Annotated in this window: 62 protein-coding genes, 1 tRNA gene and 1 pseudogene; 47 read left to right on the forward strand and 17 right to left on the reverse strand. The window is 45.5% G+C overall.

What is annotated here, in order from left to right; genetic code table 11:
• Positions 1 to 817, forward strand: an 817-nt coding sequence (galU, locus tag CI957_RS07265; RefSeq protein ID WP_128754571.1) for a UTP--glucose-1-phosphate uridylyltransferase GalU, incomplete at its 5' end; no start/stop codon positions are given.
• Between the two features lie 308 nt (positions 818 to 1,125).
• Here the strand turns inward: galU and CI957_RS10890 are convergent.
• Entirely contained in the window at positions 1,126 to 1,419 is a 294-nt protein-coding gene (locus CI957_RS10890) for a hypothetical protein (RefSeq protein ID WP_241645995.1), read from the reverse strand.
• Positions 1,420 to 1,556: 137 nt separating this feature from the next.
• Positions 1,557 to 2,684 carry a glycosyltransferase gene (locus tag CI957_RS07275; RefSeq protein WP_128754572.1) on the reverse strand — a complete coding sequence of 376 codons (1,128 nt, stop codon included), beginning with the start codon at positions 2,682 to 2,684 and terminating at the stop codon, positions 1,557 to 1,559.
• A gap of 145 nt (positions 2,685 to 2,829) precedes the next feature.
• On the opposite strand from CI957_RS07275, the gene CI957_RS07280 reads away from it, so the two are divergent.
• From CI957_RS07280 to CI957_RS07330, 10 genes and pseudogenes are all read left to right on the forward strand, one after another.
• Positions 2,830 to 5,295, forward strand: coding sequence for an oligosaccharyl transferase, archaeosortase A system-associated (locus tag CI957_RS07280; RefSeq protein ID WP_128754573.1), 2,466 nt, complete (start codon positions 2,830 to 2,832; stop codon positions 5,293 to 5,295).
• Between the two features lie 92 nt (positions 5,296 to 5,387).
• Positions 5,388 to 5,693: a nucleotidyltransferase family protein gene (locus tag CI957_RS07285; protein ID WP_096712522.1), complete on the forward strand. Its 306-nt coding sequence runs from the start codon at positions 5,388 to 5,390 to the stop codon at positions 5,691 to 5,693.
• Between the two features lie 47 nt (positions 5,694 to 5,740).
• Positions 5,741 to 6,037: pseudogene (locus CI957_RS07290) on the forward strand (DUF86 domain-containing protein).
• 68 nt (positions 6,038 to 6,105) lie between these two features.
• The gene (locus CI957_RS07295) at positions 6,106 to 6,300 is read left to right on the forward strand and encodes a YwbE family protein (RefSeq protein WP_096712524.1); all 195 of its coding nucleotides are present in this window, start codon (positions 6,106 to 6,108) and stop codon (positions 6,298 to 6,300) included.
• Positions 6,301 to 6,359: 59 nt separating this feature from the next.
• Positions 6,360 to 6,593, forward strand: a complete 234-nt coding sequence (locus CI957_RS07300) for a hypothetical protein (protein WP_096712525.1) — start codon at positions 6,360 to 6,362, stop codon at positions 6,591 to 6,593.
• A gap of 479 nt (positions 6,594 to 7,072) precedes the next feature.
• Complete coding sequence (locus CI957_RS07310) at positions 7,073 to 7,351, forward strand: hypothetical protein (protein ID WP_105460441.1); 279 nt, start codon at positions 7,073 to 7,075, stop codon at positions 7,349 to 7,351.
• A complete protein-coding gene (locus CI957_RS07315) occupies positions 7,348 to 7,704 on the forward strand; it encodes a hypothetical protein (protein WP_105460442.1) in 357 nt (118 codons plus the stop codon). Before CI957_RS07310 ends, CI957_RS07315 begins: the two co-directional genes overlap by 4 nt.
• Positions 7,705 to 7,789: 85 nt before the next feature.
• A complete protein-coding gene (locus CI957_RS07320; protein ID WP_164909055.1) occupies positions 7,790 to 8,275 on the forward strand; it encodes a 3-isopropylmalate dehydratase small subunit in 486 nt (161 codons plus the stop codon).
• A gap of 4 nt (positions 8,276 to 8,279) precedes the next feature.
• Positions 8,280 to 9,128 (forward strand): hypothetical protein, encoded by an 849-nt coding sequence (locus CI957_RS07325; RefSeq protein ID WP_128754574.1) that lies wholly within the window; start codon positions 8,280 to 8,282, stop codon positions 9,126 to 9,128.
• Positions 9,125 to 10,120, forward strand: coding sequence for an isocitrate/isopropylmalate dehydrogenase family protein (locus CI957_RS07330; protein ID WP_128754575.1), 996 nt, complete (start codon positions 9,125 to 9,127; stop codon positions 10,118 to 10,120). Before CI957_RS07325 ends, CI957_RS07330 begins: the two co-directional genes overlap by 4 nt.
• Here CI957_RS07330 and CI957_RS07335 read toward each other — a convergent pair.
• The 3 genes from CI957_RS07335 to CI957_RS07345 form a co-directional block, all read right to left on the reverse strand.
• A complete protein-coding gene (locus CI957_RS07335; protein WP_132130913.1) occupies positions 10,065 to 10,403 on the reverse strand; it encodes a hypothetical protein in 339 nt (112 codons plus the stop codon). The two genes, CI957_RS07330 and CI957_RS07335, sit on opposite strands and share 56 nt — an antisense overlap.
• Positions 10,404 to 10,484: 81 nt before the next feature.
• A complete protein-coding gene (gene pyrH, locus CI957_RS07340; RefSeq protein WP_128754577.1) occupies positions 10,485 to 11,189 on the reverse strand; it encodes a UMP kinase in 705 nt (234 codons plus the stop codon).
• Positions 11,190 to 11,472: 283 nt separating this feature from the next.
• On the reverse strand, positions 11,473 to 11,649 hold the full coding sequence (locus CI957_RS07345; RefSeq protein ID WP_096712530.1) for a 4Fe-4S binding protein: 177 nt from the start codon (positions 11,647 to 11,649) through the stop codon (positions 11,473 to 11,475).
• Positions 11,650 to 11,871: 222 nt separating this feature from the next.
• On the opposite strand from CI957_RS07345, the gene CI957_RS07350 reads away from it, so the two are divergent.
• From CI957_RS07350 to CI957_RS07385, 8 genes are read left to right on the forward strand one after another with little or no spacing between them, the layout of a single operon-like run.
• Complete coding sequence (locus CI957_RS07350) at positions 11,872 to 12,426, forward strand: type IV pilin (RefSeq protein WP_128754578.1); 555 nt, start codon at positions 11,872 to 11,874, stop codon at positions 12,424 to 12,426.
• 56 nt (positions 12,427 to 12,482) lie between these two features.
• Positions 12,483 to 14,684 (forward strand): ATP-dependent DNA helicase, encoded by a 2,202-nt coding sequence (locus CI957_RS07355; protein WP_128754579.1) that lies wholly within the window; start codon positions 12,483 to 12,485, stop codon positions 14,682 to 14,684.
• 38 nt (positions 14,685 to 14,722) lie between these two features.
• Positions 14,723 to 15,682 carry a beta-ribofuranosylaminobenzene 5'-phosphate synthase gene (locus CI957_RS07360; protein ID WP_128754580.1) on the forward strand — a complete coding sequence of 320 codons (960 nt, stop codon included), beginning with the start codon at positions 14,723 to 14,725 and terminating at the stop codon, positions 15,680 to 15,682.
• An 8-nt stretch (positions 15,683 to 15,690) separates the two neighbouring features.
• The gene (locus tag CI957_RS07365; RefSeq protein ID WP_241645999.1) at positions 15,691 to 16,638 is read left to right on the forward strand and encodes an NOP5/NOP56 family protein; all 948 of its coding nucleotides are present in this window, start codon (positions 15,691 to 15,693) and stop codon (positions 16,636 to 16,638) included.
• Positions 16,635 to 17,318: a fibrillarin-like rRNA/tRNA 2'-O-methyltransferase gene (locus CI957_RS07370; protein WP_128754581.1), complete on the forward strand. Its 684-nt coding sequence runs from the start codon at positions 16,635 to 16,637 to the stop codon at positions 17,316 to 17,318. Before CI957_RS07365 ends, CI957_RS07370 begins: the two co-directional genes overlap by 4 nt.
• A 9-nt stretch (positions 17,319 to 17,327) precedes the next feature.
• Entirely contained in the window at positions 17,328 to 17,564 is a 237-nt protein-coding gene (locus CI957_RS07375) for a DUF2769 domain-containing protein (RefSeq protein ID WP_096712536.1), read from the forward strand.
• Positions 17,565 to 17,567: 3 nt separating this feature from the next.
• Positions 17,568 to 17,987: a rhodanese-like domain-containing protein gene (locus CI957_RS07380; RefSeq protein WP_096712537.1), complete on the forward strand. Its 420-nt coding sequence runs from the start codon at positions 17,568 to 17,570 to the stop codon at positions 17,985 to 17,987.
• A gap of 39 nt (positions 17,988 to 18,026) precedes the next feature.
• Positions 18,027 to 18,863, forward strand: coding sequence for a bifunctional 2-polyprenyl-6-hydroxyphenol methylase/3-demethylubiquinol 3-O-methyltransferase UbiG (locus CI957_RS07385; RefSeq protein ID WP_096712538.1), 837 nt, complete (start codon positions 18,027 to 18,029; stop codon positions 18,861 to 18,863).
• 5 nt (positions 18,864 to 18,868) lie between these two features.
• Here CI957_RS07385 and purH read toward each other — a convergent pair whose 3' ends face one another.
• Positions 18,869 to 20,485: a bifunctional phosphoribosylaminoimidazolecarboxamide formyltransferase/IMP cyclohydrolase gene (purH, locus tag CI957_RS07390; protein ID WP_128754582.1), complete on the reverse strand. Its 1,617-nt coding sequence runs from the start codon at positions 20,483 to 20,485 to the stop codon at positions 18,869 to 18,871.
• A 239-nt stretch (positions 20,486 to 20,724) separates the two neighbouring features.
• On the opposite strand from purH, the gene CI957_RS07395 reads away from it, so the two are divergent.
• From CI957_RS07395 to CI957_RS07415, 5 genes are read left to right on the forward strand one after another with little or no spacing between them, the layout of a single operon-like run.
• Positions 20,725 to 21,807 carry an ABC transporter substrate-binding protein gene (locus tag CI957_RS07395; protein ID WP_128754583.1) on the forward strand — a complete coding sequence of 361 codons (1,083 nt, stop codon included), beginning with the start codon at positions 20,725 to 20,727 and terminating at the stop codon, positions 21,805 to 21,807.
• A 39-nt stretch (positions 21,808 to 21,846) separates the two neighbouring features.
• On the forward strand, positions 21,847 to 22,500 hold the full coding sequence (locus tag CI957_RS07400) for a class I SAM-dependent methyltransferase (protein ID WP_096712542.1): 654 nt from the start codon (positions 21,847 to 21,849) through the stop codon (positions 22,498 to 22,500).
• Positions 22,501 to 22,503: 3 nt separating this feature from the next.
• Complete coding sequence (locus CI957_RS07405; protein ID WP_128754584.1) at positions 22,504 to 24,249, forward strand: radical SAM protein; 1,746 nt, start codon at positions 22,504 to 22,506, stop codon at positions 24,247 to 24,249.
• A gap of 39 nt (positions 24,250 to 24,288) precedes the next feature.
• Positions 24,289 to 25,350, forward strand: coding sequence for an iron ABC transporter permease (locus CI957_RS07410; protein WP_096712544.1), 1,062 nt, complete (start codon positions 24,289 to 24,291; stop codon positions 25,348 to 25,350).
• Positions 25,347 to 26,117 (forward strand): ABC transporter ATP-binding protein, encoded by a 771-nt coding sequence (locus CI957_RS07415; protein ID WP_096712545.1) that lies wholly within the window; start codon positions 25,347 to 25,349, stop codon positions 26,115 to 26,117. The genes CI957_RS07410 and CI957_RS07415 overlap by 4 nt, the downstream gene beginning before the upstream one ends.
• 15 nt (positions 26,118 to 26,132) lie before the next feature.
• Here the strand turns inward: CI957_RS07415 and CI957_RS07420 are convergent, their stop codons facing one another.
• Together CI957_RS07420 and cas4 are read right to left on the reverse strand one after the other, a co-directional pair.
• Positions 26,133 to 28,034: a phosphoadenosine phosphosulfate reductase family protein gene (locus CI957_RS07420; protein WP_128754585.1), complete on the reverse strand. Its 1,902-nt coding sequence runs from the start codon at positions 28,032 to 28,034 to the stop codon at positions 26,133 to 26,135.
• A gap of 45 nt (positions 28,035 to 28,079) precedes the next feature.
• Positions 28,080 to 28,868 (reverse strand): CRISPR-associated protein Cas4, encoded by a 789-nt coding sequence (cas4, locus tag CI957_RS07425; protein ID WP_164909056.1) that lies wholly within the window; start codon positions 28,866 to 28,868, stop codon positions 28,080 to 28,082.
• A 127-nt stretch (positions 28,869 to 28,995) separates the two neighbouring features.
• Between cas4 and CI957_RS07430 the strand changes: the two genes are divergently transcribed.
• The 5 genes from CI957_RS07430 to cyaB are packed head-to-tail and all read left to right on the forward strand — an operon-like array spanning position 28,996 to position 32,917.
• Positions 28,996 to 29,736, forward strand: a complete 741-nt coding sequence (locus CI957_RS07430; protein ID WP_128754587.1) for a helix-turn-helix domain-containing protein — start codon at positions 28,996 to 28,998, stop codon at positions 29,734 to 29,736.
• Positions 29,737 to 29,768: 32 nt separating this feature from the next.
• Positions 29,769 to 30,818, forward strand: coding sequence for a hydroxymethylglutaryl-CoA synthase (locus CI957_RS07435; RefSeq protein WP_128754588.1), 1,050 nt, complete (start codon positions 29,769 to 29,771; stop codon positions 30,816 to 30,818).
• Positions 30,819 to 30,828: 10 nt separating this feature from the next.
• Complete coding sequence (locus CI957_RS07440; RefSeq protein WP_128754589.1) at positions 30,829 to 32,001, forward strand: thiolase domain-containing protein; 1,173 nt, start codon at positions 30,829 to 30,831, stop codon at positions 31,999 to 32,001.
• Positions 32,002 to 32,007: 6 nt separating this feature from the next.
• Complete coding sequence (locus CI957_RS07445; protein WP_128754590.1) at positions 32,008 to 32,397, forward strand: Zn-ribbon domain-containing OB-fold protein; 390 nt, start codon at positions 32,008 to 32,010, stop codon at positions 32,395 to 32,397.
• Positions 32,398 to 32,401: 4 nt separating this feature from the next.
• Positions 32,402 to 32,917, forward strand: a complete 516-nt coding sequence (gene cyaB / locus CI957_RS07450; protein ID WP_096712552.1) for a class IV adenylate cyclase — start codon at positions 32,402 to 32,404, stop codon at positions 32,915 to 32,917.
• Between the two features lie 6 nt (positions 32,918 to 32,923).
• Here cyaB and metG read toward each other — a convergent pair whose 3' ends face one another.
• Positions 32,924 to 34,966, reverse strand: coding sequence for a methionine--tRNA ligase (gene metG, locus CI957_RS07455; RefSeq protein WP_128754591.1), 2,043 nt, complete (start codon positions 34,964 to 34,966; stop codon positions 32,924 to 32,926).
• A 161-nt stretch (positions 34,967 to 35,127) separates the two neighbouring features.
• Here metG and sppA point away from each other — a divergent pair, with 161 nt between their 5' ends.
• Positions 35,128 to 36,258, forward strand: a complete 1,131-nt coding sequence (gene sppA, locus CI957_RS07460; protein ID WP_128754592.1) for a signal peptide peptidase SppA — start codon at positions 35,128 to 35,130, stop codon at positions 36,256 to 36,258.
• Positions 36,259 to 36,269: 11 nt separating this feature from the next.
• Positions 36,270 to 37,007: a SagB/ThcOx family dehydrogenase gene (locus CI957_RS07465; RefSeq protein ID WP_096712555.1), complete on the forward strand. Its 738-nt coding sequence runs from the start codon at positions 36,270 to 36,272 to the stop codon at positions 37,005 to 37,007.
• Position 37,008: 1 nt separating this feature from the next.
• Here the strand turns inward: CI957_RS07465 and CI957_RS07470 are convergent, their stop codons facing one another.
• Positions 37,009 to 37,935: a ribose 1,5-bisphosphate isomerase gene (locus CI957_RS07470; RefSeq protein WP_096712556.1), complete on the reverse strand. Its 927-nt coding sequence runs from the start codon at positions 37,933 to 37,935 to the stop codon at positions 37,009 to 37,011.
• A gap of 117 nt (positions 37,936 to 38,052) precedes the next feature.
• On the opposite strand from CI957_RS07470, the gene CI957_RS10655 reads away from it, so the two are divergent.
• Positions 38,053 to 38,223, forward strand: coding sequence for a hypothetical protein (locus CI957_RS10655; RefSeq protein WP_164909057.1), 171 nt, complete (start codon positions 38,053 to 38,055; stop codon positions 38,221 to 38,223).
• Between the two features lie 52 nt (positions 38,224 to 38,275).
• Positions 38,276 to 39,634: an aldehyde dehydrogenase family protein gene (locus CI957_RS07475; protein WP_342764920.1), complete on the forward strand. Its 1,359-nt coding sequence runs from the start codon at positions 38,276 to 38,278 to the stop codon at positions 39,632 to 39,634.
• 49 nt (positions 39,635 to 39,683) lie between these two features.
• On the opposite strand, the gene CI957_RS07480 is transcribed toward CI957_RS07475, so the two are convergent.
• Entirely contained in the window at positions 39,684 to 39,974 is a 291-nt protein-coding gene (locus tag CI957_RS07480) for a DUF427 domain-containing protein (protein ID WP_096712558.1), read from the reverse strand.
• Positions 39,975 to 40,055: 81 nt separating this feature from the next.
• On the opposite strand from CI957_RS07480, the gene CI957_RS07485 reads away from it, so the two are divergent.
• From CI957_RS07485 to CI957_RS07530, 10 genes are all read left to right on the forward strand, one after another.
• A complete protein-coding gene (locus CI957_RS07485; protein ID WP_128754594.1) occupies positions 40,056 to 40,877 on the forward strand; it encodes a class I SAM-dependent methyltransferase family protein in 822 nt (273 codons plus the stop codon).
• A 44-nt stretch (positions 40,878 to 40,921) separates the two neighbouring features.
• A complete protein-coding gene (locus tag CI957_RS07490) occupies positions 40,922 to 42,331 on the forward strand; it encodes a D-aminoacyl-tRNA deacylase (RefSeq protein WP_128754595.1) in 1,410 nt (469 codons plus the stop codon).
• A gap of 38 nt (positions 42,332 to 42,369) precedes the next feature.
• Positions 42,370 to 43,473 (forward strand): cell division protein FtsZ, encoded by a 1,104-nt coding sequence (gene ftsZ / locus CI957_RS07495; RefSeq protein ID WP_096712561.1) that lies wholly within the window; start codon positions 42,370 to 42,372, stop codon positions 43,471 to 43,473.
• Positions 43,474 to 43,636: 163 nt separating this feature from the next.
• Positions 43,637 to 43,834, forward strand: a complete 198-nt coding sequence (locus tag CI957_RS07500; protein ID WP_370448644.1) for a protein translocase SEC61 complex subunit gamma — start codon at positions 43,637 to 43,639, stop codon at positions 43,832 to 43,834.
• Positions 43,835 to 43,838: 4 nt separating this feature from the next.
• A complete protein-coding gene (locus CI957_RS07505) occupies positions 43,839 to 44,297 on the forward strand; it encodes a transcription elongation factor Spt5 (protein WP_072358591.1) in 459 nt (152 codons plus the stop codon).
• Positions 44,298 to 44,345: 48 nt separating this feature from the next.
• Positions 44,346 to 44,834, forward strand: coding sequence for a 50S ribosomal protein L11 (locus tag CI957_RS07510; protein ID WP_096712563.1), 489 nt, complete (start codon positions 44,346 to 44,348; stop codon positions 44,832 to 44,834).
• 125 nt (positions 44,835 to 44,959) lie between these two features.
• Positions 44,960 to 45,601 carry a 50S ribosomal protein L1 gene (locus tag CI957_RS07515; protein ID WP_128754596.1) on the forward strand — a complete coding sequence of 214 codons (642 nt, stop codon included), beginning with the start codon at positions 44,960 to 44,962 and terminating at the stop codon, positions 45,599 to 45,601.
• A complete protein-coding gene (locus tag CI957_RS07520) occupies positions 45,601 to 46,635 on the forward strand; it encodes a 50S ribosomal protein L10 (protein ID WP_128754600.1) in 1,035 nt (344 codons plus the stop codon). Before CI957_RS07515 ends, CI957_RS07520 begins: the two co-directional genes overlap by 1 nt.
• Before the next feature lie 29 nt (positions 46,636 to 46,664).
• Positions 46,665 to 46,976, forward strand: a complete 312-nt coding sequence (rpl12p, locus tag CI957_RS07525) for a 50S ribosomal protein P1 (RefSeq protein WP_096712566.1) — start codon at positions 46,665 to 46,667, stop codon at positions 46,974 to 46,976.
• Positions 46,977 to 47,113: 137 nt separating this feature from the next.
• Positions 47,114 to 48,043, forward strand: coding sequence for a radical SAM protein (locus CI957_RS07530; protein WP_241645997.1), 930 nt, complete (start codon positions 47,114 to 47,116; stop codon positions 48,041 to 48,043).
• Here the strand turns inward: CI957_RS07530 and CI957_RS07535 are convergent, their stop codons facing one another.
• Positions 48,044 to 48,811: an S-adenosyl-l-methionine hydroxide adenosyltransferase family protein gene (locus CI957_RS07535; protein WP_096712568.1), complete on the reverse strand. Its 768-nt coding sequence runs from the start codon at positions 48,809 to 48,811 to the stop codon at positions 48,044 to 48,046.
• A 138-nt stretch (positions 48,812 to 48,949) separates the two neighbouring features.
• Between CI957_RS07535 and CI957_RS07540 the strand changes: the two genes are divergently transcribed.
• Both CI957_RS07540 and CI957_RS07545 read left to right on the forward strand, forming a co-directional pair.
• Entirely contained in the window at positions 48,950 to 50,866 is a 1,917-nt protein-coding gene (locus CI957_RS07540) for a sodium:solute symporter (protein ID WP_128754597.1), read from the forward strand.
• Positions 50,867 to 50,936: 70 nt separating this feature from the next.
• Positions 50,937 to 51,848 (forward strand): DUF5803 family protein, encoded by a 912-nt coding sequence (locus CI957_RS07545; RefSeq protein ID WP_096712570.1) that lies wholly within the window; start codon positions 50,937 to 50,939, stop codon positions 51,846 to 51,848.
• Between the two features lie 3 nt (positions 51,849 to 51,851).
• Here the strand turns inward: CI957_RS07545 and CI957_RS07550 are convergent, their stop codons facing one another.
• The 5 genes from CI957_RS07550 to CI957_RS07570 all read right to left on the reverse strand — a co-directional run bounded on the left by CI957_RS07550 (position 51,852) and on the right by CI957_RS07570 (position 56,349).
• A complete protein-coding gene (locus CI957_RS07550) occupies positions 51,852 to 52,598 on the reverse strand; it encodes an MBL fold metallo-hydrolase (RefSeq protein ID WP_096712571.1) in 747 nt (248 codons plus the stop codon).
• On the reverse strand, positions 52,599 to 53,885 hold the full coding sequence (locus tag CI957_RS07555; protein WP_096712572.1) for an ATP-binding protein: 1,287 nt from the start codon (positions 53,883 to 53,885) through the stop codon (positions 52,599 to 52,601).
• 119 nt (positions 53,886 to 54,004) lie between these two features.
• A complete protein-coding gene (locus CI957_RS07560) occupies positions 54,005 to 54,469 on the reverse strand; it encodes a DUF5817 domain-containing protein (RefSeq protein ID WP_105460496.1) in 465 nt (154 codons plus the stop codon).
• A 12-nt stretch (positions 54,470 to 54,481) separates the two neighbouring features.
• Positions 54,482 to 55,141 (reverse strand): undecaprenyl diphosphate synthase family protein, encoded by a 660-nt coding sequence (locus tag CI957_RS07565; RefSeq protein ID WP_164909058.1) that lies wholly within the window; start codon positions 55,139 to 55,141, stop codon positions 54,482 to 54,484.
• Between the two features lie 23 nt (positions 55,142 to 55,164).
• A complete protein-coding gene (locus CI957_RS07570) occupies positions 55,165 to 56,349 on the reverse strand; it encodes a redox-regulated ATPase YchF (protein WP_105460498.1) in 1,185 nt (394 codons plus the stop codon).
• Positions 56,350 to 56,456: 107 nt separating this feature from the next.
• Between CI957_RS07570 and CI957_RS07575 the strand changes: the two genes are divergently transcribed.
• Both CI957_RS07575 and CI957_RS11160 read left to right on the forward strand, forming a co-directional pair.
• Positions 56,457 to 56,528, forward strand: a tRNA-Arg gene (locus CI957_RS07575).
• Between the two features lie 119 nt (positions 56,529 to 56,647).
• On the forward strand, positions 56,648 to 56,740 hold the full coding sequence (locus CI957_RS11160; protein ID WP_292343112.1) for a hypothetical protein: 93 nt from the start codon (positions 56,648 to 56,650) through the stop codon (positions 56,738 to 56,740).
• Positions 56,741 to 56,841 lie beyond the last annotated feature (101 nt).

Below are 56,841 nucleotides of genomic sequence, written 5' to 3' on the forward strand. Positions count from 1 at the left end.
CCGTTTCCTGCCGGTTACAAAATCAATGCCCAAGGAAATGTTGCCGATAATTGACACTCCCGTGATCCATTATGTGGTGCAGGAAGCCATTGAATCCGGGATAGATGACATCATATTTGTAACCGGGCGCAACAAGCGGGCGATTGAGGATTATTTTGACGGCTGTCCTGAACTGGAGATGCATCTGCAGGCCCGGGGCAAGTATGATATGCTGGAAATGGTACAGGAGATCTCTTCCATGGTGGATATCCACTACATCCGCCAGAAAGAGCCCAATGGACTGGGGGATGCCATAATGACCGCTCGCAAGCATGTCAGCGGCGATCCTTTCGCAGTGCTGCTGGGCGATGATATCATTGTCAACGAGAAACCCTGCACCCGTCAGTTGATCGATGTCTTCCGCAAATATGGTCGCTCCACGATCGCGGTGGAGGAAGTGCCACAGGATAAGGTCAGCAGTTACGGGATAATAAGCGGCAGTCCTGTGGATGACCACCTGTATGCCCTGGATGATATCGTGGAAAAACCCTCTGTGGAGGAGGCTCCCTCCAATATCGGTGCCATCGGGCGTTACGTTTTCACTCCGGAGATATTCGATTGCATAGAGCAGACTTCCAAAGGCGTGGATGGCGAGCTCCAGCTGACCGACGGGATCCGGTTGCTCAATGATTCACAGAAGGTGTATGCGCACCAGTTTACCGGCCAGCGATATGATTCCGGCAATAAGGTGGAGTATGTGAAGGCTGTCCTGGATTTTGCCCTGAAGGATGAAGGGATGAGGGACGAGATTCTGGGGCATATGGAGAAGCTGGGCTGAAGCGGTTACTGATTTTATGGAATGTATTCCCTGCAGCAAATCAGGACCTTTGTGCTAAAAACCTCTTTTTCTCATTCCCTTTTTTGAAATCAACAGATCGGTTTCGGCAAGAAGTAGCAATCCAATGCAGACAATTGTGGATAATCAGGGGATACTGCCCACCAAATCCATCAGTTGAAGTGTGCCTGGACAATATGCTCGCATAAGTCCACACAATAACAAGGCCATAGGCAACATCCCTGTTTTTCAGCATTGTCACGGCTCCTATAAGAAAGCCAAGAATAATCACAATAGATGCCCATATGGGTTCAGGTAAACCAAACCCCCTGCCAGTTCAAACTGACAAGAAGAACAGTGGCGTTGGCAATGGAGGAAATTGAGAAGAGAATTCCTATTTTATTTAGTAATTTACCTCTGGCAGTATCCGTATTGTCCTGAAATACTCCAAGCTGATATAGTGTATATCCTGCCAGCAGCATATAGATGAGTCCCCAGATTGCAAAGGTCCAGCCTGCCGGGGCAAAGAGGTTGGGATAGAAATCCGATATCTGGCCGGTAGTGAGTTCATTGATCGGGAGAGCATTGGCCCAGTGAATTGACAATAATCATTGCCAAAAAAGTTACTGTGGTGATTATTTTGATCATCAATGTTGGCTGATTTTGTTCCATATTTCCCTTACCTTTGAAATATTTCTGCAAACTAATTGATGTAAATCAGGAGAGATATTTGTATCGCTGCTTATACTTTCTTCCTTTCAATCGCCTGCCAGACATGTACTCCCTTGGACATGTAGACAAGACTTATCAGCAGGTAGATCTGGTGCCAGATAAATGAAGATACAAGATTGGATTTCCATTGCCCTGAGAGCAGTGCCAGGCCAAACAGAACCCATATTCCGATGCCCCAGAAAATATTGATCCCACCCAGCACAACCGACCAGAGTATCACTGCCAGGAAAAATGAGGCAGGGGCTATGAAGAACATAATAAATCTCAGGGGCAGCACGAACATTCCGAATTTTCCATATTTTGGTGAGATCAGACCGAGATTGTGCAGAGTGGCTTCCTGCAATCGTGCCGAACGCCTGAGTTTCTGGCGGCGCTGCTGGCTCATGTCATTGGTGATATATTCAGAGAACCGGGCAGAGGATTCGTAAAGACAGTGGTAGCCATTGCGGATGATGCGCAACGCCATGCCTGCATCGGATGCTCCTTTTGTTTCGGGGATCGGAGAAAATGCTTTTTTCCTCAGCACAATGAGAGGTCCGTTGAAACAGTAGGTGGAATGCAGGCCGCTTTCCCAGGAACACATCTTCCCATAAACATCCCTGTAAGCCTTCTCGGAATGGGTGGTAAAGGAATCCCTGCGAGCGATGGGTTCCAGCTCCCCACAGACCGCTCCGATCTTCTCATCGCTGAGCAACCGGCCCAGGGCGTGGTTTACCGCATCAGGCTCAAAGGTGACATCTGCATCCGTTGTCACCACAAAATCGGTAGTTGCCTCTCCTACTCCCATGTTCACCGAGGCATTGGTACCGCTACGTTTTTCCTTCACGATCACTTCGCCGGATAGGTCATACTTTTTAAAAGCCTCTGCCGCCAGCCCTACCGTATTGTCTGTGGACTGGTCATCCACTACAATCACATGAATATTTTCTGCAGGATAATCCATTTCAACAAGGTTTTTGATGCGGTGTTCGATGACCTCGCTTTCATTGTAGGTGGGAATTACCACTGTGATCGGAGGCTGGGAATTAGGCGTGTGGATTTTTGAGTTGGGGGATCTAAGGATGGCCAGGATGTAAATAAGATATGTAATAACCGGGATGGCGGTGAATATTATTGCTGCGATGAGTAGGGAGTTCATTGGTCTGGATTAGGGTGTGAATGGGATATAATGTTTGGGATTATGAAGTAACTATTATTCCTGGTAACGTTTCTATAATCAAAACTCTTATATCACATCATAAATAAGTTGCACCACATATAAATTGAGCAAATCGAGTGGTCTTATGCGCAGTAAAGTTCCAAATCTAACACACGCCTTCATTGGCCTTTTACTCTTTATTGTTTTCTTAATAGCTTTTTATATCAGAACCGTCCCTGCAGAAAGCGTATTCATATCCGAGAACTTCGTGCGTTTCGGGGGGAATGATCCCTGGTATCACCTGAGAAATGTGGAATCCATTCTGCATAATTTCCCCTCGATGCTCTGGTTTGACGCCTATACCCAATACCCTCACGGCACAGATCAGGTCTTTGCCCCTCTCTTTGACATGGTGCTTGCCACATTGATCTGGATTATCGGTTTCGGCGATCCCTCCACTGAACTCACACAGACTATCTGTGCCTATTATCCATCTTTCCTCGGCTCCCTTGTTGTCATTCCCACATACTTTGTCGGCAAATGGGCCTTCAATGATCGCCGCATCGGACTGCTCGCAGCCTTTCTCATTGCACTGGCTCCGGGGCAGTTCCTCTCACGTGCTATAATTGGTTTTAACGATCACCACATCGCTGAGGCATTGCTCAGCACGGTTGTGGCAATGTTTTTGATTGCAGGATTGAGACGCAGTGAATCCAGTGATTTTACATTATCCCATCTCAGGGAGAATGGTTTTTCACAAATCCGCCCTATTCTTCCCTATTTCCTGCTTACAGGGTTTTTCCTGGGTGCCTACACTCTAGCCTGGAAAGGGGCCCTGTTCTTCAGTTTCATAATCGGTGTCTACATCACGGCTCAACACATTATTGACCACCTGCATGGGCGCTCCACGGAATATCTGGCCATCGGTGGAATGGCAATATTTATCGTGGCACTAGTAATGGTTCTGCTTACTCCTGCAATCGGAGGTACCAAAGAGCTGCAGATAAAGGCTCTTCTTGCTGGACTTGTTGCATTCCCTATACTTTCTATAATTTCGTATTATATGAGAGAAAAACAATTGAACCGTTATTATTATCCTCTATCCATTGCTGTTCTATTCGGTGGAGGCATTTTATTGGCCCGTGTGGTCTCCGAATCCGCTTACTCTCTGGTGACCAGTGTCTTCAGTTACTTCATGCGCACAGGCGGCGGCCTCACAATCGCAGAAGCCTCCCCTCTCCTCATGCGTGGCGGACAGTTTACCCTGCAACCTCTCTGGTACAACTTTGCCCTGGCAGGCATCCTCTCCTTCTTCGCCCTGGCAATCCTGGCCTATGTTGCCATCTATCGCCGCAACAACCGGGAGCAGACCTTCCTGATCGTCTGGTCTGTGATGATCATCTGGGCCATGCTGCAGCAGAACCGTTTCGCCTACTACTACTCGGTCAATGCAGCCATCCTTTCGGCTTATCTGGGAATCAAGGTGCTGGACCTGGCAGGCTGGAAAGATATCCGGAGTCCCTTTGCACAAGCGACATCCAGTATAAGCGACTGGCTCAAACAGATCAAACCGGTCCATGCCCTGGCATTGGTACTGGTGGTGCTGGTACTGGCCTATCCGTCCTATGACCTCTCCACACAGCAGAATCAGGGTACAGGCGGGCCCAATGGTTACTGGATCGAGGCCACGCAGTGGATGAAATACAATACACCGGATCCCGGTCTGGATTACTATGAAAGTTATGAGCAACCTCCTGAAGGTGAACTTTATCCCTATCCCGATGAAGCCTACGGTGTGATGTCCTGGTGGGACTACGGCCACTGGATAGAAGTGATCGGCCACAGGATTCCCAACGCCAATCCTTTCCAGCAGGGTATCGGTGGCAGGCGCAACAGTATGGATGAAGAGAACAGACCAGGTGCATCCACCTTCTTTACCGCCCCCTCTGAAGCAGAGGCTACAGCAGTACTGGAAGCCGTCCATCCCGACCCTGAAAAGGCAGGGGCACGTTACGTGGTCTCCGATGTGGCGATGGCCACCGGCAAATTTTATGCCATGGCTGCCTGGACTCTGGATACCGATAATTACTATGTACAGGCCCAGACCGCCCAGGGTACCCAGACTGTTCCCGGAGAACGTTACTTCAACACCATGGAAGCCCGGCTGCACATCTTTGACGGGAATGGTCTTGAGCAGTACCGCATGGTGCATGAGACCCCTGCTGCCAATACCGCTGAAACTGGCTTCAAACAGGTCTACAATGTCCTCTTTGGTGGTAATCTCGAAATGGTGAATACTGGTTATGTGAAGATATTCGAATATGTGGACGGTGCCACTATCACAGGACAGGCACCTGCAGGTGAAAAGGTAACCATCACAAATACCATCCGCACCACCACCGGTCGGACCTTTGAGTATTCCCGGTCCACCACAGCCACGAATGGCACCTATGAATTCGTGGTGCCCTACTCGACGGAAGGCCCAATGACAGGCCAGACGCAATTCGATACCGCACCCACAGGTTCCTACAAGGTTTCCTTCGGGAATACCACCGAATCCGTACGGGTAAGCGAATCGGCTGTTTTGAATGGTGGAGAAATAGAGGTCTAAGGCCTCTATTCTCCATTTTCTGATTTTTTAATTTCTTTTTTTTTTGTTGTCGATATCAATTAATATAATTAAAACAAAACAATCAGGTACCTATGGTCTCACAAAACAATGCAATTGATACTTACAAAAAGCACCTCCATAAAATGCTGCCGGAGTTAAAGGAAAAATATAATGTTCGCTCTCTTGCCATATTCGGCTCTTATGTCAGGGGAGAACAAACAAGTAGTAGTGACCTTGATATACTGGTAGAATTCAGCGAAACCCCGGGATTGCTCGAGTTCATTGAACTTGAAAACTATCTTTCTGATACTTTAGGAATTAAAGTTGATCTTGTGCACAAAAAGGCTTTAAAGCCAAATATCGGGAAAAATATACTGAATGAGGCCACACCGGTATGAAGAATGAACGTCAAACTACTGATTATTTCAAAGATATTCTCTACGCTATGGATAAAGTGGGTGAATTTACAGGTGATTTGACCTATTGGCAGTTCATTGAAGATGAAAAGACCCAGTTTGCTGTAATCAGAGCAATTGAGGTCATAGGTGAGGCAACAAAAAACATTCCAGAATCAATTAAAACCGAATATCCTTCTATTCCATGAAGAAATATAGCAGGAATGCGTGATAAAATGATACATGCCTATTTTGGAATTGATATGGATATTCTCTGGAAAACAGCTACTGAAGAAATCCCTCAAATAGAGCCTCAAATAATGCAGATTCTCCACAAAATAGAATAACCTACTCTAATTGCCACTTTTTTCCATCAATAAACACCCTTATATGCCTACAGGCTCACCTTCAGACCATGAATGCAGGCACTAACAGAAAGAATATCAAGCCAGGGTTAAACGTAGGAATCGTTCTAAAGCAGGATCAGAAGAGTGGTAAAATAACCAGAGGTATTGTCAAAAGAATTCTCACCAAATCTTCATCCCATCCCCACGGCATAAAAGTACAACTGGAAGATGGCAGTGTCGGAAGGGTCAAGGAAATTTATTGATACTGGCTCATTTAGTCCGATTTCTCATCACGTTTAATTTATATAGTATACTCAAGTATATGACAACAACTACAATTAAAGTGGATTCTGAAGTAAAAAACAATCTTGATAACCTGAAACTGTTTCCCAGGGAGTCATATAATGAGGTTCTTTCCAGACTTGTTGGGATGGCTTATGATGAGGAGCCTTTGAGTGAAGATACTCTTAAAAGAGTTGAAGAAGCTCTTCACGATCTCAAGGAAGGAAAATATTACACACAGGAAGAAATAGAAGCTGAACTGGAGCTTCGCTAATGTATACTATCCTGTATTCGCCGGGTGCAAGAAAAGATTTACAGAAATTACCTGTTAATATGGCAAAAAGGGTAGTTGCTGCCATTAAGGAAATATAGGTAAATCCCAAAGTTTATGTAAAAAAACTCAAAGGTTCCCCGAAATCTCCTTTATACTCACTAAGAATAGGGGAATACAGGGTAATTTTGAGTATTAATGGTGACAAGCTGATTGTTTTTGTGATGGAAAAAAGCGACTGAAGCAAATACTCAACTACCTCCTCAAATATGCAGATTTTCCATGACTCGGAATAATCTTATATGGTCTTTACTTTTGTTGTATTTTTGATCTAATACAACAAAGCCAGGAATTCTTTTATTAATTTTGACTGTCAACGTTGGATTAAAGCAGCAAAAGTGCTATATAGTTATGGTTGCGTATTTATTAATTATCAATTGATATCAATTGGGTATTGGATAATAAGAAGGGGAAGATTACTTATGAACACGACAGCACCGTTAAATAAACAAAGCCGTTCACCGACTTTGAATACCATCAAAATGGTAGAAGAAACCCTCCGGAATATGGATGAAAGCATAATATCTGTTGCCGAATTGAAAAGGAAATTGCCCAAACAGGTCAATCATAATACACTCACGACCATTCTGGAATATCTGGAAGAAAGTGATAAGATTGCAGTGACCATCAAAGGTATTACCTGGATACACAATGATCACCCCGGGCTCAACAAAGCGATATCTCGAGGCATTGAGCTATGAAAGAGGTTCGGATAGTCCTGATCGACAACGCGGCTGATAGTTATCATTGGCTGCAAGAGAAGGCATCCGACTCCAAAGTTGAAATGGCTATTGTGAAAGCAATCCGAAACAAAACCGATATTCTCAAGAGGGATGTACATTATGGGCAACCCATAAGTAAAAAACTTATTCCTGATACATATCTCAAAAATTATGGCATAACGAATCTATTCCGGCTGGAATTACCTCATTTTTGGAGATTACTATATACACTAAAAAAAGATCCAGACAGCAGTAATTCTATTCTTGTGATGATAGTAGACATTGTTGATCATGCCGCCTATGACAAATTGTTTGGCTATCAGAAGAAATAAGGCGCACATTGCATACAACTACAATCATGCATAATTCGCTATCTACAAATAAGAGATAAGAGGTATCCCTAAGCAGGTGAGAGGATTGGACAAAGTGATTAAAGGTAAAGCATGGATCTTCGGTGACGATGTGGACACCGATGTAATCATCCCGGGTAAATACCTGCGCACCACCGATATGCAGGTCTTTGCCGATCATGCCATGGAAGGCATCGACCCCGAATTTTCAAACAAAGTATCTCCCGGTGACATTATTGTCGGCGGCAACAATTTTGGCTGTGGCTCTTCCAGAGAACAGGCTCCCCTGGCGCTCAAACATGCAGGTGTGGGCTGTGTGGTTGCTAAATCCTTCGGACGTATCTTTTTCCGTAATTCCATCAATGTAGGTCTGCCATTGATCGAGGCAGATGTGGAATGTGGGGAAGGCGATGAATTGGAAATTAATCTCTCTGAAGGCACTGTGAAAGTGGCAGACAGAATTTACAGGGGCCAGCAGATCCCCGATTTCCTGCTGGAAATACTGAGTGACGGCGGGCTTGTCGAGCATCGCAGAAAACAGCAGCAGGGCTAAATCCATGATATTCCCTCAAGAATACAAACATGTGGGTGTAACCCATATCCATCCAGATGAGGATTCAAAAGAGCCCATTTATTTTCTGACCCACTACATGCTTGTGGAGAAATGTAATGGGAACAAATGGCTCTATCAGGTGGAACACAGCGGTGAAGGCCTGTTACGTAAAGCCGAATCCGTGGAAATGCTGGCAAAACCGGAAAATATTGTAAGTTTCCCGGAGAAACTCAATATCAAGGACCGCTCCCTCCTGATTCAAAAGGCTGCAGAATTGTGTAAAAACGGTATAACCACGGTCATCTTTACGGGAATCGACAATCATGTGACCTTTGTCCATGAACCCGACCCTTCAGCAATTCTGGAACTTGAAATCCTGGATATCGCTCCTCCTCACCCTTCCTGGCTGACCGATGTCGTGCGCCGGCTGGAAACTTCGGGCATCTTCGGCGACCTCACAATCACGTTCAAAGAAAACACGATCGATCTGACCCGCTTCAGTGGTCCGGATACGGTCTTCCCCTGTTCTTCCTCTGGCCTTGAAGGCAAATGTCTGGATAATGATGTGATCGAAAAATCCGGCTCTTTACTTGTGGGTTGCGAAATTTCCCGCTCTCTTTTCGAATCCTGCTTCCCGGGGCTGAAATATGATTTTATTAGTCTCTGCCCCTTCACCAGTGATATTGTCAGACCCACAGGGCCCTTCATCGCCCGCTGTTGCAGGGCTGAGAATGCCGGGCAGGTTACAATCAATGGTTATCCCGGGGCAACCGTGCACTGGGGTGCTTCCGAATTTGATGTGGCAAACATGATCAGGGAACTTGTGGACAGGCTAAGGAAGGATTACGCATGAAACTGGCTGTAATTGAAGGGGATGGTGTGGGCAAAGAGGTAATTCCTGCGGCCTTGCAGGTGCTGGATTGCTTCGATCTGCCTATAGAAAAAATCCCTCTGGAACTGGGGCTTGGCAAATGGGAAAAGACCGGTCAGGCGATCACGGCTGCAGATCTTGAAATCCTGAAAGATTGTGACTGTATTCTGTTCGGGGCGGTTACAACTCCGGCAGATCCCAATTACAAAAGTGTACTGCTGACCATCCGCCGGGAACTGGACCTCTACGCCAATATAAGGCCCTTAAAACCCATAAAGGGAATTAAAGGTGCCACAGGCAACACTGATTTTGATATTCTGGTGGTGCGGGAAAACACCGAAGGATTGTATTCTTCCATCGAGCAAGTGGGCGAGAATGAAGCCTGGAGCAAGCGTATAATCACCCGCCGGGCTTCTGAACGCATTGCACAGGTGGCCTGTGAATATGCCGCCAAACGAGCCAATCATCTGACCATTGTCCATAAATCCAATGTGATCAAGGCGGATTCCCTGTTCCTCAATACCTGCAGGGATGTTGCCCAAGTCCACAACGTAATTCACGACGCCATGCTCGTAGACGCCATGGCCTATGATATGGTGCGTTCTCCCGAAAAATATGATGTGGTTGTGGCTCCCAATCTGTACGGGGATATCCTCAGTGATCTCGGCGGGGCGCTTGTGGGAAGTCTGGGTCTACTGCCCAGTGCCAACATTGGAGAAAAACAGGCCTTTTTTGAACCGGTACACGGCAGTGCTCCCGATATTGCAGGCAGAGGTGTGGCCAATCCGATTGCAGCCATACTTTCAGTGGCCATGCTGCTGGACTGGCTGAATAGGCCTGAACAGGCCCGCATTGTCAGGGAAGCGGTGGAGACTTCTGTTAATGAAAATATAAAGACTGCTGATCTGGGTGGCAACTCTACAACGGCAGAAGTAACAGAATTTCTGGTGTACTACGTACAATCCAATTCCTGATTTTCAGGTCACGGCCAGCAGGGAGGCAATTCCCTTTCCTGTTAACCACGGCACTTCCTCCGCCAATCCACATCATAATCACAAAATCAGTAGCTCCGACCAGAGGATGTCCTCCATCCACAACCCGGATCATCAGAGCAGATATAAGGGCATGGACCGCTATGATAAGAAGGACCAGGAGGGAAAGGGTCTCCAGGCTTCCCACATCCGTATACAGGATCATCCCGATACCGGTATCAACGCCATCAGGTGATGGCATGGATGAAGTGAACATGTCCTGCATAAGTTGACTTGAGGTAGAGAATAGTTTTCTACAGAGCCCGTAAAATACTATTATTTATAAATAATCCAGCAAATTGGCCAATCAGCTCTTGATCCGTGTGCCCACACGTTCTCCTTCGACAGGTTCACTCTTTATTTTTTCCTGCATTACGACTTTGTAAATATCCCCTTCACTGGAACCATCCATAACAATTGTTTCAATATTGCATCTCTCGATAATCTTTGCAGCCAGGGGGTCGACAGGGGATTTTGAACCGGCTTTCATTTCGGTGGACATTACCACATCAAGCAGTTCTCTTGGAGTCATTACATCAAATTTTATAGCATCAGGGGATGTTGTCGGGTCTTTTGAATATACGCCATCCACAGAAGTTGCAATCACCATCAACTCAGCTCCCAGATACTCGGCAAGTACAGCGGATACCGTATCGGTGGTCTGTCCCGGGATTACGCCTCCCATTACAATGATTTTGCCGGAGGACAGGGCAAGTTCTGCATCCCTGTAACTCTGAGGTGGTTCTGGATATGCATTTTTCCCCAGGGCAGCTATCAGGAGTTGTGCGTTGAGGCGGGTTACATCAATCCCTATGAAATCACAGGTCACTTCATTCGCCCCTATCTGCCTGGCAGTTTCTATATACTGGCGGGCTGCAACACCTCCGCCTGTTATGACTACAATGGAATGCTCTTGAGAAAGCTCTTCCAGCATACTTGCATACTTTTTGAATCTTTCTGGATTTAGGTCTCTGGCAAGGACGGACCCGCCTATGGATATTACGAATAACATGAATGCTCCTCCGGATATTGTGCATGAGAATTTATAGTTATACTGGATGCAAAATAGGGATGAGAAAAAAATACAGCCGTTTTGTAGAAAAAAGATGTTATTTGAGGCTGCATTTTTCTACCTTTATAAATGGTATGCCTGATACAATCGCTCTATGTCCAATTCCGTGACATCCGAAGAATAGGAAGTAGTTCTGTAATTCCTGATTACGCAATAGATTCCCTCTTCAGACATAGGATTTACCCGGCAAAGTTGTTCAAAAAAGTAAGGGAAAATGGACTAATTATTCCATTGTGATTGCTTCGGTTGGACAGACGTCCACGCATGCACCACAGTCCACACACTCTTCAGCGTCTACGACTGCAATGTTTTCATCGTTCATTGAGATTGCTTCAGATGGACATTCGTCCACACATGTTCCGCAACCTATACATTCGTCAACATTGATTATTGCTACCATATATATCGTCTCTCCTGTTGATTTTAACGTCTTAATAGACTTCATCCTATCATTAAATAACTAAAATAAAAAGTTATCGATTAGGATTTATAGCATCTGATTTCATTCTTACTTCGTATGAGTACGGAATGATTGCAGAATCTTTTAAATTTAACAGACATATTTATTTTGGAGTAATATAATGATATTGTAAACACACTCTCAATTTGGATATATGATACAATGAAAGATGAAAAAGCAATTTCTCCTGTTGTCGGCATCATGTTAATGATTGCCATAACCATTGTTCTTGGAGTCACTCTGATCTTCTTTGCCACAGCCTTTGAAATGCAGGAGCCTGCACCTTTTGTGGCTCATTCAAGCGGGGAACTGGTACGCAAAGGGTGTGCAGATGAGACTTTTGAAGATCAAAGAGTATATTTGTATCATGAAGGCGGAGAAGCAATTGACGTCTGTAATATTGAAATTGTTGTATCATTTGATAAGAATGATAAAGTGGGAACACTCCATAATTTTCCTATAGAAGGAGATGATCCCAATCCAACTTCCGAATATGTAAGTGGTGATGATGTATTCGATAATAGTCATAACTCAATAGAAGGGTCTATTGGAACGGGAGATGTTGATGATGATGGCATGTGGTCCACAGGGGAATATGTGATGTTCAGAATTCCCAGTACTGAAGTTTATCTTAATTCTGGAGATGCAGTTTATGTAAAAATCATACATACGCCCACCAACACAGTAATCATAGAAGAAACCCTGACCGCTTCCTGACACACATTAACTTCCAATCCAATATCTTTTTAATAGGAGGAGCTTTAGGGAAAGCCATGAGCACCCCTGACAATTATATCCAGTATTTCCCCCTGGAGCAATGTTATCCCAACCAGAAGGACGCAATGGAGAAAATTCACCGCTCCCTGCTGGAAGAAAATCTGGTGCTTTTTGAGGGAGCCTGCGGGACCGGGAAGACCCTGAGTGCTCTGGTTCCCTCGCTGCATGTGGGAAAACAATTGGGCAAAACCGTGTTCATTGCCACAAATGTCCATCAACAGATGTTACAGTTCATAGATGAAGCCCGCCAGATTAAACGTACCCATGACATCAAGGTCCTTGTTTTCAAGGGTAAGATGGGCATGTGTCCCCTGAAACAGGGATATGATGAATGCGAGGCCAAACGGGATAATACCTACGATCTCATGGAGATCGAAAAGGAAATAAATCTCAAAAAACAGGAATCGAAGGCTGCCTGGGACGAGTATAAATCCTCGGGCGAAGCGGCGCATGCTTCTCTGAGGGATGCTGTCGATGAGGAGCGGGAAAAACTTGAGGAAAAAGCTAGTTCCCTGAGAAAACGTTCATGCGACCCCCTGTATGAGGTTTTAAGGGCAGAGGATGAAAAATTCCAGAAGTGGCTTTTCCAGGATGTACGCGATCCCGAAGAAGTCAATGATTACGCCGCTGAGAACGGCATGTGTGGTTATGAACTTCTCAAGCGGGAATTGAAAAATGCCGACCTTGTCATAGCCAATTTTCATCATATCCTCAATGATAAGATATTTTCCACAATGCTGCGCTGGATGGACAAAGAACCCGAAGACATCATTGCGATATTTGATGAAGCCCATAATATAGAAAACGCTGCCAGATCTCATTCATCCATTACTTTGACCGAACATGCCATTGAAAGTGCCCTGGCTGAACTCAATGCCAATGAAAAAAGTCATCTTTTCACCTCCATGCCGGTTGAGGATGTGGAAGCCGTGCTCTCCATTCTCCTGGAAGTGGTCAGGGATACCTATGATAACCGTTTTAAGTTTGGGGAACGCCAGCGGGTGGGGCGCAACTGGTACGATATACGCATAAGTGACCCCTATGAAAGAAATGATGTGGTATATGCCCGTTTTATGAGGCGGATGAAAGAGACCGGTTATGGGGAGGAAAAACAGGTACAGGAATTGCTAGGGATTGCTGCTGAAGTGGGAGGTTTACTGGATAATGCCTATCATGAACAATACAAACAGGGCCAGACTCCGATCCTGAAAAGATCCCACTTAAAACCCACAGCAGAATTTTTCTCCCAGTATCTCAAACTCTGCAACAATGAGAATTATTATCCGGTACTCAATGTCCGCCGGGATCAGGGCGGGGAGATATACGGTCGGCTGGAACTATTCACCTGTATCCCGAAAAACGTTACAGGTCCGCTGCTGGATTCAATCTATTCGGCAATCCTGATGTCTGCAACCCTGCGTCCCTTTGATATGATCAAAAGCACCCTGGGAATCACACGGCAGACATGCGATCTGGCCTATGGTCTGACATTTCCTGAAGAACGCAGATTGACCCTCGCAGTATCCGTGCCTCCTCAGTATTCGCGTATAAGGGACGACCCCCAGAACCTCCAGATATTAGAACAGGTGCTACAGGACACGATTGAAAATGCCGGGGGCAATGTGATTATCTTTTTCCCGAATGCATTTGAGGCAAAACGCTATTTCCATAAATTCGATGGTGTGCTTGATGTCGAACTGTTCCTTGATGAAACCGGGGTATCTGCCCAGGATATACGCAAACAATTCTTCCAGATAGGAGAGCAGGGAGGCAAAGCTGTCCTTTTCACATATCTCTGGGGTACCCTCAGTGAAGGAGTGGATTACAGGAATGGCCGGGGTCGGGTTGTTGTGGTGGTCGGTGTAGGTTATTCGGCCCTGAATGACAGGATGCATGCGGTGGAATCTGCCTATGATCATGAATTCGGTTATGGTGCCGGCTGGGAGTATGCTGTACAGGTCCCCACGATACGCAAGATCAGACAGGCCATGGGCAGAGTGGTACGTTCGCCGACCGATTATGGTGTCAGGATACTGCTGGATGGCAGGTTCATGACGGATTCGGTTAAAAGACTGGGAAAATATTCGGTATACCCCTCATTTCCCGAAGATGAGAGAAAGGAATTCCTTGATGTGGAACCCGGCAAAGTGAAATATTCCCTGCTCAATTTCTTTTCGGACATGGAAGAGTTGTCCTGACACATATATATATGATTGTGAATTAGTTCCAAGGTACTATGATCGAGATCACATCCCCTTCAAGGCTGCACCTCTCTCTGATTGACCTCAATGCTTCCCTGGGCCGGGTTGATGGGGGAGTGGGGGTTAGTCTGCAGTATCCCCACATTCATCTTACTGCTGAAAAAAGTGATCAGGTGGAGATTACCGGCAGTTCATTACTGTACGACAAAGTGCAAGCTGCGATTTCTGCCCTGCTGCCTGAAGGAGAAGGAATCAGTATCTATCTTGATGAGGACATGCCTGCCCATGTAGGCCTGGGTTCGGGCACACAGGTGGCTTTGTGTACTGCGGCTGCGATCAACGAGCTTTTCGAACTGGGCCTTTCGGTCAGACATCTGGCCCAAAAAGTGGGCCGGGGTGGTACTTCCGGAATTGGTGTGGCGGCTTTTGAGGAAGGCGGTTTCCTTGTGGATTGTGGACATCGTTTTTCTGATAAAGGTGCTTTTTCTCCCTCCTCTGCCAGTCCGGCCCCTCCCGCTCCGGTAGTTTTCAGACATGACTTTCCGGACTGGCCCATAGTGCTGGCTCTTCCTGACAGGCAGGGAGCGCATGATGCACAGGAAGTGGATATTTTCAGGCAGGTCTGTCCTGTTCCCCTGGAGGATGTACAGACGATCTCCCACATCGTATTGATGCAAATGATTCCGGCAGTTATTGAAAAAGATATTGAGAACTTCGGCAGTGCACTTGATAGTCTGCAGACACTGGGATTCAAAAAGCAAGAGATCTCTCTGCAGAGCCAGCAGGTGCAAGACGTAATTGAACAGATGAGAATGGCCGGTACCCATGGTGTCGGGATGAGTTCCTTTGGGCCTGCAATATGTGGTTTTGTTGAAAATGAAAATCAGGGGAAACGTATTGTCCGACAAATGCAAAAATTCCTGGATGAGAATATAGGAGGCAAGGTTTTGCTTACAACTCCCAATAACACCGGTGCGGATATCAGGATGGATTAACCTTGAATGTGAAAACCTGGTTTGCAGATATTGAAATCAATGAAGATGGAAATGTGGCTGAGTGCAGTCCCTGTACGCAGGATGTGCAGCAGCTGGCAGAAAGATTGCTTGTCTTTCAGACAGATCCCCAACAAATCCCGCCGGCAGGTTTTGATCCCGTTCAAAATGCCATTGAATGCGGATTCGCAGCAGGGGAAACTGAATATTATTCCCTGTTGCAGCAAACCTGTATTGCAGCCACGCGGCTTAAGATAAAGAACTCCTATTCTCCGGATTTGCGAATAATCCATGCCGTGGAAGCACTGGATGATATTGACGAGGCGGCCAACCTGCTGGCTGAGAGATTGGGCATATGGTACGGCGAGCATTTTCCCGAAGCAGGCATGCTTACCGAAAACCTGGCCAAGTTCGTAGCTGAAAACGGGCTCAGGCAGGACCTGCCGCAGGATTCGCAGTTCCATGAGACTGCCCGCTCGTCTGTGGGTATGGAAATGGATGCAGAGGACGGAACTATCATAAAGGCTTTTGCAGCGGATCTCACTTCTCTGTATGAGAGGCGTCATGTGATAGAAGCCTATATTCACAAAAACATGGAACAACTCGCTCCCAATCTGGAGGAGGTTGCAGGAGCCAATCTGGGTGCTCGATTGATCAGTATGGCCGGCGGATTGCAATCTCTCTCCCGGATGCCGTCAAGCACCATTCAGGTAATGGGTGCAAACCAGGCTTTATTCAAACATCTCAGGGGCAAGGCTACTTCTCCCAAACACGGTATTATTTTCAATCATCCTTTAATCAAGAATTCCCATCCGAAAATCCGGGGCAAAATGGCCCGTGCTCTTGCTTCAAGCCTGAGTATTGCAAGCAGGGTGGATGCTTTTTCCGGCCAGCTGAATCCTGCAATTAAAGAAAAACTGGATCGTAAGGTCCGATCCATCAGGGAGGGGAATAAATGAAGGCCAAAACCTTCCATGAAAACATTTTCACGCTACAGCAGGGCAAGAAAAGGTTCCTTGCTACCAGAAATCTTTCTCCCGGACTTGAAGTGTACGGGGAACACCTGGTGCAGGTTGAACAGGCAGAGTACCGTGTCTGGGAGCCCAAAAGAAGTAAACTTGCGGCAATGCTGCTCAAAAAACTTCCCTCGCCCTTTACAAACACATCGAAGGTGCTTTACCTGGGCTCGGCTACAGGTACCACTGTCAGTCATGTTTCGGATATTGTGCAGCAGGGAGTGGTCTATGCAGTGGAATTCTCACCCCGTACAATGCGGGACATGTTACCTATCTGCGAAGAAAGGCCAAATATAATCCCTCTGCTTGCCGATGCTTCCAAACCCGGGTCCTATGCAAATGTTGTGGAGCCTGTTGATGTGGTCTTTCAGGATGTGGCCCAGCCGGACCAGGCATCCATTGCCCTGTCCAATGTGCAGCACTTCCTCAAACCCGGCGGTTACCTGTTGATGAGCATCAAGGCCCGGAGTGTGGATTCCACTGCAAAACCTGATACGGTTTTTAAACAGCAGCTCAAAACATTACTGGAGCAAGATAATTCAAAATTGGAACTTGTCAAGAAACAGAAACTTGCACCGTTGCATATCGATCATCTCGGCGTAGTTGCAAGAAAAACTGAATGAGGTTTGCAGGTGGCAGATCAGGAAGAATTGAGACAGGGGCTGGGCAAATATTTCGGTGTCTGTCCATCGTATCATCATTCCAAGGCCTGTTTATGCAAGGATTGTCCATCCTATCCGGGTGAAGGTTATATGTTCTGTGTGCGGGGTCCTGCATCCGGTGAGACCCGACAGGAATGTATGTGTAATGACTGTTATGTCTATCATCAGTTTGCGCTTGATGGGGATTATTTTTGCAGGCGGGAATGAATTATGAACAAAAATACAATTATTGTGTTACTTTGTGTACTGGTAACTCTGACTATGGCCGGATGTGTACAGCAGGAATCTGACAACACCACACCACAACCTGAAACCTGTGACTATTCCGATGTTTCTGCAGCAGAAGCATTCAATCTGATTGAGACAGGGGATGTTTTCATTCTGGATGTACGTACCCAGTCCGAATATGATGACGGTCACCTGGAGAATTCCTACCTGATCCCTGTTTCTGAACTGGAAAACCGGTTGGATGAGGTGCCTTCGGATACTGCGATTCTTGTTTACTGTCGCAGTGGCAGGCGGAGTGTGACGGCATCGAATATTCTTCTGGATGCGGGCTACTGTGATGTTTATAATATGGAAGCCGGTTTCAATGCCTGGCGCTCCGGCGGCTACCTTTACGAGGAATAAAACCCAATCTTTTTTACTTCTTCTCTCCTTTTCACATGCATGTTGTATGATGAGATTGATTGGGCAGATGTCTGGATCGAGCAGATGAAATTGCATAACGAGGCGGATGAACAGGTTCAACAGCCGGATCGCTGGGGCACCTATGAAAATGCCAGACGCTTCTGGCAATCCTCCCGCAAAAGTGGTAAACGGCTGGAAAAGACCCTGCGGGAGATAAAGCATGACAGCGATTCCCGGATACTGGACATAGGTGCCGGTCCGGGTTCAATGGCAATTCCCCTGGCGCAAAGGGTGTCCCATGTAACTGCAGTGGAGCCGGCTGAAGGGATGACAGAAGTCCTGAAGGAAAATATCAAACATTACCATCTCAACAATGTCACATGTATCCAGAAAAACTGGGAGGACGCGTCCCTGGAGGAACTGGATTCTCCTTATGATGTAATTGTAGCGTCCTATTCTCTGCACGTGCCCGATATCAGGGAGGCTATTGAAAAGATCCAGCAGTTAAGCAGTGGCAAGGTTTACATCTACTGGTTTGCAGGTGCGACCTCCTGGGATAAGAATTATTCACGTATCTGGCCGCAGTTACACGGCAGACAATATTATCCCTCTCCCAAATGTGATGTGCTCTACAATGTGCTCTACAGGATGGGAATCTATCCGGACATGGAAAATTTTGAATTGATACATGAGACCCGGTTTTCTTCCCTGGATGAGGCGGTTCAGCATTACAAACCCCATTACAAGATTGCCACTAATGAGCAGGAACAGATACTGCGCTCCCATCTGGAAGAAATACTGGAAAAAAAAGGGGACGAGCTGGTTCAGGTGGGTCGCTCGTCAAGGGTAAAAATATCGTGGGATAATTCCCACTGATTTTTTCAATGCAAAAAGTGCCTCATTCCGGTAAATACGAGGGAGACGCCCAGCCGGTTGGCGGTGTCTATAACTTCATTGTCCCGGATTGAGCCGCCCGGGGAGACAATATATTTGATATTGTTTTCGGCGGCATGGATGATGCTGTCATCGAAGGGGAAGAAGGCATCAGAAGCAAGGACACATTCTGAGAGAATATTGTTGCAGTACTCCTCAAAGTCCATTTCAGGCTGTTCCCTGTCATAGATCTCTTTCAGGTTTTCCCTTGCCTTGGTGGCACATAATTTGCGGATGGAATCCACACGATTGGGTTGGCCGGCACCCATTGCCAGCATCATGTAGCACCCATCCTCATATTCCCATGAAAGATTGACAGCATTGGATTTGGTACATTTGCAGGCTGCAATACAGAATTCGGACAGCCCCCTTTTCTCCTCGGGATACTCGGTCTCGGTGACACATTCCCATTTCTCGTACAATCCGATATTGCGGGACTGTTTGAGCATTCCTCCTGCAATATACTTGTAGGTAAATTCCGCATCAAAGGATTCATTGAATGAAGGCAGCTCCAGCAGGCGCAAATTCTTGCTCTTGCTCTTCAAAAAGTCCAGTGCATCGTGTTTGAATTCCGGAGCGATAATGATCTCCACGAACTTGCCCTTGAGGAATTTGGCGGATTCGAGATCCATCGCGACATTGGTGCATATGATACTTCCAAAGGCGGATATCGGATCACCGTCCCAGGCAGCCTGCAGGGCCTGCAGGAGTGTGTTTCCGGTTGCCAATCCACAGGGATTATTGTGTTTGACGATACATACTGCAGGTTTTTCGTGTCCCAATTCCTTGACAGTCTGGAGGGCGTTGTCCCCGTCCACATAATTGTTGTAAGATAGTTCCTTGCCATGCAGCTGGCGACAGTTTGCAAGGGCAGGTCCCTCAATTTCTGGCTGGGAGAAAAATAATGCTTCCTGATGCCAGTTCTCTCCATAACGTAGTTCTCTGCCACCTGTGAAATTAAGCCGCAGGGTTTCTTCTCCCAGTAAGGTGCGGCTTAAGTATGTATCAATTGTACTGTCATAGTTTGCAGTATGACGGAATGCCTTGACTGCCATTCTTTCCCGGCTTTCCTGTGAGACTACTCCGCTTGAGCGCAGTTCCTTGAGAATATGTCCGTAATCTTGCGGGTCACTCAGCACTGTAACAGATTTGTAGTTCTTGGCAGCCGACCTGAGCATGGAGGGCCCGCCGATATCAATGTTCTCGATGGCCTCTTCCAGATTAACCCCTTCCCTGGATATGGTTATCTCGAAGGGATAGAGATTTACGGCCACCATGTCGATAAGTTCAATAGAAAGGTCTTCAGCGTCGCTGACGTGTTCCGGATTTTCCCGCAGGCAAAGCAGGCCACCGTGAATCTTTGGGTGGAGTGTCTTTACCCTGCCTCCCATCATCTCAGGAAATCCGGTGATCTCTGATACGTCAATTGTTTCTATTCCTGCATCCCGGAGCATACGTGCCGTGCCTCCGGTTGAAATGATCTCTATATCAAGTTGTTTGAGCCCGCGTGCAAAATCCACTATTCCCGTTTTGTCGGAAACGCTCAGCAATGCCCTTTTCACCAAAAAATCACCAAGTCAGGTTGTAAGATATTACTAATAAAGGTTCTGGTTTGTCTTTTGGGTGCGCTTTTTCCTATTGGGGGGAGTGAACATATTTCCTATACATATTATTGTTTAATTGGAATTCTCTATGGAATCTGTAGTAACTTGGCTGAATTAAGAAAACTTTATGTATCGTTATGTTCATCCGAACATATCACTACATGTTATGGAAGTAAGACACTTACCATAGAGGAAGTCTCATGCATAAAAAATTCAGGTCCATTCTATTGATTATCGTGATTCTGTTAACGGTATGCACAAGCGCATGCGTAGATCAAGAGGAAGTTTCCGCGCAGAACACAAGATCGATAACTGATATGGCAGGAAGGACAGTTGAAATACCGGCTGACGTTGACAAGGCAGTTGCCACTTCTCCTCCTGCAACAATGCTAATTTACATGCTGGCTCCGCAAAAATTAGCAGGCTGGAATTTTATGCCTCAGGGGTCGCAAACATATCTGAAACCTGAGTATCAGACCCTTCCTGTGATTGGCGGTTGGTTTGGTAAACAGGATGGAAATTATGAAACCATTATATCCATGGGTCCCGATATCATCTTTGAAGGCTACAACAGTGGAGGGGATGTTACTTCTACCATCAATGAAAGACAGAAAAAATTCGGTACAATTCCTGTTGTGGGTATTGAATCGACAATTGATGCTATGGCATATGAAAAGCCAATAAAATTCATGGGGGATGTTCTCAGAGAAGAAGAGAGAGCAGTTCAATTAATCTCTTTTTACAAAAGAACACTTAACAATGTCACTGTAAAGGTCTCACAAATACCTGAAGATGAAAGGAAGAGTGTCTATTATGCAGAAGGCACCAATGGTCTGCTTACAGATCCGAAAGGTTCTCCGCACAGTCAGTTGATAGAGATATGTGGTGGTATCAATGTAGCCCAGTGTCCCATTGAACAGGGTTATGGAAGATCAGAGGTCTCCATTGAACAGGTATTGCAATGGGACCCCGAAGTTATCATCACAGGCGACCGAAATTTTTACAAAAATGTATATGAAGACCCTCTCTGGCAGGACATCACTGCGGTAAAAAACGATGAGGTATATCTTTACCCTGATGCTCCTTTTTGCTGGTTTGACAGGCCTCCGGGTATTAACAGGATAATCGGTATTCCCTGGACAGCTAAAGTGCTCTACCCTCAAGAGTTCAGCGATCTTGATCTCAGGGGTCATGTAAAGGAATTCTATTCAGAGTTCTATCATTATGAACTGTCGGAAGATGAGATCGATGGGTTATTGAACCCGGCTGCAGCAGGAAATTAAAATTTTGCCGATAGTCTCAGACGAAGAAGGTGCAATTTAATGACAGATGAAGTAACTGGTCAAGTTGGGTTTCATGATGAATATGCCGAAAATTTCGAAGATATTGCTGCCAATATCTTTGCTCCTATATATCCTGTTATTTCACAGCAGATAACCAACAGATGCCAGATCATGAGCGGGACTTTCATAGATGTGGGCAGCGGACCTGCATCACTTGCGATAGCCCTTAGTAAGCTTGTCGATGGCAAGGTCTATGCAATGGATTTTTCTGAAAAAATGCTTGCTATAGCAAAGAAAAAGATTGAATCGTGTGATTTGAACGAAAACGTGATCCCTATTTTCGGTGACATTCATGATATGCCTTTTGACGATTGTTTTGCTGAGCTGGTCGTAAGCCGCGGTTCTCTATTCTTCTGGCAGAATGTGTCCCTAGCTTTCAGGGAAATATATCGTGTACTAAAACCCGGTGGTATGGCCTATATTGGAGGCGGTTTCGGCACAGCGCAACTTAAGTCAAAGATCACACAGGCCATGGAAAAAAGGGACCCTGCATGGTCACAGTGTGTCGAAAAAAGATTGAACAAGACCAATCTGGATTCTTTTAAAAAAGCACTGCATGTTGCTGAAATTGACCATTACAGGATCATAGATGATGAATCCGGTTTCTGGATATGTTTCAATAAGGTGGACTGACCTATGAAGTGCAACATATGTGAAATTGGCTGCGATCTTGCAGAGGGAAAGAGTGGTCAATGTCGTATGTATATCAACAAAAATGGTCAGATCATCGAGAGATTTCCAAACAACTACTTCACAATGTTTCCGGTTTCCATTGAGACAGTCCCCCTCCTCCATTTCTATCCGCGGGGTAAGTTTCTGCAGGTTTGTACCGTTGGCTGCAATTTCAAATGTGAAGGCTGCATCTCGGAGATCCTGGCATCCCGTCTTCTTTCCACTAATAAAAAAAGTGGAATTAGCAATGAGAACGTTATCAATAAAGCCCTTGATGAAGACTCCATAGGGATTGTTTTTTGTCTCAATGAGCCGGCTGTCTCCTATTTTACATTCCGGGACCTTGCTAAAAAGGCCAGGCAGAACAATCTTTTAATCGGTTGCTCCACTAACGGATATTTTACAGAAAACGCATTGAAAGAACTAATCCCTTTGATAGATTTCGTAAATATCGGTATAAAGGGTTATTCAGATGAAAGGTATATTTCGTGCGGTGCCAGAGGTTCTGAGCCTGTTTTCAGGAATCTGAAATTACTCAAAGAAAGTGATGTTCATGTTGAGGTTTCTACCATTTACATCAAGGGTTCAGAGGATGAAGTCATAAATACTGCAAAATTTGTTTCCTCCCTTTCAAGGGATATACCGTTTCAGGTTATGAGGTTTGTACCTTTTGGAGATGCAGCCCCTCAGATCGAACCAACGATAAGGGAAAGTGAAGGTCTGTGTGACAAATTAAGCCAGCACTTAAATTATGTGTATCTTTTCAATTCGCCGGGTACCGATCATTTGAACACGGTATGTCCAGAATGCAGTAAAATCATTTTCCAGAGGGAGTTCTTTGGTCCCATGGGCTCACGTACTTTATCCTACCTGCCTCAAGGAGGGTGTAAATGTTCTACTGCGGGTTTATTCAGAGGAGAAGTAAGTGAAGTTTCTCATCATGAACCGGGATTTATGGGAGGATACAGGATCACCCGGGCGCTGGAGATAATCCATGCTATTCTTGTCTGCCTTGGGATAAAAGATGATCATGAACTTGCAGAAATATGGGCCAATGTCATGGAAACAGGATATTTGGAGCAGCTTCATACCAGTTCTCAGGACCTTGACTCCTATTTTGATGTAATTGAGCATTTTGCCGCCCTTGCAGACAGGAAAAAGGAAGGAATGGAACTTGTGGCTTATATGAGGGAGAAACTGGATTTCATACGGTCTGTGACAAATGACATTGAAAAGCCACGGGCCTATTATTGTATGGGATATCCCCTTTTTGCACTCAATGGGGAGCGAATTGAGAATAATCTTGTTGAAGCTGCAGGCGGGGAAAGTGTAAACAAGCTGATCGACAGGGAGGGAAAACCCGGGGTTGGTATTTCTCATAATGAATTTGTCGGGATGAACCCTGAGTTCATATTCATATCAGGTTTCCTTTCAACCCCGGTTTCCGATTCATACGCCTATTGTAAAAAACATGGTCTATCTGCAGATGCCCTAAAAAACAGGAGGATATACGGTCTTCGTCCATTATGGGATTTCGGAAGTCCCAGATGGATATTGGGGCTGATGTACATAGCAAATAAGTTACACCCTGATATTTTTAATTTTGATATTGATAAAGAGGCAAATCAGTTCTATAAAAGGTTCTATGGTGTGTCCTTTGATTCTTCGAGGCACAACAGGTCTTTTTACAGCGTTTCATCCAGGCAATGACCCCACTTTATCGAACCGATTTTAGGAAATGAGATATAAATGTCATATGATATTGGAAGAATCACAGGTTTGAAATTGGGGATTCATAAGAGAATCTCTGAGGGTAATACACAGATATTCCTCGCATTTTTCCTTATGATATTTCTCTTTGTACTTTCCCTCTTTATGGGAAGGTATTCAATTCCTCCACAAACTATAATGACTAGCATTATTTTCTGGCTTCTGTCATTAGGAAATGTGGAGCCGTCAAATGTGGGAACTGTCATATTTCAGATACGTCTTCCAAGGATAATTGCAGCTATGCTTGTAGGGGCTGGATTATCTATATCCGGAGCTTCTTTTCAAGGCCTTTTCCGCAATCCACTGGTATCTCCCTATATTTTAGGAGTGGCATCCGGGGCTGGATTTGGTGCCTGCCTGGGTATCCTGATAAGTGAGAATATATTTGTTATCCAGTTAATGGCATTTTCTTTTGGAATACTTGCAGCTTTTCTAGCTTACAGCCTCAGCAAGTCCTGCAAGGCAACGGTCACACTGGTCCTTGTGCTTTCAGGTATTATTGTAGGTGCAGTTTTCACTGCTCTGACCTCTCTGGTAAAATATGTCGCAGATCCATATGATAAACTTCCTGAGATGGTATTCTGGCTTATGGGAAGTCTCTCATCTGTCAGGGTCGAGGATCTAATCTATGCTTCACCTGCAATTCTTGCCGGCATGCTTGTTCTCATTCTTATTGGGTGGCGCATCAATGTTATCTCTTTGGGAGAGGAAGAAGCCAGGTCACTGGGTATAGATACTAAGAAAATGACAATACTGATCGTTATTTGTGCGACTCTGGTCACTACTTCTGCAATTAGTATCAGCGGTATTATTGGATGGGTAGGCCTTGTAGTACCCCATATCTCGCGGATGCTGGTTGGTCCAAGTTACAAAAAACTGTTACCAATGTCAGTTTTCCTCGGTGCATCTTTTCTTTTGGTCGTAGATGACCTCGCAAGGACATTAATGAGTATAGAAATTCCTCTGGGAGTTCTTACGGCACTGATAGGGGCACCATTTTTTGCTTATCTTTTACAAAAAAAGAAGGTTGGTTGGTCATGATATTAAGGGTAGACAATGCTTCGTATTCGTATGGTGGTAAGGAGAATGTATTTGAGGATATTTCCTTTTTTTTAAAAAAGGGTGAGACTTTATGCATACTTGGTCCCAATGGGATTGGTAAATCAACACTGCTAAAATGCCTTGGCAATGTATTGAAATTAAGTGAGGGCAGCGTCTTTATTGAGGGAAAAGACATCTCTTCGATGAGCAGAACAGAGATTGCTCAAAAGATAGGTTACGTTCCACAGTCAGATCAATCGGTATTTCCCTTTTCTATACTGGATTTTGTAATGCTTGGAAGAGCACCTCATCTTCCCTTCTTCTCCTCCCCTGGGGAAAAGGACCTCACAATAGCTGAGAATGCCATCAATAAAGTGGGGATATCTCATTTGAGGGATAGGCCTGTTACAGAAGTAAGTGGTGGCGAAAGACAGCTTGCTCTTATTGCAAGGGCTCTGGCACAGGAGCCGGAAATTTTGCTTCTGGATGAACCTACCTCCCATTTGGATTTCGGGAATCAGGTACGTGTCCTGAACCTAATTGAAAGACTTGCCTCTCAGGGAACATCTGTAATTATGAGCACGCACTTTCCGGATCATGGTTTTATAGGCTCGAAGAAGGTAGCTATAATGCTTGAGAATGATTTCATAGACCAGGGGACTGCTGAAGAAGTAATTACAAAAGAGAACATGGCTCTTGCATATGGTGTCGATGTAACCATCGATCATGTCAGTTCCATACAGAGAAATGTATGTCTTCCTCTTTAATTATATCAACCTTTTTCAGTCCCGTACAAATTTCACCACAGGGCAGACCTCGATACATTTGCCGCAGTGGGTGCACTTATCCCCTATATAGGCAATTTTGTTTTTAATCCGGATTGCATTGCGGTTACATTTGCTGATACACACCCCGCAACCCGTACAGCCCAGGGCCCGGCGTATGGAGTTCTCCGTATCCTTGAGGAGTTTCCCGGCATCGGCTTTGGAAGATGCCCTGACTCTTACGGACCCTGTGGCAAAGACCTGTGCTGTATCTTTTTTCCGGGTTATCATTGCCATCTCGTCGGTATACTTCACCTCGCCAATAGCAAGCAACATGCCGCTTTTCCTTATTTTTTCCATGTCAAGGGCTGTGGAGAAACTTCCCTCAGCTGTCATTTCGCCGGTGGTGCAGGGTCGATGGCCCACACTGGAGGTGAATGTCAATTTATCAGGGTCGTATTTGGTGGGAGCGGTATTAATTCCCAGTTCTTCGGCTACTTTTTTTATGTTGGGGGGAAGGGATTTCCATCTCCAGAACCCATAATCAGCCCACTGCTTATCGATGCCGGTTTTCTCGGCGTAGGCATACAAATGGTTCATCAGTTTTTCTTCGTAATGGGGGTGGGTCTTTTTCAGGCGTTTCAGATCACCCAGGGAAGATGAGGGGCACAGCCAGCATCCCATCCGGTCAAACCCTTTCGCATAGAGGGGATTGTAGGGCAGTTCATTCATGAATATGTAGAGCCAGATATGCAGGGCAGTCCAGTCCTGTATCGGTGAGGCTGCGGTCTGGTTGCCCACCCAGGGATTTTTCCAGACACGGTTGCTGCGGGCCCGGGTGGTGGATTCATATTTGCGCTGGCCCACAAAGGTCAGGCAGCCTTTTTCGTAATTCTCCTCTATCAACCGGCTTATGGGGCCGAGTTTACAGACTTTGCAGCACCATCGCATTTCCACTGCAGGCGGGCCGAATGCATCTAAGGATTCCCAGAAGGCATCCCCCACACTTATGGATTTGACATCTTTTGAATATAAATTTCCCACATGCCGGATGTTTTCCAGTGTTTCAGGGAATTCAAGCCCTGTATCGGCAAACATCATTTCATAATCTCTGACGCACTCATCCACAAGCTGGACCACTGCAAGACTGTCCTTGCCTCCGGAATAAGATACGGAGATAGGCAGATCCTTTGTTTCAATGGTTTTCTGGATAAAGGTGTGGGCTTCTGCAATTGCTCCATCCATAATGAATCGGTTTGCCCGGATAACATCGCCCCAGCCTGAAGGTTTTCTGTCATGGACTTTTGAAGGCGTATCCGCTTTCCACCGGGGTTTGACTGCACTGCCCTTTTTTGCTTCCATCATTTCCCGGCCATCCATTCGCGCACGGCCTGTAGCAACAACTTCTCCGGCAGGGGTTATCATTATGACCTCGTCATCTTTCTGTATTCCCGGGTCCGCATCCAGCACTCCCGGGGCAAGCAGGTTTGCACCTTTGTGCAGGAATTTTTTAACATCGTCCTCGATGGTCACGTAACCTGTAGGGGGTTCTTTGCCTGCCAAAATTCTGCGAGCGGCTTCCAGCCGGGGAAGAAGTACCCATTCAAGTTTCCCGATCTCATAACGTATGCTTGCAATTACTTCGCCATCAACAATAATCTCATCCATGCGGTCTTCGTAGGGTGCTTTGTTGAGCAGCACGACCCTGTCCGTGTCAAGAAGCGGGTTGTTGAATTGTTGTTTTGATATTCGGTTTATGTGTTTAATATCGTGCAAAAAAGCCGGTCTTATATCCCCCGGGGGTGTAACATTTACTTTAACACATTCGGCCCCGCAGGTACACTTATTACCAAGAACCGGTACATTGCAGCTGTGGCACCATTGCAGCAGCAAATCTCCATGGAATACAGGTTGTGACATCTATGCTGGAAATCCTGTATTGGTTAAATAATATTGTGGTCGTTCTCAGAAGAACTTTGAAGCCAGGGAATTGCCCTGCGATTCACACATCTGTTCGTAGGGACAGTATCCACAGAGTTTTCCCCGCTTTGCCTGTGGCATTTTTCCGTTCTTTATCTTTTCGATCCGTTTGAGGATATTGAGCACCTCCCTGCGCTCGGTTGGCCGTATTCTCACAGGTCTTGCCTGTCCCTGTGAGGCATAAAAAAGCACTGCGGAATTTACCGGTTGGTCGTATCTTTCTTCTGCAAGCATGGAGTAGGCTGCCAGAGGTATCCGATCATTTTTCCAGACACCCTGCATTGGGACATTACCGGTCTTTATTAGCATGGGCATCTTCTGTTTATCGGGACAGACGATTGCAGAAGGTGCACCACTTAATTTCAATTTATCAGAATGCATCAGGGGTTCGATTTCAAGGGGTGCTATTAATTCGATCATTTCTTCATCGGATTGGTTCTTTAAATTGCCCGCTATTGCAGGCAACAATTCATATACATCTTCCACTGCATCTTTGAATTGGTTTTCATCAATATGCTCCAATTCGTCGGAATAGATGGTCATTATTTCCTGTACAACCTCTTCGACCCGCTTTTGCACCAGGGGGAGTATTTCCTGTTTTGATCTGGCAATCTCTGCACAGGAAAGAGCCAGTTCTTTTAGCAGTAAATGACGGATGTAAGGTTTTTCAATTTCATCTGGTATTGCTTCATTCCTGCTGGCAAAGTATATCTTGCGGGGGCACTTCGTGTAGAGGACCACTTCCGAAACACTGGAATTTGTTTCACAGAACATTGCACACATATTTAGAAGTTAACAAATTGCATAATATTTAAGTTGAATGAATATATGGATGTCGGCAATAGACGAATTGATATTCGTTAAATATATATGCATGCTGGTATTGAGGTAATTGTAGCACATGACCGAGGATGCATCAAAGGAGAACTTACGTCACCGCCTGGCTGAAAAAATGGCCGGTGAGATCACTCTTTCCGATAAGCCCGGGGAGGCTCTGAAAAAATGGAGACTCAATTTCGAGATAGCCCAGACTGATATTTCTTCATATCTGGGTGTTTCGCCTTCTGTGATAAGTGATTATGAGAGCGGAAGGCGAAAGTCTCCGGGAACCCTTATCGTCAGCAAGATAGTGGATGCTCTGATAAATATTGATTCAGAAAACGGAGGCCACAAGATACATGCCTATGAAGGCATGCTGTACAGTGATCAGGCATCAAAAGCGGTCTATGCAACTTACGAATACACATATCCAATGCAGCTTGCAAAACTGGCCACTCTTATCGAGGCGGATGTGGCCAACCGGGGTGTGGAAAAACCCCTGTATGGTTTTACGGTGGTAGACAGCAAGAAGGCAATTCTTGAACTGTCTTCCCATGAATTCCAGAAACTGTATGGATGGAGCACAGAACGTGCCATGATATTCACTAAAGTATCTACAGGGAAATCTCCCATGGTGGCAATCAGGGTCACAAACCTGAAACCCGCAGCAGTGGTTCTGCATGGGCTTAGTATCAGGGAGGTGGATCCAATGGCCAAAAAAATGGCAGAAGTTGACAGGATCCCTTTGCTGGCAACGACTATGGACCTTGATGAATTGATCGAGGCATTAAAACACTACAGTCAATACCAGGTAATGGAATGATATTTATTTTTGATCAAAAGGTGATTTAAGCAATGAGCGTAGGGATTGTTTCATACGGTACATATATCCCCAAATACAGGATAAAAGTGGAGGATATAGCAAAGGTATGGGGTGATAATGCAGATATACTCAGTGCAGGCCTCATGGTGAATGAAAAATCCGTCCCGGACATGGATGAGGATACCATAACAATTGCAGTCGAGGCTGCAAGGGCTGCAATTTGTCGCAGCAGCCTTGATCCTTCCAGGATCGAGGCAATATATACAGGATCTGAAAGTCATCCCTATGCGGTCAAACCCACCAGTACAATAGTAGCTGAAGCGGTGGAAGCGACCCCTGAGATGACTGCAGCGGATCTTGAATTTGCCTGTAAAGCAGGAAGTGCCGGTATGCAGGCATGCATGGGATTGGTACAATCCGGTATGGCAGATCTGGGGCTTGCGATAGGTTCGGACGTATCACAGGGTGCACCCGGGGACGCACTGGAATATACCGCTGCTGCTGGCGGTGCGGCTTATATTATAGGCAACAAAGAAGAAGAAATGGTGGCAATAATCGAAGATACCTATTCTTTCACGACTGACACTCCTGATTTCTGGAGGCGTGAAGGTATGCCTTATCCCGAACACGGCGGACGTTTCACCGGAGAACCCGGTTATTTCAAACACGTCCTGGGTGCCGCAAAAGGTCTGATGAATAAACTTGGCACTTCAGCTGAGGATTACGATTATGCAGTTTTCCATCAACCCAATGGTAAGTTCCCCTCCAGGGTGGCAAAAATGCTGGGATTCAGTAAGGAAAAAATTGCTCCCGGCCTTGTGGTCACAAGATTGGGTAATACTTATTCCGCTTCATGCCTGATGGGTATTGCAGCTACTCTTGATCAGGCAAAGCCTGGAGACAGGATATTTGCCACAGCCTTTGGTTCGGGTGCAGGGGCAGATGCCTTCAGTTTCAGGGTAACGGATAAGATCGATAAGATCAGGGATAAAGCTCCCCTGGTAGAGGAATTGCTTGCAAATCCTGTCTACATGGATTATGCAATGTATGCAAAGCATAAAGGCAAGATAAAACGGTCGTGAGGGGATTAAAATGAGAGACGTTGCAATTATCGGAAGTTATACTACCAGATTTGGTGAGATGTGGGAACGTTCTTTCCGTGATATAGTTGTTGAGGCGGGGGTCGGAGCCCTTGAGGATGCCGGAGTTGGTGGAGAAAGTATCGACAGTATGTTTGTCGGTAATATGAGCGGCGGACAATTTGTTGAACAGGAACATATCGGAGCCCTGATTGCTGATTATTCCGGCCTGGCAGCCGGTTTGCATGTTCCTTCCACCCGTGTGGAGGCCGCCTGTGCTTCAGGGGGACTGGCTTTCAGGCAGGGGATACAGTCCGTTGCATCCGGTTACAATGATATAGTGGTAGCTGCAGGCGTTGAAAAAATGACAGACGTTTCCTCCGTTGGCGCTTCTTCAGCCCTTGCGGCAGCAGCTGACCGGGAGTGGGAGGGCATGATGGGTGCCACCTTCCCGGGTCTGTATGCCATGATAGCCCGTATGCATATGCAGCAATACGGAACAACCAGTGAACAGCTCGCACAGGTTGCTGTGAAAAATCATAAGAATGGTACCAATAATCCAATCGCCCAGTACAGGAATAATATCACAGTGGATAAAGTGCTTAATTCCATTATGGTCGCTGACCCCTTGCACATCTTTGATTGCTCTCCGATTACTGACGGTGCAGCCGCTCTTGTGCTGGCTCCTGCCGAAGAAGCCCACAAATACACCGACACTCCGATATACGTAAAGGGGTCTGGACAGGCAAGTGATACTATAGCCCTGCATGACCGCCGCGACATTACCACTCTTGATGCGAGTGTCTATGCTGCAAAAAGAGCCTATGAGATGGCAGGAATCGGACCGGATGATATCGATGTGGCAGAGGTGCATGATTGTTTTACCATTGCAGAAATATGTGCCATCGAAGATCTTGGATTTGTCAAGAAAGGACAGGGTGGCAGATTTGTTGAAGACGGCAATACCGCGATTGGTGGCAAGATCCCAGTAAATACTTCCGGTGGCTTGAAGGCATGTGGTCATCCTGTGGGTGCTACCGGTATCAAACAGGCTGCAGAAATTGTCAACCAGCTTCGTGGAGAGGCAGGGAAAAGACAGGTAGAGGGTGCCGAGATCGGACTGGCCCATAATGTAGGAGGGTCCGGTGCGACTGCACTTGTACATATATTAGGCAGGGAGAGGTGATTATAGATGTCTGTTGCAAGATTCTGGAGACAGCAGGTACAGCGATATAATCTCGTAGGTAACCATTGTAGAAACTGTGATGAATATTATTATCCCCCGAGGACTACCTGTCCGTTTTGCAGAAGGAACGGGGATATGGAGGAATACAAGTTCAGCGGCAAAGGTGAACTTGTAACATATACGATAATTCATTCAGCAGCTGAAGGGTTTGAACACCAGACGCCGTATGTGCTGGGTATTGTAAAACTGGAAGAAGGCCCACGGCTCACATCCCAGATCATAGCACAACCAGAGGATGTGAACATCGGTATGAAGGTAAGGCCTGTGTTCCGCAAACTGGGTGAAAGCGGGGATAAAGGTATGCTCCATTACGGTACTAAATTCACACCGGCGTGATGAGATGCTTGAGGTAGAAGTAAAATCCCGTATCGACCTGTCTTATGCCCGTGAAGTTCTTGAGGGGCTTGATGCAAAATTCCTGGAGGCAGAGGAGCATTTTGATATTTACTACAATGCTCCGCACTGCGATTTTGCAGAAACGGACGAAGCTTTGCGTATACGTTCTGTTAATGACAGGCAGGTTTTGACCTACAAGGGTAAAAAACTCGATGATACCACCAAAAGTCGTGAGGAAATCCAGACTCCTGTGGAAGCAGAAGCCATGATACAGATTCTGGAAAGACTTGGTTTCAAAGAAACTGCGAGGGTCCAGAAGGTGAGGGATGTTTTCAAAATAGGTGACATCACCCTGTGTCTGGACGAGGTGGATTCCCTGGGTCAGTTCATAGAGTTTGAGATAATCTCTGATGCTGATATGGAGGAAAGTAAAAAACGCATTTTTGCGATGATGGAAAAATTCGGCCTGCAACCTGAAGATTCCATCCGTAAGTCCTATCTGGAACTGGTGATGGAATAAACTCCATCATCCAATCTGGGTTCCATTCTTTGCTTCTTTTTCCGGTGCAAGCAGAATTGCACCACCGTCTTCGTCCACTCCGGCAAGCACCATGCCGAAAGATTTGACACCGCAGAGTTTGGCAGGTTTGAGATTGGCCAGTACGATTACCTGTCTGCCCTTTACTTCTTCGGGGCTATGGGTCAGGGCAATTCCGGCAACTATCTGGCGTGGCGTTTCTTCTCCGATATCAACTTCGAGCCTGAGTAATTTGTCGGCCTTTTCGACCTTTTCAGCTTCGACAATGGTTCCTACACGCATATCGAGTTTACCGAAATCTTCGAAGGTGATTTCTTCGCTATCTGTCATTATTTGTTCTCCTTTCTTGCGGTTTTGTTTTTCATTGGCTTCTCTGACCCGCTGTGATGCAATGGCTTCCATCTTTTCGATGGTTTCATCCTCTATTTTCTTGAAAAGGATGGAGGGTTTGCTAAGGGGTGTACCCGATTCAACAGGCACGGTACCCTGGCTGTAGAGTGCTGTGTGTACATTGCTCTGCATACCGAGCTGTTTCCAGGCATTTCCGGCCTTTTCAGGTATCAGAGGTTCATAAAGCAGAGTAAGGGCTTTGCCGATCTGCATGCAGTTTTTGAGTATGCGGCCACATTCTTCTTTGTCTTCTTTTACCAGGTTCCAGGGTTCTCTGGACTGGAAATAGATATTTCCATAAGAAGCAAGGGCCATCACGCTGTCTGCATATTTCTTGAACTCATACTTTTCCATTGCCTCACTTGCTTTATCAATGGTATTCTGGATGGTTTCCATGACTTCATCATCCAGTTTTCCTTCGGGAACGGCCTTGAAGTTCTTGTAGGCAAAGAGCAATGTGCGGTAGAGGAAATTGCCGAAGACTCCTACAAGTTCTGTATTGGTTTTTTCCTGGAATACCTTCCAGGAGAAATTGAGTTCTTTGGTATGGGATGTGTAACTTGCCAGATAATAACGCAACAGGTCCGGATGGAAACCCTGTTCCATGTAGTCATCACCGACCCATACAACATAACCACGGCTTTTTGAGAAGGTTTTGTTCTCTATCTTTACCATACCTGATGCTACCACAGATGAGGCGGGTGAATAGTCAGCACCTTTGAGCATGGCAGGCAGGAATATACAGTGATGGTAGATTATGTCACCACCGATAAAATGTACTATTTCACCATCATCTTTCCAGTATTTTTCCCAGCTGTCACCGGTTGCGTTTGCCCATTCTTCAGTGAAGGCGATATAGCCTATAGGTGCATCCACCCATACATAGACGACCAGGTCATCACGCCCCGGGAACTTGACACCCCATTCGAGATTGCGGGTAATGCACCAGTCATCAAGTCCCTGTTTTACCCATCCCAGGGCATAGTTGCGGGCATTGGATGTACCGTCAAGTTTGTCAAGATATTCAAGCAAATAATCATTGAACTGGGATAATTTGAAAAAGAAGTGTTCCTGTTCCTTATACTCGGCAACCCCGCCACAGATGGTACAGACGGGATTTTTGAGTTCTCCGGGTTCCAGATGTTTTCCGCATCCCTGATCGCATTCATCACCCCGGGCACTTTCTGCGCAGTGCGGGCATTCTCCTTCCACATACCTGTCGGGGAGGAATCGATTACATCCGGCGCAATATGCAACCTCTATAGTTTTGGGATATACGTAATCGTTTTCTATTAAACGGTTCACTATATCATGAGTGCGGTTATGGTTTGTTGGGTCATCGGTTGTACCGAAGGCATCGAATTCGATACCCATTGACTTGAATGTCTCATCAAAATGGGTATGGTATTTCTTGATCAGAGCCTGAGGAGTAGTATTCTGTTCCTCAGCATTGAAGACGATGGGGGTGCCATGGGTATCCGAACCACAAACAAATGTAACCTCATGGCCCATTTTTTTTAATGAGCGTACAAATATGTCTGCAGGGATGTAGGTCCTTAGGTGACCGATGTGAGCCATTCCGTTGGCATAGGGTAATCCACAGGTCACAAGTATGGGTTTATCGGGTGAAAAGCGTGACATGTTATTTCTCCGTTTGTATCAATATTATCGGTAACAATGTGTTTGCAATGGATAGGTGACAATTATAAAATACATTTCGCTCCCTGTCTTAAGGAAGGTAAGGCGTGTCAGAAGGTATTTGAATATTCAGGAGAATATTTGCTTTTATATCGAGGAATACAATGAACGAAAACGATCCCACCAATAATGAAGAGGGCGAAAGTTTATCGGGCAATGAGCGGTTTCTTGCAGGCAGTGATAAATCATTTTATACGGAATTAGAAGATGATCCGTATGAAGAGCCTGTGCAGGAACAGCCCGTATCCGGATCGCCTCTTTTGTCCCCTCCTGATGAACCTGGCAAAGGCCGGATGGATGTTCCCCATACACCGCCTGAAAAAAAAAGTAACTTTGGTAAGTATGCCGCCCTTATTGCGGTCCTGTTTTTGATAATCGGTTCGAGTTTTGCAATAATATATTATTCAGCCGGAGGGGATTTTTATCCCGACAATAATAGGGTGGCTGTAATCTATATCCAGGGTACAATGCTGACCGGTAGTGTCCCTTCAGGACTGGGGTATGCTACATCCGAGAATATTTGTGCAAGTATACGTAAGGCAGTTGATGACAATAGTGTAAAAGCCATTGTGTTGCGGATCAACAGTGGTGGTGGTTCCGGCTCAGCCTCTGAAGAAATCAATACGGAGATAAGAAAAGCCCAACAGGCAGGTGTGCCGGTTGTAACATCCATGGGAGATGTGGCTGCCAGTGCTGCCTATCATGTGGCTTCCAGTACCGATTTGATAGTTGCAAATCGAAATACTATGACCGGCAGTATAGGGGTAATATGGACCTTCCGTAACATGTCTGCTTACTACGAGGAAGAAGGTATTGATTTCTATATTGCCAAATCAGGTGAGTTCAAGGATATGGGCGGAACATGGCGCGGTCTTACCGATGAAGAAAAAGAATATGCAGACCGTGTAATAAGGGAAAGTTACAATCTTTTCGTACAGGATGTGGCCCAGGGGCGCAACATGACGGTCAGTGAAGTGAAGGATATAGCGGACGGGCGCATCTATACGGGTGTCTCTGCCAAACGTATAGGGCTTATCGATGAGTACGGCAATTTCTATGATGCTATCGATAGGGCTGCTGATATGGGGGGAATTGAAGGAGAACCCACTATCTACTATGTGAACAAACCCTCTATCACAAACCTGTTATTTGGCTCGAAAGTACAGAATGATAATATTGCCGAGAGTTTTGTGAGTTACTATGAAAAATCTCCCTTTGGAAAACTTGCGTATTGAAGGTGTATTGGATGACAGGAGTAGGCAGGAATTTCATGGATGCAACCAAATTTGGTGAATTGGACCCCTCTCCTCAGATGCTGGGCCATTCCCCTCCGCCTCTCGAAATAGCACCAGGTGCAGACAAGTCCCTGATATCCTTTCCCGAAATTGGCGGTTTGGAAACGGATTCAGTTAATCTCAAAAGGGCAATTGAAACCCGTCGCAGTGTAAGGAATTTCACAGATTCTTCCATTTCCCTGCAGGATCTTGCCTGGTTGCTTTGGGCCACTCAGGGGATAAAAAAAGCAGTAAATGATGTGGCCACTTTCCGTACCGTTCCTTCAGCGGGCGCAAGACATGCTTTTGAAACCTATCTTTCGATTGGTAATGTGGAAGGGTTGGAGCAGGGTCTGTACCGCTATCTTGCCCTGGAACATTCGATTGTTGAGGAACAACAGGATGAGGACATTATGGCAAAGGTGGCCCGTGCCTGTCTGGACCAGCCTTTCGTGCGTAACTGTGGGGCTGTTTTCATATGGGTTGCTATTTCTGAAAGGATGACCTGGCGATATGGTGAGAGGGGTTACCGTTATTTGCATCTGGATGCGGGACATGTCTGCCAGAATCTCTATCTTGCATCGCAGACGGTAAATTGTGGTGTTTGTGCAGTTGCAGCTTTTAAGGATGATGAACTGAATTCCCTGCTTGGTCTTGACGGGGACAAACATTTCGTGGTGTACCTGGCGGCTGTGGGAAAACTGGATTGATTCATCCTATTTTATCCAGTTTCCAGCCCAGGTGTTCTTTTATTATCACATAAGCCATCTGTGGGGGGAATGCTCCCGCTTCGGTCACGATCAGGTCAATGTATTCTGATGGTGTGACATCAAAGGCAGGGTTGCTTATTTTTACATCTGGCATATCACCAAGTTTGTCTTTGGAAATGACTTCTTCAGGGTCGCGTTCCTCGATTTCCACCAGGTCGCCAAAAAGGGTAGAGGGGCTGAATTTGTAGGTCTCGGCTGCGGATATGAAGTTTACACGGGCTTCATGGGCTGCCAGGGCCAGCTGTGATGTACCTATCTTATTAACAAGAGCACCATTTACGGTAATTGAATCTGCACCCACAATGACAGTGTCCACATTTTTCATTGTATATCGCACTGCGGAATCTACGATGAGGGTTGTGTCTATTCCGGCGTCACTGAGCTCTTTTATTGTGATGAATCCCTGTCTGCGAGGGCGGGACTCGGTTGCATAAACTTTTATTCTTTTTCCCTGGTTGTGTGCGGTTTTTATGATTGCAAGGGCTGCGTGGGAATTACAATGGGTCATGACTGTATCCCCGTCACGGAGGCGTTTAGCACCGATCTCCCCTATGCTATCAAGGGCTGTGTCGGCGTTTCGGATAAATTCTGTGGCGTTATCCAGGATCTGGCTGCGTGCTTCTTCCACAGTTTCTGCATTATAACTGCCCGCCAGCATTACCGCATTGGGCAGGGAGACAGCTGTGGGTCGGGTTTCAATAAGAACGGATTTGGCTTTTTCTACTTTCGCTACAAATTCTTCAAAGGACGAAGTTTCCAGTGTTTCCACATAATCCCGCAGTGCCTTAGCAGCTGCAGCGGCAATCCTGCCTGCCCCGCGAATCTCCATTGTACGGATCTTTTCAGCCGTGTCGAGTAACTGCTGCATAGTTATTTGGATGGGATGTGGAAGGATTTATAGGTATTGTAACCATATACAGTTATTATATTTTATCAAAGTTCCTCCAAAAACTATAATATTTCACAGGATCAAATCGAAACAATCATGTCCGATGCACCAACTCACAACAATGATACCGAAGAATGCCTTTCTGAAGAGGAAGTGGAAGAATTGATGGTCAGGACTTCCAGAAAGCAGATTCGATCGGATTACCGGCGCAGTCTGGGTTCGGAAGCCAGCAGAAGATATTGTGACATAAATAACAAGAAGAACTAAAGGTTGGCAAAGTTCCTTATATTGCAAATACATACTTTTCTGCATGCCATCCATGGAATCAATCAATCCATCAACCGGGGAGCTGGTAGAATCCTTCCCGATGTACAGGTCAAAAGATGTCCGGGACAGCCTTGAAAACTCATATCAGGCATTTCTGGAGTGGAAATCCCTTGATGTCTATGGGCGGTGTGATTATCTGCGGCAGGTTGCGAAGGTGCTGCGCCGGCGCAAGCAGGAATGTGCACAGCTGATCACCCGGGAGATGGGAAAACCCATCAAACAGTCATTGGGCGAGATTGAAAAATGTGCCCGGACATTTGATTACTATGCTGACAGGACACCTTCCCTGATGGAGTCACGTGTGGAAGATACCGATGCAACCTATTCCAGTGTATTCTTTGAACCGATGGGTCCGGTTCTGTGCATAAAACCCTGGAATTTTCCTTTCTGGCAGGTGCTCAGTGCGGCTTCCCATATTCTGGCCGGTGGTAATACCATCCTGCTCAAACATTCATCCAGAGTACCGGCATGTGCCCTGAAAATCGAAGAAATAATGCAGCAGGCCGGATTGCCGGATGGTGTATTCCAAACTCTCCTGATTGATGGCAAGACAGCTTCATCCCTGATCTCCTCCGACAAAATTGCCGCTGTGTCCTTTACGGGTGGAACTGAAGCCGGACGCCGGGTGGCTGTGGAGGCGGCTTCATCCCTGAAGAAATACGTGCTTGAACTCGGAGGTAGTGATCCTTTCGTTGTCCTTGAAGGAGCTGACGTACAGAAGGCTGCAAAGGCAGCGGTTGCTGCGAGATTTATCAATGCCGGTCAAACCTGTATTGCTGCCAAGCGTTTTGTAGTGGAAGAGTCTTTGATGGAGGAATTTAAAAGACACTTCATTGAGCAAACGCGTAGTATGAAGATAGGTGATCCGCTGGAAGAGGATACAGATATAGGTCCACTTGTCCGGGCAGAAGAAATGCACAGATTGGGTTCTCAGGTGGCAGACTCCATTGAAAAAGGCGCAAAGGTTGAACTTGACGGTGGACTGGTTGAAGGTGCGGGATTTTTCTATTCACCGGTTGTGCTTTCCGGAATAACTGCTAATATGGATGTAATGCGTCAGGAAACGTTCGGCCCTGTTGCTCCTCTGATCTCCGTGAAAGATGAAGCTGAAGCGATAAAGGTTGCAAACGCCACTCCCTATGGGCTGGGTGCAAGTATCTGGGGTGGTGATTCAGATCGCCTGCTGGAAATCGGAAAAAGGATTCAGGCAGGAGTTGTCGGGATAAACGGTTTCTTCAATCCGGAAGCATGCATGCCCTTTGGGGGTATGAAGCAAAGCGGGGTCGGCAGGGAGCTGTCTGATTTTGGCTTTTACGAATTCATGCACATCCGATCCCTGAAATCCTTCTAAACAAATCTAAGGTTAAAATTTCATCATCAGGGAGGGTAAAATGCTTGAATCAGTCGGTAATTTCCACTCCGCCTCTTGTATCAAAGGCCAGGTATCCTTTAATGTTTGATGCTGCAGGTTTTGGTTGCGGGTAATTCCACGCACCGTCCTTCAGTGTGCTGTCTTCGAGAACAATATCATAATAACTGGCCTTGCCTTTCCAAGGGCAGACAGTTACTGTATCGCTGTCTCTGAAATATTCCATATTGACCGATTCCGGTGGGAAATAATGATTTCCTTCCACTCTCTCGGTAGCATTACTATCTGCAAGTACGACTCCTTTGTATTTTGCAACTGGCATATTAAATCCACTCCTTCTGGCAATATTGAATTAATTAATTTAAATAAGTAATCATTGTGTAATAATTCAGCAAGGTAAAAGATGAGACAAAACAGCCTAAAAAACTTCGTGGAAACGGAAGTTCCTGCAGACCTTATAGAATATATCCCTAATCGATTTGATGTGGTGGGTGACATTGCAATTGTCAGTATTCCTCCTGAGCTGCGGGATTATTCTGAAATGATTGCAACAAAAATTGTATCCATGAGGGGCAATATCCGGACTGTACTTAACAAAGTAAGTCGGGTCAAAGGCGATCATCGTGTTTCAGATTTTGAAAGTTTGCTGGGTGGCAGTACTGTAACCACACACGGCGAATTCAAATATCGCTATCTTTTGGATCTCTCGGAAGTATTTTTCAATCCCCGGCTGGGTTATGAAAGGCACAGGGTAACATCCCTGGTTCTTCCCGGGGAAGATGTACTGGTTCCCTTTTGTGGGGTGGGTCCGTTTGCAATCCCTGCTGCTATAAGGGATGTACGTGTTTTTTGTATCGAAAAGAACCGGCATGCATGTCACTGGCTGGCCGAGAATATACGGTTGAATAACTTTAAGGGAAATATCTATCCCATAAATGCAGATGCCCGGGATATTCCGGTTATTCTTGACATGAAGTTTGACAGGCTCATAGTTCCTACTCCTTATGGGCAGGATCATTTCTTTTCTTTACTCTCTCCCCTTTTGAAAAAAGGAGGTGTGATGCATTTCTATACTTTTAAGGTAGCCGAAGATATCGAAAAATCAAAACAAGCCTTTCAGGATGCAGGTTACGAAATAATTGGTGTGCGAAGATGCGGCAATGTAGCACGTGGTGTCAGCAGATGGGTGTTTGACCTGAAAAAGATCTGTCAGGCAAAAGGGTAAGGTATAAAGATGGCTTCTAAATAAATTATAACCGGTCTGTTATCATGTCACAAATATCAACTTCAAAACCAACTATTGTATGCTCCAGTATGGATGCTGCGAGTATGAACATAATGTCCCGCCTTCTGGAAATGGAGGAATGGGAAAAGCAATCCTTTGAGCCTCTTTATGAGGATATAACCAGCATATATGAATCCGGAAAGTTCCTGCTTGTGGAAGTTTCCATCCACCATATCTTTCAGGATGGACTGGACCAAAAACTGGGCCAACTTGGATTTCTTCCTTCATGTTTCATTTTTGCTTCCAAACATAAAAGTGATGATGGCCGTAAACTTCTTACCGCCCACTTTACAGGCAATCCTTCGGAGGCAAAATTCGGTGGCTATCCCGGAAAACTTTCAATTGCTTATTCCTCTGCCCTGAAACCTTTACTGATGCAGATACAGTCCTATTCTGCAGGTATGGATTATGATGTGTCTATGGAATCCACACATCACGGGCCTACAGACCTGCAAGTTCCTTCCATCTATGCAGAGATTGGCAGTGGTCCCGCGCAGTGGGATGATAAAGGGGCCGCAGAAGTACTTGCCCGGGCCATACTTACCTTCAATTCCCGGAAATTGCCAATAGCTCTGGGATTTGGGGGTGGGCATTATGCAGCCAGACAATCTGAGATTGTTCTTAGCAATAATGTGACCTTTGGCCATAATATTCCTTCCTACCAGCTGGAATTTGTTGATGAATCTCTTTTTAGCCAGGCAGTGGGTAAGTCGGGTGCGGATTTTGTTTATATGGACAGGAAAGCCATTTCTTCTTCTGACAAAGAGCATCTGCATGACCTTACCCGGCAAAATGGGCTGCTGGTTTTGAGGGAGAGTGATATTCAGCAGATTGGAAATATCCCCTGGGCTATTTTCAAGAATATCCTGATAAGATCCAGGGGCATAGAGCCCACTACACCACCGTTATTTACAGATGTTCTCAGAAATGATCTGGAAAATTCTTCACCCGATGTAGTCCCGGATCCAGTTGAATTGGTCATAGATGAAAGACTTGTCCACTATACCTGGAAGAGTAACCCGGACAGTTTCCTGAATATGCTGCAGAAATTTCCGCTTGTATATCTGCAGAGGGACAACGGAACGTATAGAGGTTCTTTCCTGTTATTTGAAAAGAAAGATGCAGAAGACTTGCAGACTCAGATTATAGATGAATGCATTAAAATACTAAAAGAACATTATGAAATTGAGTATATTAGAGAGGACAATCTATTGTATCTTACCTACCGGAAATTCAATCCGATAAAAGCGGAGAGTATAGGCGTTCCCGGAGGACCTCTGTTTGGTAAACTTGCCAGGGGAATTCCTGTTGAGGTTGATGGAAATATTATCCATCCGGATATGGTTCATGAGACAATTACAAAAGATCTTGTCCTGAAAAATATGATTCGTTGAATTCATGATTATCTTTGTGCTCGTGGAGGAAATTGAGTATGAAATCCATTGTTGAAGAGGCATTAGCTCGCTCAGCAGAAGAAAGACAAGTAAGTGCCGAAGCATCGGAACCGAAGGATGTCAATGCGGAGATAGAAGCAGTTTTGAAAGGTATGCATACCAATATTAAAGTTATTGGATGTGGCGGAGGAGGTTCGAACAGCGTCCAGAGGATGACGAATGAGGGAATTAAGGGAGCACAACTTGTAGCCCTCAATACTGATGCTCAACACCTCTTGGATGTTAGTTGTGATAATAAGATACTGATCGGCAAGAAAAAGACCCGTGGTCTGGGTGCCGGCAGTCTCCCTCAAATTGGAGAGGATGCTGCACTTGAAAGTATTGATGAACTCACTGAAGTGGTCGAGGGTACCGACATGGTATTCATCACAGCAGGGCTTGGTGGAGGTACCGGGACCGGTTCCGCAGCTGTGGTAGCAGAGGCTGCCAGGGATGCAGGTGCTCTTACCATTGCTGTTGTAACTCTGCCTTTTGCAGTAGAGGGAGAGGTGCGCCGTACCAATGCTGAAGCAGGACTGGAAAGACTCAGGGATGTTGCCGATACTGTAATTGTAGTACCCAATGACAAACTTCTGGAAGTAGTGCCACGTTTGCCTTTGCAGGCCGCATTCAAGGTTTCGGATGAAGTGTTAATGAGGGCTGTAAAGGGAATTACCGAACTGATAACCAAACCCGGTCTTGTTAACCTTGACTTTGCCGATGTACGTACCGTCATGCAGAACGGTGGCGTTGCCATGATCGGTCTGGGAGAGGCTGATGGTGATAGTAAGGCCAGTGAATCCGTACAGAAAGCATTACGCAGTCCACTTCTTGACGTGGATATCTCCGGTGCAACCTCTGCACTTGTTAATGTTGTCGGTGGTCAGGACATGACTGTTTCAGAAGCAGAAGGAGTAGTTCAGGAAGTCTATAGCAGGATAGACCCTGGTGCAAGACTCATATGGGGTGCACAGGTCGATCCGGATCTGGAACACACAGTGCGCACAATGATAGTTGTGACTGGTGTCAAATCACCGCAAATATATGGCCCGGGCGGAGCAAAGAACGTTACAAGGAGATATGGAATAGACTTTGTGGGATGATTTCCTGCATTTTCTATTTTGGATATCATATTCCTCCAGTCGAAAGATATTTTGCATATAAGGTTATGTGAGTGGCGCTATAGTTTTATAGCATAATTTTACTTTAACTACTTTCATACCAATTATTCAACGTTTATCGGTTGTGGATATTTTGGCAGAGAACATATTAAAATCAGCAATGAACAATCGCAGTGTCAGCCAGATCCTGAAGTCCTATTACAGGGTGCTGAAACTTTCCAGAAAGCCTGCCCGGGAAGAGTTCCTCATGATCTCAAAAGTTGCAGGTGCAGGGATTGTAGCAATCGGCTTTGTTGGCTTTGTGGTCTATATATTGCTGACCGAATTGCCGACATGGGTGTAACTCTATGAGTGAAGATAGCGCTATATTCGTGATAAAGACGACTGCAAATCAGGAACGCTCAGTTGCCGGAATGCTGGCCAAAGTGGCCAAAAAGGAGAATCTGGATATACGGGCCCTTCTTGCACCGGATGAGCTTAAGGGTTATGTACTTGCGGAATCTTCGAATTCAGGTGAGGTCGAACAGGCTATTCAGACGGTTCCCCACGCAAGGGCCGTTGTGAAGGGTCAATCGAGCATGGAAGAAATCATGCATTTCCTGACTCCCAAACCAACGGTTACAGGAATCACGGAAGGCGCGATCATAGAGGTTACTTCAGGTCCTTTCAAGGGAGAAAAAGCACGTGTCAAGCGTGTTGATGAAGGACATGAAGAAATCACTGTCGAGCTTTTCGATGCTGTGGTACCTATCCCCATTACTATTCGTGGGGATACAGTGAGAATACTCCGCAAAGAAGAGGAGTAAAGCCAATTAAAAATAATTATTTCAATCAAAATTAAAAGGTGATGATTAATGTCAAGTGTTGTTGAAGCATTGGTTCCCGGCGGTAAAGCAAACCCGGGTCCTCCATTGGGTCCGGCTCTCGGGCCATTGGGTGTGAACATTAAGGAAGTTGTTGACACTATAAATGAAAAGACCAGTGATTACAATGGAATGCAGGTTCCTGTAAAGGTCATTGTGGGTGATGATAAAAGTGTGGAGATCGAAGTAGGGACTCCTCCAACCGCCGCCCTTGTCCTTCAGGAAGCTGGTATAAGCAAGGGTGCAGGTGAAGAAGGTGGCAGTGAAATTGTAGGAAATCTCAGTATCACTCAGCTTGCCAAGATAGCCCGTATGAAAAAGGACGACCTCCTTTCCTATGAAATGAAATCAGCCATCAAGGAAGTTCTCGGTACATGTGTACCAATGGGAGTTACCGGTGAAGGAATGGATCCCCGGAATTGCCAGAAGGCAATTGATGAAGGTAAATTTGATGAGGCACTTGCCTCTGAAGCATGGTAACCCCATGCTTTTCATTTGACCGATAGGTTTAAAAATAATTGTCCTATATTGGTGAGCCCGTATAGATGACAATAAATCGTTCCGTAGGAGGCCTTTGTGGCTGATGATCACTACGGGAGGTAAGTATGGTAGAAGAATCTATATTAAACACAGTCGAAAGGTTATTTGAGGAATCCCCACAGCGCAATTTTGCGGAAAGTGTGGATCTTGCCATCAATTTAAAAAACCTTGACATGAGCCAGCCCAAATATCGTGTAGATGAAGAAATTTATTTACCCAATGGCCTTGGAAAGGACCTTAAGATCGCTGTTTTTGCAAAGGGTGAAGTAGGCCTTCAGGCAAAGGAAGCGGGCTGTGACTATGTTTTCACCGAGGAAGATATTAATGACCTCGCAGATGACAAAAGTCGCGCACGTTCCATTGCTAATGAATGTGACTTCTTCATTGCTGAAGTGCAGTACATGCCACTTATCGGTAAAACCCTTGGTGCAATTCTCGGTCCCAGAGGTAAGATGCCTGTCCCACTTACGCCAGATAAAAACGTGGCGGACATGATTAAATCCTCTAAGAATTCTATTCGCATTCGTTCCAAGGATAAACTCACTTTCCACGTTGCAGTGGGAAGAAGGGACATGGATGCAGAAAGAATTGCAGAGAATATTGAAAACATTGTGAACAGGATTGAGTCTGTACTTGATAAAGGAAAACAGAATCTCAAGTCCATATATGTTACAACCACAATGGGCAAATCTTTGAGGGTGATATGATGGAAGAAGAGCTTCACCACAGTGAACATATCCCTCAATGGAAAAAACAGGAAATAGAGGACATAAAGGCTCTCATCGAAAAATATCCTTTGTTTGGTATTGTAGGTGTGGGAGGTATCCCGGCCAAACAACTCCAGGCTATGAGACGTGAACTGAAAGATGTGGCAGTCCTCAAAGTATCCAGGAACACTCTTGTCAGAAGGGCACTGGAAAGCTCCTCTAAAGATTGTTCTGAAATGATTGATTATCTTAATCAACAGTGTGCACTAATTTTCACCAATGAGAATCCTTTCAAACTCTATAAGTTGCTTGAGCAGAGCAAGACTCCTTCACCAATAAAGGCAGGTGCAATTGCTCCCCAGGATATTAAGGTGGAAAAAGGTCCAACCAGTTTCCCGCCGGGTCCCATTCTCGGAGACCTCCAGAGTGCTGGAATCCCGGCAGCCATCGATGGCGGTAAAGTTGTAGTCAGCGAAAACAAAGTTGTTACAGAAGAAGGTAATGTAGTATCCCAGAAGCTTGCTTCAATGCTTGCAAGGCTTGAGATATTCCCTATAGAAGTGGGACTTGACCTTCATGCAGTTTTTGAAGATGGTTCGATCTATACTCCCGATGTACTGGCAATTGACAATGATAAATACTTCTCCGACATTGCCGCAGCGTCCAGACAGGCGTTCAATCTGGCAGTCAATGTAGCATACCCAACAACCGCTACGATCAGTACTTTGATCTCCAAGGCATCTTCCCAAGCAATAAACCTTGGTATCAATGCAACAGTACTGGAACCAGAGATCATGGATTCCCTGCTTGGAAAAGCACATTCCCAGATGATTTCACTCGCATCTGCTGTATCTGCAAACAATGAAGATGCAGTGGACGAGGATCTCAAATCCGTTCTGGGTGCAGCAGCACAAAGTGCGGCTACAACAGTTGAAAAACAGCCTGCTGAAGAAGCAGCTGAGGAAGAAGTAGAAGAGGAAGAAGAGGATGCAGAAGAGAACGGTATGGCCGGTCTTGGAGCACTTTTCGGATGAGATTTAAGATTAATTACAGGTGATTCACAATGGAATATATATATGCAGCACTTTTACTCCACAACGCTGGAAAAGATGTTACTGAAGATGCAGTAAAAGCTGTCCTTGAGGCAGCAGGTACCGATGTAGACGAAGCACGTGCAAAAGCTCTCATTGCAGCTCTTGAAGATGTAGACATCGAAGAAGCTATGAGCACCGCAGCAGTTGCAGCAGCACCTGCAGCAGCACCAGCAGCAGCACCTGCTGAAACTACAGAAGAGGCAGCTGAGGCTGAGGAAGAAGAGGACGAAGACGAGGCAGAAGAGAGCGGCATGGCCGGTCTTGGTGCACTCTTTGGATAATTTCCTCACTTTGTCCGCTACGGCGGACATCTTTTTACTTTTTTAAAATAAACAGTCGACTTTATCTGTATTGACCAACAAGGTTGTGGTCAATGTCCCGTTTCTCGATTGTGTCTACCCTTCATCCGATATGGCAAATGAAAATACGTAGGCGTCCCTATGTTCTGTCACACGGTGTAACTTCCCGTTGCAATATGCAATGTCCTTTCTGTGAATACTGGCAGGAAGAAAAAGCAGAGATGACATTTGAAGAAATTGCCCAAATGCTTGATGAGGCTGCAGATTTTGGTATAGGTGTCTACAATGCCTGGACAACGGAACCTCTCCTTCGGGAAGATCTTCCTGCTATTCTGGAACATGCTCATTCAAAAGGCATAATGACTTCTCTGGTAACCAATGGTCTGCTTCTGGAAAAACGCCTGCCTGATCTTTCAAACCTTGATTTACTTTCTATTTCGGTAGACGGGCTGGAAAGTTACAGAGAGATAAGGGGCATCGATATATCCCGCATCCTTCCCGGGATCAAAAAAAGTGTTGAGATAATGGAACGTCCTGTTCTGTTGAATTGTGTTATAAGCTCTAAAAACGTGGATGAACTAACCGACCTTGTGTATTTTGCAGCAGAAATTGGTGCCAGGATTTCTTTTGAACCTCTGTATGAATTTGAAAATATTAAGGATGATGTATGGGAGAACATGGAGGTTAAAGACCGTGAAGCATATCGCAAAGCTCTGGATTCACTGATAGAGATGAAATCACAGGGCTATCCGATTATTAATTCCCTAACCTATCTCAAAATGGTACGTAACAGAAAACCATCTTTCAAATGCCATGCTCCTGATATTATACTGAATGTGGGTTGTGATGGTATGGTGGAAACATGCCGGGTTCATCGCCAACCCCTTGCTGATATCAGAAAGGGTGTGGAAAATGCCTGGGAGGCAAGTACAGCGACCATGACAAAAATCGTGAATGAATGCGATAAATGCCTTTTCTTCGGTTATGCCGAAAACAGCTTACTGTATGATTACAATCTGGAGGCGTTGCGTCATTACGAATGGATGTGATCATTTTTCTATCCGGATTTCCGGATGACCTGTAATATCCAGTCTTTGCGCAGCATTTCCACCATTGATAGCTATTTCCAGAAAGCTGTGGCTGCCTGTAAGGATCAGCAATTCATTTTTTTGTACTCTGCCATAAGTCAGGGAATAAGACGCTATATTTCCCTTAACTACTAACTTTTCTGCAGGTCTGGCAAAGTCTTCCAGCATCTTTGTCGGAATATTTGTTATTACATTTCCAAAACTGTCGATGTATAGGACTTTTCCATAAAGTTTGTCCACAGATGCATTGGCTTTTCCGAAATTAAGTTTTTCAAAGGTTTCTATGGGTTGGCCTATATCCTCTGCTTCATGGCCAGATGCCAGCAAACCGGCCGCAGGGGCGAATATGTCCCTGCCATGGAATGTATTGGATATTTTGTCCAGCATGGCTTTTTCTCCAATCTCGAAAACCTCAACATCGCCAATCCGTCGGGCAGCAGGGATGAGCAGTCCGTTATCCGGTCCGACAAAGTACTGATTTGCTGCGCGTACAATTATAGCTTTTCTGCCGGTACCGACCCCGGGGTCCACCACTGCCAGATGGATTGTACCTGAAGGAAAAAAGTGTGTGGTGGTGTAAAGGGCAAAAGCCGCAGATAATATATCTCCCTGATTTATATCATGTGTCAGGTCGATGAATGTTGGATCTTCGCACATGTTCAGGATAACCGCTTTCATGGAGGCAGGATAGAGATCCTTGAAATCTGTTGTAAGGGTAATTATTTTCATAACATTTTGTTTTGAAAGGGAACTTATATGGGTGTCGCCAGTGGGCTTTTTTTTAAAAGGTTTATATACTAAATCATCTATGTACCATCAATAAGCCGATGCTATTTAGTAAATCTTCATAAGATTGGAGGTATTATTATGGAAAGTTCTCAATTATTCTTGATATTATTGGCAGTCTACTTAGCTGGACTGATCGGTATAGGCTGGTATTTTACCAAAAGACAAAACACAGTAACCGATTTCTGGCTTGCCGGCAGACGTATCGGGACGATCGGTGTAGGATTCTCCTCAGCAGCATCCTGGTTGACGGCAGGAGGCCTGCTTTCAGTTATTGCATTCTTCATGCTGCAGGGAATGGGATCTATATGGGGATTTGTGGCTCCCAACATTCTTGCTCTTCTGATAATTGCTATCTTTGTGAAGAAGATAAAGAATCTGCCTGCAATAACCCAGGCAGAATTACTTGAGCAACGTTACAGTGCGGCAATCAGGGCGCCGATAGGTATTATAATTACTATCGTCATGATTCTTTTTGCAGTGGCTGATATCAAAGGTTTCGCTCTCGTACTTGAGATATTCTATGGTTTTGATCCACTGTATGCAGCCCTGATTGTTGCTCTGGCAGTCTCTGTTTATGTTACTTTAGGAGGTCTTAGTGCGGTTGTCTGGACCGATGTGGTGCAGTTCCTTTTCCTTTCTGTGTTCACTATAGTCATCGCAATTGTTGCTGTAGGAGCAGCTACAGGTGGTGCTGTTGATGCCCCTGCCAATACAGGCGAATTATTCTCCAGTGTCTCTTCTGGCTGGTGGAACCCGCTGTCTATCGGAATCCCGATGGTATTGATATTTTTGTTTGCAATCGTTCCCGGCTGGATCACCGAGCAGGACCCCTGGCAGAAAGTATGGGCTGCGCGTGATTCTAAATCCGCACGTAATGGAATGCTTCTGGGTACCCTCTTGATAACAATTGTATTTGCGGGTTGTGCGGTAATTGCTATCGCTCTGAGTTCCATTTACCCGGAAATACCGGCTGCAGGTTTCCCTATGGGAATGGCTCAGGCAGAACCGGCATTGCTTGTATTTGTGCTTGAAAACTTTTCCCAGCTGGTTATTGCCCTGAGTGCGATAGGCCTTGCTGCTGCTGCTATGTCCTGTACGGATACCTTTGCAACTTCCGGTGCATCCTGTGTGTCCCGTGATATCTATCAACGTTTCATTAAACCGGATGCCACCATGAAACAGATGCTTGCGGTTAACAGGCTCAGTGTACTTTTTATAGTCCTTGCAGCTACTGTGGGTTCGTTTTTCATTACCAGTATCCTTGAAGCTATTCATATAGCCACATACATTGCCAGTGCTTCCTACTTCTTCCCATTGATGGGAGGTCTTTACTGGAAGCGTGCTACCAAGGAAGGTGCCATGGCAGGCCTTATTGTAGGTGCAGTCGTCCAGATAAGCCTGATTGTGTATGATATTTACATGACAGCTCCAATGGCTCCTGCATATCTCCAGACGGTTCACCCGGTCCTGATGAACCACGGTGTCATTGCTGGCATGGGCCTTAGTGCAGTTGCCTTTTTCGGAGTATCCCTGTTAACAAAACCATCCAGTGCTGTCAATCTTGCTCCCTTCTTCAAGGAAGAGGCAAAGAACCTGGCAGCTGAAGCAACAGTTACAGTTGAGGACGACGATCCCAAATTCCAGAAGTTCCTCAAGAGAATCGATGAGCAACTCGCCGGTGAAAGAGCACATCTGCATGTGCGGCTGGAAAGTTCGGCTTCCGTGAACTGGCACAGGTTCGTTGAATCCCTGCGCTCTTCCTACGTTGCCTGGCTAACTCCTACCGGAATGAATTCTGTATATCGCCTTGTACAGGCGGATATGCTTTCCTGCGTATCCATAACACGTGGTACCACAGATAAAGAGATCTGGTTTGCCTCGGAACCTCCTGTATCGGAAATGGGTGCCCAGAAGAAGGAACTCTATGTAGCCTATAATGAGGTTGCTGCAGCCCTTGAAAGCATGGGTGTTTTCCTTACGATAGTCGAAGAATGAGTGAAGGGGCAATCCCTTCCTTTCTTGGACACCGATAACTTTTTTAAATAATCTGTCGGTGGATAGTATAATGCGAAAACAAGTGGTAGTCCTATTTCTGATTCTCACTTCAGCCATCTATTTTAGTGGTTGCATCGATGACATTATACCTGTTGATGAAACCACTGAAACAGCCAATGCATCGGAGTATACACTGGACCCGTTCATTGCTAATGTTTCATGTGAGTGCGGAATTAATACGACTACTTTCTACCTTTTCCCCGATTCACCTGTAAAAGCGGTTTATGTACTTGAGAATGTAGATCGTCTTGAGGTAGTTCCCCTGGAAGATATTACAAATCCAGGTACCGATGTACTTTCAAACATTGTAATTGTGGCCAAACCGGGAGGATATAACGGTAACCCAGCTGCAACAGTCAGACAGTTGTCCACCTCGGGTCCAATGGATTCGATAGACTATACCCTTTCTGAAGAATCCGAGTCCGGGCAGACCAAACAGGTAATTTCCTTCAATCAAAGTCTTACAGGGTTTGTGGCCTATACAATGGAGGTGCCTATGGGGCAGGATTTTATGTATGTACCATCACACCTTTCCACTGTAAGGGTGGTCCTTCCAGAAGGGTATACAACAGGCAACCAGTTTATAGGGAAGGTTGAACCAGCACCCGATTCCAGGTATGTCGATGAACAGGGCAGGGAAGTACTTGTCTGGGATAACCTACGTCAGAATACTTCTTCATCATTGTCTTCTATGGCAAAAGGTTTTTTACCTTCCGATGAAGAAGAGCAAGAAAATATTAAGTTTAAGACTCTCTATCTCAAATATTATTCAGAAGATGCACCCCGTAACCTGCTGATCGGTACATCAATACTTGGTGTAGGCGTGCTTCTGGTCATTGGGAATTATCTGCGTAATCGTAAAAAACTGAATGAAACGATACGGATAGCAGAAGAAAACTGGAAAAAAGATAAAAATCGTTGAAGGTTATATCACAAATTGCATTCCATCGTATCCCATAGGGAATTTCTGTGCTGCGGTAGAATGGGGTTTGAAGAAGTGGCTCATGTGGGTAAAAACGACTTCTTTTGCCTTTATCTTTTGGGCAAGTTCCAGTGCATCTTTTGCATCCATATGTTTTTTGATATGCAACACATCTGAATCCGGTACAATTGCATCGGCTATCAAAAGGTCAGGACTGTCAATCAATTCAAGACTTTTTTGAGGGATTTGCCCTTCGCAATCTCCCGTGAATACCACTTTTTTACCATCTTCTTCTATGATTACGCCTACAGGATTGCTCACCGGCCTGTGCTTGACTTCAAAAAGAGTAACCTTAAGCCCTATAATTTCAAAGGTCTCATTGATTTTTACGTTGTTTCTCCTGGGTTTCAAAAAAGCCAGGTATTCCAGGATGTAGTCAAGGGTTTCAGCAAGCCCGTATACATCTACCTTCCTTTGCACCCTGTGGAATTCCCCAAAACCGGTAAAATGATCATAATGACCGTGAGTCCATATCACTCCGTCCACGTGCTTTATATTGTGCTCAAGCAATTGCTGGCGCAGGTCGGGCCCTGTGTCCAGCAAAATTGTACCGGTCTTTGATTCTACAAGAATAGAACATCTGAGACGGTTGCTTTTCCCACCCTTTTGTCCATCCTGGCAGGTGGGACAGTTACAGCCGATAACCGGTGTACCGGGAGCATCTCCTGTGCCCAGTAATGTCACTTTCACTTAAGACACCCTGTCATACTGCTGAAGGTATTTTTCGGATTTTATATGTGAACGACTGTTGAATGATTCCACTGCATCAAGAAGGTCTTTGTTACTGAGTTCCCGACGCTCCTCTAGCAGGGCATCCAGGACGCCCTCCCGGATTACCACTCTCAGGTCGGATCCACTATAACCTTCTGTAATTTCGGCAATTGCTGCAGTGTCAAAGTCCCCTTCGATATGCCTTGTGACAATGTCAAGGATATTTTTCCTCATCTCATAATCCGGAAAAGGGAATTCAAGTATTTCATCAAATCTTCTCCATGCAGCTGAGTCCAGCATGTGAGGATGGTTGGTAGCAGCGATCAGGAGTACTCCGTCCCTTGTTAGACTTATTTCATCGATTGCCTTGAGGAGTGTGTTGACAGCTCTTTTCAGGGCCGCATGTTCATCCGAGGTCCGGGTTTTTGCAATAAAGTCGAATTCATCCACAAAAAGAATGCAGGGATTGAGTTTTTTTGCCAGTTCAAATACCCTGTCAATGTTCTTTGCTGTTTCACCAAGATACTGGTCTGTAATCATGGATAATTTTACTTCAACAAAAGGAATGGATAACATTTCGGAGAGTGCTCTTGCAACTGATGTTTTCCCGGTGCCCGGGGGACCAACCAGCAATACCTTGCCCACATCGTACAGCCCAATTTCTTTCAGGTAATCCCTAAATTTGATGGCTTTGACTATCTTGTCAACTTCGGATTTCTGTTTTTTTGTGAGGATTAGTTCGGACATGCCCTGTTGTATATCTTCCGGGGCCAGGAGTTGTGCCAGTTTGAGCATATCTTCCCCGCCTTCTTCCTCCATTACCTCGGCTTTGAGGGAGTCTATCCATTCCCTGTCTACTTCCTTGGGTTTGGTGCTGTCCCGTGTTTTACTGTAGCTGACTCCTTCTTTTTCAGCTTTCTCAAAGTAATAGGCCAGTGCAGGATTTTCTTCGATACGACTGAAAGTGTCCTGTTTTTCGAACCAGCTAATGGCCATATCAAGAGAAGTTAATTTGATCTTGTAACCAACTTCATCGATTTCTACGAAGGGAAGGCCCTTTAATACTTTTTTAGTTTCACTTTCTCCATACAGTTTATTCACGTCAGTGAGGGATACATGAATGGGTCGGGGTACTCCTTTGGCCTCTTTTTTCCAGTAGTGCTTCCTTATGGGTTTTGGAAGGTCGTTGACATCCAATACTTGATTCTGGTTGTATATCTGGGCCGTCAACAAAAGTTCTATTATATCAAGTGTATTGTCGGACATTTTGATACCTTACATCCAGGATTTTTATTTAAGGGCAGGTCGAAAACGGTTTGTCTGAACCACCCTATTATGTATTTTCCCTAAATATAACTTATGCCACCCTGTTCGCATGTTCCAAGTCAGGCAAGTTTTAGATAGCCTTTACCGGGGGTGTAGATGTCTCCCGAATTTTTCAGGTTTTCAAGAGTTTTTTCGATTTTTTCTCTCTCAAAACCTGCCTCTTCAGCCATCTGGAATAACTGTCTGATCTGAATTTTTTCCTGTTTTTCAAGAGCATTTATGATATATTTAGAAGGATTTGCAGATCTTTTTTGAGTAGGCGGGCTTGGCTGGAGCTGATCAATGCTTGCATCTGATAGAATCTGGCTGACTTTTTTTGAATCGGATCCCTGTAGCTGTGCCTGAAGAGCTGTTCGTGCCGCTATTGCTTCATCGAGTATTTCTGTCCTGTGGAATTTCCTCAATTTACGAAACTGCAAGGTTGCACCACATCTCTGGCATTTTATGGTTTTTTGACCCCGGTCTTCTGTAACCTGGCATTGCAAGCGGCATTTGGTGCAAATTATTACAGCATAGGCTACCATGTAAACACTTCCTTATTTGCCATAGCGGCGTTTCCTTTTCTGAAAATCCCTGATAATACGCAAAAAATCAATCCTTCTGAAACGGTTCCAGTTAATATCTGTGAAATATAGTTCTGAATAGACTGATTGCCATATAAGAAAATCTGAAAGATGTCTTCCTCCCGAGCGTATTATCAAATCCGGTTCTCCTTCTATTGTCAGATGGGATTCAAGAATATTGTCATCAATATCTTCCGGTTCTATGTTTCCTTTTTCTACATCACAGAGAATTGTCCTGACAGAAGAGGTAATCTCTTTTTTTCCTCCATATCCCAGTACAAAAATGATGCTGGGGTTTTTTCCGGGTTTTGTGAGTAATGTACTGCCGTCTTCTCCATATACGTCATAGCCTGTTTTAGGGGGCAGTTTGACGCATATTCTTTCAATGACCTGAACCAATCTGTAAATCATCTTGTTTTTGAGATCGGCTTTTTCATCCAGAATATCCACATTAAAATAGATTTTCTTGATGTCAAACTCCTGGCACCAGTTTATGAATTGGAGTGTTTTTTGGCTACTATTTTTTTGGAGTAGATCTGTTTCAGGCAGGACTATTGCAAGAGAGGAAGGTGGATTTTGATGTTCCTGTTGTATTTTTTTCAGGAGATGGTTTTCGTACAATTTATGTAGCAACCCGAAGCCCTCCTTCTGAGATGTCATTTGGCAGTTGAGACTATCTTTATAACATCTCCGTCCTTGAGTTCATATTTGTCTCCGAGTCTCATCCGGGTGCGCCCGTCTACAGCATAAAGGAAACGGTCCCCAATGTCGGTATGCACCTTGTATGCAAGTTCATGCGCAGTGGATCCTTTTTTGACCAGGTAGGCATCAGGAAGCATGCGACCTTTCTTGTCGGTCCAGTGCCCTTCATCTTCGACAGGGTAAACTACAATTAGGTCGAGCTGGTCAAAGACTGCCCGGTTGATGCATTCCTGTACTCCACATCCATGGGGTTTGCGGGATACCACGAAATTTTTAAGTTTTTCCAGTCCCTTTATCTGTTTTTCACTCAGGTCGCTTCCCTCTATGGCAAAGTCTTCATCACCTGGTTTGTAATCAATTGCTCCGGTACTGGCCGCATTTCGGATGGCCAATTCGGCTGCAGCACTTGTGGGTACGACTATAATCTCAAGTTTTTCAAGGTTTTCGACATTTTCCGGTGGGGCTACATCCAGTTTGTTCGCGGCGATGATGACAGGTTTGCTGAGCAGTCGGATGTACTCACAGAGCTGGCACATATCTTCATCTTCCCATTTGATATATTCGCGTTTGCCGAGCTGGTCTATTGCTATGTTCACATGTTCTTCACAGACCCCGGCTCCCATGAGCTGGTTTGCAATTGCTTCCTCTACCTTTAGATTCTCTGCTTTTATTTTGCGTGCCAGGCGTTCCCAGTTGCGACACAGGATACCTTTCATCCACATGGTAATCTCCCTGTTGAGGAAATCGACATCCTCCAGGGGATCATGGCTGCCGATATCGCCAGGGTTGCCCTCTATATCTGTGGCGCCGGAGGCATCAATTACGTGAATGATTGCCTGGGCCTGGCTCAGTTCGTCCAGAAAGGCATTTCCCAGCCCGCGACCCTGGTGGGCATCGGGCACAAGACCGGCCACATCGATGATCTCGATTGGTACAAAGCGTATCCCGTCTTCACAGTTACCACATCTTTTGTCCCGCTCGATACACGGGCAGGTTGTGCGAACGTAGGTGATCCCACGATTGGCATCAATGGTGGTGAATGGGTAATTGGCGATATCCACCTCTGCCATGGTTGCGGCTTTGAAGAATGTTGATTTGCCTGCATTTGGCTTTCCTGCAAGGCCTATAGTCATTGTCATGTTCTATCAATCACATGCTTGATGGATTTAACTTTTGTTGGTGGTTTAACGCTTTACCACCAAACATTTATATTCGAGAAGATAATTAGGAACCCAAGTCAATGAGTGTCCCGGTAGGGTAGCGGATATCCTTGGGGCCTGCGGAGCCTTAGACCTGAGTTCAAGTCTCAGTCGGGACGTACATTGTACTTTTCGGAGGCACTTTTTCCGTGTGGGGTTAACTAACCCCTCCTCGGTGGTGCCTCTTATGAGTATCTCCCTTTTTTGTTGTCATTTCTACTAATAGTCTCAAACATGTATTCGGTGTAACCACACATCTAAGAATAATCATAATCGATTATCTTTCCGATGTGAAAAATGTGGTTATGAAACTAATGCAGACCTAACCTAATCGGTGCAATGAATATTGAACACAAAACACGGGATTACAGGTATATCCTGGAATCTCAGGGGTGCTTGTCAGCCACCCGGACGAATGCTTAATTGACATTC

Source organism: Methanohalophilus sp. WG1-DM (assembly GCF_004104135.1).
Lineage (GTDB): Archaea > Halobacteriota > Methanosarcinia > Methanosarcinales > Methanosarcinaceae > Methanohalophilus > Methanohalophilus euhalobius.

Bases quoted from the DNA above. Each gene is read 5' to 3' on its own strand.
- CI957_RS07275 (WP_128754572.1), bottom strand. From the start codon at position 2,684: ATGAACTCCCTACTCATCGCAGCAATAATATTCACCGCCATCCCGGTT.
- CI957_RS07280 (WP_128754573.1), top strand. From the start codon at position 2,830: ATGCGCAGTAAAGTTCCAAATCTAACACACGCCTTCATTGGCCTTTTA.
- CI957_RS07285 (WP_096712522.1), top strand. From the start codon at position 5,388: ATGGTCTCACAAAACAATGCAATTGATACTTACAAAAAGCACCTCCAT.
- CI957_RS07295 (WP_096712524.1), top strand. From the start codon at position 6,106: ATGAATGCAGGCACTAACAGAAAGAATATCAAGCCAGGGTTAAACGTA.
- CI957_RS07300 (WP_096712525.1), top strand. From the start codon at position 6,360: ATGACAACAACTACAATTAAAGTGGATTCTGAAGTAAAAAACAATCTT.
- CI957_RS07310 (WP_105460441.1), top strand. From the start codon at position 7,073: ATGAACACGACAGCACCGTTAAATAAACAAAGCCGTTCACCGACTTTG.
- CI957_RS07315 (WP_105460442.1), top strand. From the start codon at position 7,348: ATGAAAGAGGTTCGGATAGTCCTGATCGACAACGCGGCTGATAGTTAT.
- CI957_RS07325 (WP_128754574.1), top strand. From the start codon at position 8,280: ATGATATTCCCTCAAGAATACAAACATGTGGGTGTAACCCATATCCAT.
- CI957_RS07330 (WP_128754575.1), top strand. From the start codon at position 9,125: ATGAAACTGGCTGTAATTGAAGGGGATGGTGTGGGCAAAGAGGTAATT.
- CI957_RS07335 (WP_132130913.1), bottom strand. From the start codon at position 10,403: ATGCAGGACATGTTCACTTCATCCATGCCATCACCTGATGGCGTTGAT.
- pyrH (WP_128754577.1), bottom strand. From the start codon at position 11,189: ATGTTATTCGTAATATCCATAGGCGGGTCCGTCCTTGCCAGAGACCTA.
- CI957_RS07345 (WP_096712530.1), bottom strand. From the start codon at position 11,649: ATGGTAGCAATAATCAATGTTGACGAATGTATAGGTTGCGGAACATGT.
- CI957_RS07350 (WP_128754578.1), top strand. From the start codon at position 11,872: ATGAAAGATGAAAAAGCAATTTCTCCTGTTGTCGGCATCATGTTAATG.
- CI957_RS07355 (WP_128754579.1), top strand. From the start codon at position 12,483: ATGAGCACCCCTGACAATTATATCCAGTATTTCCCCCTGGAGCAATGT.
- CI957_RS07360 (WP_128754580.1), top strand. From the start codon at position 14,723: ATGATCGAGATCACATCCCCTTCAAGGCTGCACCTCTCTCTGATTGAC.
- CI957_RS07370 (WP_128754581.1), top strand. From the start codon at position 16,635: ATGAAGGCCAAAACCTTCCATGAAAACATTTTCACGCTACAGCAGGGC.
- CI957_RS07380 (WP_096712537.1), top strand. From the start codon at position 17,568: ATGAACAAAAATACAATTATTGTGTTACTTTGTGTACTGGTAACTCTG.
- CI957_RS07385 (WP_096712538.1), top strand. From the start codon at position 18,027: ATGTTGTATGATGAGATTGATTGGGCAGATGTCTGGATCGAGCAGATG.
- CI957_RS07395 (WP_128754583.1), top strand. From the start codon at position 20,725: ATGCATAAAAAATTCAGGTCCATTCTATTGATTATCGTGATTCTGTTA.
- CI957_RS07400 (WP_096712542.1), top strand. From the start codon at position 21,847: ATGACAGATGAAGTAACTGGTCAAGTTGGGTTTCATGATGAATATGCC.
- CI957_RS07405 (WP_128754584.1), top strand. From the start codon at position 22,504: ATGAAGTGCAACATATGTGAAATTGGCTGCGATCTTGCAGAGGGAAAG.
- CI957_RS07410 (WP_096712544.1), top strand. From the start codon at position 24,289: ATGTCATATGATATTGGAAGAATCACAGGTTTGAAATTGGGGATTCAT.
- CI957_RS07415 (WP_096712545.1), top strand. From the start codon at position 25,347: ATGATATTAAGGGTAGACAATGCTTCGTATTCGTATGGTGGTAAGGAG.
- CI957_RS07420 (WP_128754585.1), bottom strand. From the start codon at position 28,034: ATGTCACAACCTGTATTCCATGGAGATTTGCTGCTGCAATGGTGCCAC.
- cas4 (WP_164909056.1), bottom strand. From the start codon at position 28,868: ATGTTCTGTGAAACAAATTCCAGTGTTTCGGAAGTGGTCCTCTACACG.
- CI957_RS07430 (WP_128754587.1), top strand. From the start codon at position 28,996: ATGACCGAGGATGCATCAAAGGAGAACTTACGTCACCGCCTGGCTGAA.
- CI957_RS07435 (WP_128754588.1), top strand. From the start codon at position 29,769: ATGAGCGTAGGGATTGTTTCATACGGTACATATATCCCCAAATACAGG.
- CI957_RS07440 (WP_128754589.1), top strand. From the start codon at position 30,829: ATGAGAGACGTTGCAATTATCGGAAGTTATACTACCAGATTTGGTGAG.
- CI957_RS07445 (WP_128754590.1), top strand. From the start codon at position 32,008: ATGTCTGTTGCAAGATTCTGGAGACAGCAGGTACAGCGATATAATCTC.
- cyaB (WP_096712552.1), top strand. From the start codon at position 32,402: ATGCTTGAGGTAGAAGTAAAATCCCGTATCGACCTGTCTTATGCCCGT.
- metG (WP_128754591.1), bottom strand. From the start codon at position 34,966: ATGTCACGCTTTTCACCCGATAAACCCATACTTGTGACCTGTGGATTA.
- sppA (WP_128754592.1), top strand. From the start codon at position 35,128: ATGAACGAAAACGATCCCACCAATAATGAAGAGGGCGAAAGTTTATCG.
- CI957_RS07465 (WP_096712555.1), top strand. From the start codon at position 36,270: ATGACAGGAGTAGGCAGGAATTTCATGGATGCAACCAAATTTGGTGAA.
- CI957_RS07470 (WP_096712556.1), bottom strand. From the start codon at position 37,935: ATGCAGCAGTTACTCGACACGGCTGAAAAGATCCGTACAATGGAGATT.
- CI957_RS10655 (WP_164909057.1), top strand. From the start codon at position 38,053: ATGTCCGATGCACCAACTCACAACAATGATACCGAAGAATGCCTTTCT.
- CI957_RS07475 (WP_342764920.1), top strand. From the start codon at position 38,276: ATGGAATCAATCAATCCATCAACCGGGGAGCTGGTAGAATCCTTCCCG.
- CI957_RS07480 (WP_096712558.1), bottom strand. From the start codon at position 39,974: ATGCCAGTTGCAAAATACAAAGGAGTCGTACTTGCAGATAGTAATGCT.
- CI957_RS07485 (WP_128754594.1), top strand. From the start codon at position 40,056: ATGAGACAAAACAGCCTAAAAAACTTCGTGGAAACGGAAGTTCCTGCA.
- CI957_RS07490 (WP_128754595.1), top strand. From the start codon at position 40,922: ATGTCACAAATATCAACTTCAAAACCAACTATTGTATGCTCCAGTATG.
- ftsZ (WP_096712561.1), top strand. From the start codon at position 42,370: ATGAAATCCATTGTTGAAGAGGCATTAGCTCGCTCAGCAGAAGAAAGA.
- CI957_RS07505 (WP_072358591.1), top strand. From the start codon at position 43,839: ATGAGTGAAGATAGCGCTATATTCGTGATAAAGACGACTGCAAATCAG.
- CI957_RS07510 (WP_096712563.1), top strand. From the start codon at position 44,346: ATGTCAAGTGTTGTTGAAGCATTGGTTCCCGGCGGTAAAGCAAACCCG.
- CI957_RS07515 (WP_128754596.1), top strand. From the start codon at position 44,960: ATGGTAGAAGAATCTATATTAAACACAGTCGAAAGGTTATTTGAGGAA.
- CI957_RS07520 (WP_128754600.1), top strand. From the start codon at position 45,601: ATGGAAGAAGAGCTTCACCACAGTGAACATATCCCTCAATGGAAAAAA.
- rpl12p (WP_096712566.1), top strand. From the start codon at position 46,665: ATGGAATATATATATGCAGCACTTTTACTCCACAACGCTGGAAAAGAT.
- CI957_RS07530 (WP_241645997.1), top strand. From the start codon at position 47,114: ATGAAAATACGTAGGCGTCCCTATGTTCTGTCACACGGTGTAACTTCC.
- CI957_RS07535 (WP_096712568.1), bottom strand. From the start codon at position 48,811: ATGAAAATAATTACCCTTACAACAGATTTCAAGGATCTCTATCCTGCC.
- CI957_RS07540 (WP_128754597.1), top strand. From the start codon at position 48,950: ATGGAAAGTTCTCAATTATTCTTGATATTATTGGCAGTCTACTTAGCT.
- CI957_RS07545 (WP_096712570.1), top strand. From the start codon at position 50,937: ATGCGAAAACAAGTGGTAGTCCTATTTCTGATTCTCACTTCAGCCATC.
- CI957_RS07555 (WP_096712572.1), bottom strand. From the start codon at position 53,885: ATGTCCGACAATACACTTGATATAATAGAACTTTTGTTGACGGCCCAG.
- CI957_RS07560 (WP_105460496.1), bottom strand. From the start codon at position 54,469: ATGGTAGCCTATGCTGTAATAATTTGCACCAAATGCCGCTTGCAATGC.
- CI957_RS07570 (WP_105460498.1), bottom strand. From the start codon at position 56,349: ATGACAATGACTATAGGCCTTGCAGGAAAGCCAAATGCAGGCAAATCA.